The following is a 57,367-nucleotide window of genomic DNA, read 5'->3' as shown; positions in this document are numbered from 1 at the left end:
GCCCGCGGAATATCTGATTACCCCGGAAGACCTGGAAACCCCGGCGTTGCTGCGCGGTATCCAGAAGGCGATTGCCGGCGGGATCAAGTTGATTCAGCTGCGTGCGCCGAACGGTTACGACCCCAAGTATCGCGATCTGGCGGTCGATGCGGCCGGCCTGTGTGCGGGTAAGGCGCAGTTGATGATCAAGGGGCCGTTCGAATGGCTCGGCGATTTCCCGTCCGCCGGATGGCACATCACCTCCGCGCAGCTGCGCAAACACGCTGCGGCGGGGCGTCCGTTGCCGGCGGAGCGCTGGTTGGCGGCGTCGTGCCACAACGCAGAAGAACTGGCGCTGGCCGAGCAGATGGGCGTGGATTTCGTCACGCTGTCGCCGGTACAACCGACCTTGACCCACCCGGATGCGCAGCCGCTGGGTTGGGAGCAGGCTTCAACGTTGATCGAAGGTTTCAGCAAACCGGTGTTTCTGTTGGGCGGGGTTGGTCCGGCGGAGCGCGAAAAAGCCTGGGGCGTGGGTGCGCAAGGCGTGGCGGGGATTCGCGCGTTCTGGCCTGACTCTCTGTAAAGGCTAGCGGCCTCATCGCTGGCAAGCCAGCTCCCACAGGTTTTAGTGCCGTTCACAAATGTTGTGTACACCATGAAACCCTGTGGCAGAGCTGGCTTGCCAGCGATGGCGGCCGATCAAACACTACATCTCTGCGGGTTTTGCCGCCGGCTGCCAAAGAATCTCCGCAATCCCCTGCCGCCGTGCAATCAACCGCGCCGCGACAAACAACAAATCCGACAACCGATTGATATACGCCAGCCCAACGCCGGCCAACGGCTCCAGCGCATTCAGGTGCTGACAGCGCCGCTCGGCACTCCGCGCCAGGCTCCGGCATACATGCGCCTGCGCAATCAACATCGACCCGCCCGGCAGAATGAAATTCTCCAGCGGCCCCAATTCCTCGTTCCACACATCGATCGCGGCTTCCAGTCGTTCGATCTCTGCGGCATTCAACGCCTGATACGCCGGCATCGCCAACTCGCCACCCAGATCAAACAAGCGGTGCTGACAAGGCGCCAACACCTCGATCAGTTCATTCAACCCCGGAAACGTGTTGCGTTCGGCAATCAACCCGGCCAACAACACGCCGACCTGACTGTTCAGCGTATCGACCTCACCAATCGCTTCGATGCGTGGGTGATCCTTGGGCACGCGGCGGCCATCGCCCAGGCCGGTTTCGCCTTTGTCACCGGTGCGGGTGTAGATTTTCGACAGGCGAAAGCCCATGGGTTACCTCGATAATTGATTGGTTTCGGCAGCGATGGACAGCGGTTGCGTCAGCGGCAGGCGCAAGGTGAAACAGGTGCCCTGGCCCGGTGCTGACTGCACCTCCATCTGCCCTTTGTGATTATTGGTAATAATGAAGTACGACACCGACAAGCCAAGCCCTGTGCCCTGGCCGATTTCCTTGGTGGTGAAGAAGGGCTCGAAGGTGCGCTTGCGCACGTTCTCGCTCATGCCGATGCCATTGTCTTCAACCTGAATCTCGGCCCACGGCGGATTCAGTTTGGTGCGCAGGATGATCCGCCCCGGCTCACTGTCGTCTTCGCGCTGGTGAATCGCCTGCGCGGCGTTTTTCAGCAGATTGAGCAGCACCTGTTCCAGTTCGTTGGCAGTGCCCGGCACCGGACCGAGCGCCGGGTCAAACTGGCGGATGATCGCTTGCCCCTTGAAGTCGAAACCGATGGCCAGATCGAAGTCGTTGCCGGCGATCTCCACGGCTTGATCGATCAGCGCCGGCAGATCGCACGGCGCCATTTGCCGGGTGCTGCGCCGGCTGAAGCTGAGCATGTGCGTGACGATTTTCGCCGCACGGGCGCCGGCCTGTTGAATGCCGTCGAGCAGTTGCGGCACTTCCCGGCCCTGCAGGTAGCGGTTTACGGTATCCAGTTCGATGCCCAGTTGCTCGGCGATTTCGAGGTTCTTCGGCAGATCGGCGGACAGGCGCCGCCGGATGTTCTGCACGTTGTGCAGGATCGCGCCCAGCGGGTTGTTGATTTCGTGGGCCATGCCAGCGGCGAGACCGCCGACCGAGAGCATTTTTTCCGACTGCACCATCATTTCTTCCAGCGACAGACGCTGGGTGATGTCGTCGATACGGATCACCACGCCACGCCCGGCACCGCCCATCAATGGGTAGAAGGTCAGCGCGTAATGCTTCGGTTCGTCGTCCTTGAACCAGGTTACCCGTTCGATTTTCGCAACGGTGTGCTGCTCGACGGTCTGCTTGAGCTGCGGCAGAAACGGCTTGAGCGGTTCGAAGGCGAGGAAGATCGGCTGGTTCAGCGCTTCGTCGAGTCGGGTGCCGGAGAGGGCGCTGGCCTCCTGGTTCCACTGGGTGACGTAAAGCTGCTCGTCGAGGGCGATCAGTGCCGAGGGCATCGAGTCGATGATGCTGTTGAGGTAATTCTGGAAGCCGGTGAGCTTCTTCTCGATCTTGCTGCGCACCTGGACTTCCAGTTCCAGCTTGCGGTTGGTGTGGCGGGTTTCCTCGGCCAGCCCCTGCGCCTGATCATAGGCCGCTTGCGAGTCATCGCGGGCGCGTTTGAGTTGCTGTTCGCGGGCTTCGATGCGCGACAGCATGGTATTGAATGCTTCGGCGAGGCTGCCGATTTCGTCATGATTGCCGCGTGAGGCACGCAGAGCGTAGTTCTCCTCGCGGGTGACCTGACGCGACAGTTCCTCGAGTTGATGGATCGGCCGGGTGATCAGGCGTTTGATCTGCCGGGCAATCACCAGCCACAGCAACACACTGAAAATCAGAATGCCGAGGCTCGCGGTCAGGGTGCCGGTGTAGAACGCCATCGGCAGTTCGCTGCTGGCGACCAGCAACAGATGGCCCGGCGCGGTGCCGGGGCGGGGCAGGGTGATCAACTGGTTGCTGCGAAATTCAGTCAGTTGCCACGCTTCGATGTGCCGATAGCGCTCCGGCAAGTTGAGTTTATCGCCACGCTGGACTTGCGCCAGGCGTTCGCCCTTGCCGTCATACAGCGCGGCGGCGCGTAGCGGTGAGTAACTGTCGAGTTCTTTGAGCAGGCGCTCGGCGCTTTGCGGTGATTGCAGGGCTTCGCTGACCAGACTCGGGTTGGAAATCAGTCGGCCGATGGTCTGCAAGGCCTGCGGTGCCATGCTTTCCTGGGAGATGTAATAGGCGGCGCTGATAAAAGTCAGGTTGGCGACCAGCAGAACAGTGGTCAACAGCACCAACAGGGCAGCCAGCAGTTTCTGGCCGACCGGCAGGTTTTCGAGACGCTGGCGCAATGGCATCAGGTTTTTCGCAGCAAAGGAACAAGTGGCCAGCGTAGCCGCTGCTCAGTCGCTGGGCAATCCAAGGCTGTGCAGATGAGTGACCAGGCGCTGCTGCAATTGATTGAGGTGCGGCAGGTTCAGTTGATGGCGCGCGGCGACTTTGCAGGCGTGGCCCAACAGATAGCTGATCTCGGTGCGGCGCTGGTTGGCGACGTCCTGATACATCGACGAGTAATTGGCGGCGGTCGCGTGGATGACCCGTTCGACTTCCTGTTGCAGATTGTCGGCGGCGGCCGGCTGGCCGCAACGCTCCAGCAGCTCGGCGAGTTCGCCGCACAGGGTGGCGACTTCGCAGTGATGCTCCTGCAGCCCGCCATTGCGACAGTTGTGCAACACCGTCAGCGGATTGATCGCGCAGTTGAGCGCCAGTTTGCGCCACAGCCGCGTGAGGATATCGATGCTCCATTCGTGGGGGATTTTCGCGGCCTCCAGGTCGTCCAGCCAGATCGGTGCGACCGGATGACCAGCGTCGCCCAGCCAGGTGAAACCGTGGCCGGCAAACACTACGCGCCAGTCGCCATCGCGAAATGCACCCTCGGTGCTTGAAGCGCTGATGCAGCGTGCCAGTGGCACACGGTTGGCGACGGCGTCCTGACTGCCGAGGCCGTTCTGCAGAAGGATCAGTTCGGCGTCCGCTGTCAGTCGTGGGGCGAGGCGGGCGACGGCGTTTTCTGCGTCGTAGGCTTTGCAGGCCACCAGCAAACGGCTGATCGGCTCGGGACTATCCGGTGTCTCGCCGGGGATCGCGTAGGTGCTGGCCAAGCCATGTTCGACCAGCGTCAACCCGCCCGCTGCTTCATAGCTGCGCAAGCGCTCGGCATCACGCACGATCAATCTGACCGGTAGGCCGGCGCGGGCCAGACGTGTAGCCCACAGCGTGCCGAGGCTGCCGGCGCCCAATACATGCCAGGGGGTGGACATCAGTTTTTTGCTCGATTGCGTACAGGCATGTGCGGCTCGCCGTGTCGGTGGGAAAAGACCCGTTATAATGAGCCCGATTTTAACCGCAAGCCAAGCGCGCTCCATCCACATCGAGCGCGCCTTTTTATTGGAGAGATTACATGCCGTCGTTCGACGTGGTATCCGAACTGGACAAACACGAACTCACCAACGCGGTCGAGAACGCCGTGAAGGAACTTGATCGTCGTTATGACCTGAAAGGCAAAGGCAGCTTTGAGTTCAAGGAAAAGGACCTCACCGTCAGCCTGACCGCCGAAGCCGGGTTCCAGCTGGAAGCGATGATCGAAATCCTCAAGCTGGCGCTGGTCAAGCGCAAGATCGACGTGCAGTGCCTTGAAGTCAAAGACGCCTACGCATCGGGCAAACTGATGAAGCAGGACGCCGTGCTCAAGGAAGGCATCGACAAGGAGCTGGCGAAGAAAATCGTCGGCCACATCAAGGACGCCAAACTCAAAGTGCAGGCTGCCATTCAGGGCGAGCAAGTGCGTGTGACCGGCAAGAAGCGTGATGACCTGCAAGAGGCCATCGCGGCACTGCGGGCCAAGGAATTCGGCATGCCCCTGCAGTTCAACAACTTCCGCGACTAAGCTTCCCGGTCGGGGAACCTCTCGGCGTTTTCAGCGTCCGAGGCCCAAGCAACGGCAGAAACGATTGAGCCCCAACAGGTTCAGTCTTTCTGCCGCTGATTTTTTACAGCCCGGGTAGCCGGAAATCAGGAGATAGAACATGGATTTGAATGCTGAGGTGGACAACCTGGTCAAGGCATCCCAGGCGTGGATCCCGATGATCATGGAATACGGCAGCCGCGTGCTGTTGGCAGTGATTACCCTGGCCATCGGCTGGTGGCTGATCAACAAGGTCACGCAAAAGCTCGGCGGTCTGTTGGCTCTGCGCAACGCTGACTTGGCGCTGCAAGGCTTTATCAGCAGCCTGGCGAACATCATTCTCAAAGTGTTGCTGATTGTCAGCGTCGCTTCGATGATCGGCGTTGAAACCACCTCCTTCGTTGCGGCGATCGGTGCGGCTGGTCTGGCCATCGGTTTGGCGTTGCAGGGCAGTCTGGCGAACTTCGCTGGCGGCGTGCTGATTCTGCTGTTCCGTCCGTTCCGTATCGGTGACTGGATTGAGGCGCAAGGCGTGTCGGGTACGGTTGACAGCATCCAGATTTTCCACACCGTGCTGCGTACCGGTGACAACAAAACCATCATCGTGCCAAACGGCAACCTGTCGAATGGCATCATCACCAACACCAACCGTCAGCCGACCCGCAAAGTCGTATTTGATGTAGGCGTTGATTACGAAGCCGATCTGCAGAAGGCCCGTCAGGTGTTGCTGGATCTGGCCAAGGATGAGCGCGTGTTGCAGGATCCGGCGCCGCAGGCAGTGATTTCGACCTTGGGCGACAGTTCGATCACTGTTTCGCTGCGTGTGTGGGTTAAAACTGCAGATTACTGGGACGTGATGTTCATGTTTAACGAACAGTCGCGCGATCGTTTAAAGACTGCAGGTATTGATATTCCTTTTCCACAACGGGTGATTCGTGTGGTGCAGGAATCGGCAACACAATGATAGGTTGCTAATTAATTGCCTGACTTGTCGGTCAGGCAACTATTGCAAGTGACCGGCAATAAAAAAGGCCCATCGCAAGATGGGCCTTTTTTTATGCTTCCAAACTAACCACTGACAATTACAAGATGTTCAGTGGGTATTCGGTGATCAGACGGAACTCTTTGACATCGCCTTCGCCTTGGTCAGCGTTGGCAGTGTGCCAGGCTTGACGAATGCGGAAGGACAGGTCTTTAGCCGGGCCAGACTGAACAACATACTTGGCTTCAAAGTTGGTTTCGTGGTGTTTGCCATCTTCACCGTACAGACCGGTGTAAGGGCTGCCAGCTGGAGTGCTGGTACCGTCGATGTCCCAACCTTTAACGTAACGAACCATGAAGCTCAGGCCTGGAACGCCGTACTCGGCCATTTTCAGGTCGTAGCGAGCTTGAACGGATTTCTCGCCAGGACCGTTGAAGTCAGAGTACTGGATGGAGTTAGCCAGGAAGATCGAGTCGCCACCGCGGTTGTTCTTGCCCACGCCGATGTAGTCGAACGGGGTATCGCCGTTGACCTTCTGGAAGGCCAGGGTGAAGGTGTGTGCTTTCAGGAACGACAGCGCGGTTGCCAGGGAGAAGGCAGTGTTGCTGATGTCACCTGCCAGCTTGTCACCGGTGTCGGTGGTGCGGTAGATGTTGAAGTCAGTGTTCAGCGAAGTGTCACCACTGAATGGGGTGGTGAGGTTCACGTTGGCGTAGTACTGGTTCCAGATATCTTCCAGCTTGGCGCCGTAGAGCGATGCGCTCAGGTTTTCGGTGATGCTGTATTTACCACCGAAGTAGTCGATCGAGTCGGCTTCTACGCCTGCGTAGTTAGCGTACAGACCGCCGTTACGGGCGTTTTTGTCCTGGCTGGAAGCCGAGTAGAAATGACCGGCTTCGAGGTCAAGGTCTTTGACTTCGCTGCTCTGCAACTGGAAGCCAGTAGCCGTTTGCGGAAGGATACGGGAGCCGCCGACAGCGAACACTGGAGCAGTGCTTGGCTGCATGTCGCCGAATTTCAGTTCGGTTTTGGAAACGCGGAATTTGACCGACGCGCCGGCTTTGCCCTGGCTGTCGTTAACGTCGCGAGCGCCGTTGTTCGGGTTAACGGTATCGCTGCGGCTCATGTTGCCCGAACCGGAAGTACCGTCGCCGCCGTCCAGTTTCAGTGCCAGGTAACCGTAGGCATCGATACCAACACCGACAGTACCTTGGGTGTAACCGGAGTTGAAGTTACTAAGGAAGCCCTGGGTCCAGTCTTTCTGGTCGCGGCCGCCGTTCTTGTTGTCGCGGTTGAAGTAATAGTTCTTCAACGTCTCGGTGAGTTTCGCGTCTTCAACAAAACCTTTGGCTTCAGACTGGTCACTTACAAACGGTGCGGCCGTAGCCATTTGAGTACTGGCTGCTGCTGCAACTGCCAGTGCGATCATGCTCCACTTCATCACGCGCATCGTGATTTGCTCCTTTGGTTTTAGAAGAGTACTGCCGTCCCACCTGTTTTATTATCTGGGCGGCTCTTTCTTTTTGTGTCGGCGCAAACTTATATCACGCCGACAATGTTGGCGATACTTGCTAATCCAACCTTTCAGCATCTTTACGACGTTGTCGCAAATGGCGTGGTGGATGTCGCAAATTCACAGTACCGACGCAGCCGGACTGACAACTTTCTCGCTGTTTATGGGCCTTTTTGCATCGGTAAAAAAGAGTCCCTGGCAAAACACTTGAATCTCCATCGGGCAACCCTGCCACTGTTCTTATGGGGCTTAAGGCATCCACTTCCAGTGGTGCGCTTATAGTCCATATGGGTACGAATGCAACAAGCGTGCACAAACCGCAATTTTGCTGCGGTTATTTTTCTGAACACCCGCCTGTGTTTGTGAAAACCTTGTGAAAGCGGGGCTTCAAGCCTGATTTTTTCTGTGCTTGACGCCATACCTCCTATGGTGTTGCCACGCCGAGAAACGCGCGTGACAACCAAAAACGTTACCGGTTCACCCCGCCAGTGAGTATTTGGCGGATGCCCGACGCAGTGAGCGTAGACGCACTGTGCAGTTTTGGTGCAAAAAAATTTACAGCTGTTCTGAATTCATACAGCTTGCAGGGGCGATGACGCTGAACGTCTCTGCTGTTTTCGGTCATTTTGTCGGGCTGAGTCTGGATGCTGGTTTCATGCTGGTGCGTTGTGCTCGCAAATGTCACATGTCGGGGCGTTCGCAGGGCGATGGGGTACACCGTCGCCGTGAAGGCAGGCGCATTCGCAGGTATGCTGCCGTCCTGTCGCTTGGTGCGCCGTCCATAAGGATCGCCGCTAAGCTGAATAATGAAGATCAGCCGGGAGTGCGCGCAGTGTTTGCTTTAGATTCACGACTTCAACAGGACACGCTGACCATCGGTGATTTCCCTCTGTGCCGACTGCTGCTGTCCAATGACGCCAACTACCCTTGGTTCATCCTGGTGCCTCGTCGCGACAATATCAGTGAGTTGTTTCAGTTGGATGTCGCCGATCAGCAACAGTTTTGGCTTGAAACCACCGCGCTGGCTGAGCTGCTCAAGGATCTGTTCGATGCCGACAAAATGAACGTCGCCACCCTGGGTAACGTTGTCAGCCAGATGCATATGCATGTGATTGTGCGCAAACGCGATGACGCAGCCTGGCCGGCGCCGGTCTGGGGCAAGCTCCCGGCCAAGCCTTACAATGCCGAGCAAGTAGAGGCCATTCGCGCAAAGTTGCGTCTGGTGTTGACCGAAGACTTTACGTTTCTGGAGGGCTGATTCATGAGCCTGGAAGACCGCGTTACCGATCTGGAAAGCCGTCTGGCATTTCAGGATGACACTATTCAGGCATTGAACGACGTACTGGTCGCTCAGCAGCGCGTGGTCGAGCGCCTGCAATTGCAAATGGCAGCAATGCTCAAGCGTCAGGAAGAGATGGTCGGTCAGTTCGAGTCCTTTGAGGATGAGGCGCCCCCGCCACACTACTGAGGCAGGTACTTTTCATCAGGCGTAAAAAAACCGCGAACAGCAGGCTGCTCGCGGTTTTTTTATGCCTGGATCAGCGTCGCGGCAGTGCGGCGATCACATCCTCGGCTTGCAGGCCTTTGTCGCGGTTCATCACCGAGAACTCCACGCGCTGGCCTTCGACCAGTACGCGATGACCTTCGCCACGGATCGCGCGAAAGTGCACGAAAATATCATCGCCGGAATCCCGGGAGATAAAACCGAAGCCTTTGGAGGTGTTGAACCACTTGACGGTACCGGTATCACGATTGGTCATGTCATAGCTGGTTGGAGCAGCAGCAGGTGAAGAACGATAGAAGCTCACAGCCAGATGCAAGACCACGGCAACCAGCGCGATCACCAGGGTGAACAGTACGGCTGGCTGGCCGGCGATGACGGGCATCGGCGCGATCAGGGTCAGGGTTTGCAGGACGACAGTCAGTACCAGCAGCGCGCTGACCAGGTTTTGCAGATGCTGACGAGGGCCTTTGTTCCAGAAAGGAATCACAGGAGCAATCACCAGGTTCAGCAGGCCGAAAAAGGCCAGGTAAAGTGCATCGGGTTGTTGCAGGTAGGGAACGGCTTCGGATTTCAAGCTGGGTATGAACGACAGCAGCAGTGCCGCTGCGCCCATTAGCAGGTGGACGATTTTCAACATTTTGATTGGCTCACGTTTATGACGGCTCACAAGGAAGAGCTGAAGGCGCACGGTTCGCTTCGGGACAAAATAAGAGGCGGTGGACACGTTCACGGCATCAGCCTATGCGCAACGCCCCGAAAAATGGGGCATGGCGACACACTGTCTATTTAACAGCAAAGCCTGCGGCTACTCAAATCAGCCCGGCCAGCGGCATGGCGTCGGTCGATTTGTCGCAGTGTGTGCATCTGATCGGGGCTGCGGGGTGTCGACAGCCTTGCTAGAGTGGGTCTGCACCTGTTGGATGAATTCAATCGCCGTTAGGGGGTAAACATGGCAATCGATATCGGTATCAGTGAAGAAGACCGCAAGTCCATCGTCGAAGGCTTATCGCGTCTGCTGTCGGACACCTACGTGCTGTATCTGAAAACCCACAACTTCCACTGGAACGTCACCGGTCCGATGTTTCGGACGCTGCACTTGATGTTCGAAGAGCAATACAACGAACTCGCGCTGGCCGTTGATTTGATTGCCGAGCGTATTCGCGCCTTGGGCTTTCCGGCGCCAGGCGCCTACGCCACCTACGCACGCCTTTCTTCTATCAAGGAAGAAGTGGGTGTGCCGAGTGCCGAAGACATGATCAAACAACTGGTCGACGGCCAGGAAGCCGTGACCCGCACGGCGCGTGGCATTTTCCCGCTGCTCGACAAGGTCAGCGATGAGCCGACCGCAGACCTGTTGACCCAGCGCATGCAGGTTCACGAGAAAACCGCGTGGATGCTGCGCGCCTTGCTGGAAGCGTAAATCTGCCGGTGCGCGGGCCAGCAGCAGAAGGCTCGCGCGCTGTCCGCAATCCCACCTGTATCGTTGGCTTTTCCTACGTTGTCGGTCAATAAGTCGTCTGGCTATAACGTTGTGTCTGCGCTTTTATGAAAGCCACAGGATGTGACTTTTCAAACAAGCAGAGATGGCAAAGGAGTGTCACCGATATGGTAGAGGGAGACAGGCGAGGCGACAGGATTGTCGGCTTGCCACATGAATTGAAAGTCGATCCGTTCGTCCACGAATTCGACATGGCATTGGTTCAGCCATCGTCTCGATCCGTGCGTCTGAACGGTTATGCGACCTGCCTGCGGCTGGAGCGGGTCTACTGGAACATCCTTGGCAATATGGCCGCAGACAACTGCTGTTCGATCAGCTCGCTGTTGTCCCACGTCGACCGTGAAGTGCATCTTCGTCATGGCGGGGTGAGAAATTTCAGTGCGCTGGTGCGGGTGGTGTGTGTCATGAACGGCGTCAAGCAAACTACACCTGTCGAATCGCTCTGAAACGGCAGTTGCAAACGAGGTCGCGGCCTGTGCAGTCTTACGGCTGCACAGGCCGCATTTAATCGATATAATCCCGCTCTTTCGCCGCAAAGCCCTGCGCGCGGTGGCAATCTGATCGCCGAGACACCCCCCATGCCGATGTACGATTATCAATGTGCTTCCTGTGGTCATCAGTTGGAAGCCATTCAAAAGATCAGCGAGGCACCGCTGGTCGACTGCCCTGCCTGTCAGGCGCCAGAGCTCAAGAAGCAACTGTCGATGCCAGGCTTTCGCCTCAGTGGCGGCGGTTGGTACGAAACCGATTTCAAGACCGGCGCCAAGAAGAACCTGGCCGGTGGCGACAAATCTGACTAGGGTTCAACCCCGGGTTGAACGACACGCGTGAGTTTCCGCATTGCTTGAAAAGCAACGGGAGCTCCACCGAATTTTTCGAATTACGAGAAGCGAACCACGACCATGATGCGCAGCCACTATTGCGGCCAACTGAACGAAAGCCTGGAAGGCCAGGAAATTACCCTTTGCGGATGGGTTCACCGTCGTCGCGACCACGGCGGGGTGATTTTCCTCGATATCCGTGATCGTGATGGTCTGGCTCAGGTAGTGTTCGATCCGGATCGCGCCGAGAGCTTCGCCGCTGCCGATCGCGTGCGCAGCGAGTACGTCGTGAAGATCACCGGTAAGGTGCGTCTGCGTCCGGCTGGTGCCACCAACGCCAACATGGCGTCGGGCATGATCGAAGTGCTGGGTTATGAACTGGAAGTGCTGAACGAGTCGGAAACCCCGCCGTTCCCGCTGAACGAGTTCTCCGACGTTGGCGAGGAAACCCGTCTGCGTTATCGCTTCCTCGACCTGCGTCGTCCGGAAATGGCCGAGAAGCTGCGTCTGCGCTCGCGCATGACCACCAGCATCCGTCGCTTCCTCGACGAGAACGGCTTCCTCGACGTTGAAACGCCGATCCTGACCCGCGCTACGCCTGAAGGCGCGCGTGACTATCTGGTGCCTAGCCGTACCCATGCCGGTTCGTTCTTCGCCCTGCCGCAATCGCCACAGCTGTTCAAGCAACTGCTGATGGTCGCTGGCTTCGACCGTTACTACCAGATCGCCAAGTGCTTCCGCGACGAAGACTTGCGTGCCGACCGTCAGCCAGAATTCACCCAGATCGACATCGAGACCAGCTTCCTCGATGAAAAAGAGATCATGGGCCTGACCGAGCAAATGATCCGCAACCTGTTCAAGGAAGTGCTGGGTCTGGAGTTCGGCGAATTCCCGCACATGACCTTCGAAGAAGCCATGCGCCGCTACGGTTCCGACAAGCCAGACCTGCGTAACCCGCTGGAACTGGTCGACGTCGCCGATCAGCTCAAAGAAGTTGATTTCAAAGTGTTCAGCGGCCCGGCCAACGATCCGAAATGCCGTATCGCCGCACTGCGCGTTCCAGGCGGCGCAAGCATGCCACGCAAGCAGATCGACGATTACACCAAGTTCGTCGGCATCTACGGTGCCAAGGGCCTGGCGTACATCAAGGTCAACGAGCGTGCAGCCGGTGTTGAAGGTCTGCAATCGCCGATCGTGAAAAACATCCCGCTGGAAAACCTCAACGCCATCCTCGATCGCGTGGGTGCAGTTGACGGCGACATCGTGTTCTTCGGCGCCGACAAGGCCAAGATCGTCAGCGAAGCCTTGGGCGCACTGCGCATCAAACTCGGTCACGACCTCAAGCTGCTGACCTGCGAGTGGGCACCAATGTGGGTCGTCGACTTCCCGATGTTCGAAGAGAACGACGACGGCAGCTTCTCCGCGTTGCACCACCCGTTCACCGCGCCGAAGTGCTCCCCGCAAGAACTGGAAGCCAACCCGGCCGGCGCTCTGTCCCGCGCGTACGACATGGTGCTGAACGGCACCGAGCTGGGTGGCGGTTCGATCCGTATCCACCGCAAGGAAATGCAGCAAGCGGTATTCCGCCTGTTGGGCATCAACGAAGCGGAACAGGAAGAGAAATTCGGCTTCCTGCTCGACGCGCTGAAATACGGTGCGCCGCCGCACGGTGGTCTGGCCTTCGGTCTGGACCGTCTGGTGATGCTGATGACCGGCGCCCAGTCGATCCGTGAAGTGATCGCATTCCCGAAAACCCAGAGTGCTGCCGACGTGATGACGCAAGCGCCGGGTGTCGTGGATGCCAAGGCACTGCGCGAGCTGCACATTCGTTTGCGCGAAACGCCAAAGGCTGAGTAAGACGGGCCTGAAGGCGCATCTTCGGATGCGCCTTTTTTCTTTCTATAGAGAGCAGGTCGAGATTTTTTTGTTTGCTGGCCGCTGCATGAGCAGGGCGGGCAACGTTTCAAAGAGAATTCGGAGCGAGTTATGGCAGGTCATTCCAAGTGGGCGAACATCAAGCACCGCAAAGAACGTCAGGATGCCAAGAGAGGCAAGATCTTCACCAAGTGGATCCGCGAACTGACCGTTGCGGCCCGTCAGGGTGGCGGTGATCCCGGGTCCAACCCGCGTCTGCGTCTGGCCCTGGACAAGGCACTGAGCGCGAACATGAGCCGTGACATCATCGATCGCGCCGTGGCGCGCGGCGCCGGTGCCACCGAAGCGGACAACGTTGAAGAACTGACTTACGAAGGTTACGGCCCGGGCGGCGTCGCGGTGATGGTCGAGTGCATGACCGACAACCGCAACCGTACTGCGGCAGCCGTTCGTCATGCTTTCAGCAAGTGCGGTGGCAACCTCGGCACCGACGGTTCGGTGGCGTATCTGTTCGAACGCAAAGGCCAGATCAGCTTCGCGCCGGGCGTCGATGAAGATGCGCTGACCGAAGCGGCGCTGGAAGCCGATGCCGATGACGTGGTCAGCCATGAAGACGGTTCGATTGACGTGTTTACCTCGTTCACCAGTTTCTACGCGGTGCGTAACGCGCTGGAAGCCGCCGGGTTCAAGGGGGATGACGCGGAAATCGTCATGCAGCCGACCACCAGCGCCGAGCTGGATCTGGAAGGTGCGGAGAAGGTACTCAAGCTGATCGACATGCTCGAGGACCTGGATGACGTGCAGAACGTTTACTCCAACGCGGACATTCCGGAAGACGTGGCCGCTCAGCTCGGTTGATGCAAATAGAAAGGTCGCAGTTTTTGCTGGCTCTACACTTCACCTGTAGGAGCTGCCGAAGGCTGCGATCTTTCTGTTTTTGAAAGATCAAAAGATCGCAGCCTTCGGCAGCTCCTACATGTACCCTCAGCTTTCGCATCAATTTCTGCAGGCGTTATGACTTTAATTCTTGGTATCGACCCCGGTTCGCGCATCACCGGTTACGGCATTGTTCGAGATACCGGGCGTGGCGGTTGTATTTATGTGGCTTCCGGCTGCATTCGTACCGGTGCGGGCGAACTGCATGAACGCCTGCAAATCGTCTATCGCGGAGTGCGGGAGATCATTCAGACCTACGGTCCGGTGACCATGGGCATCGAAAAAGTCTTTATGGCGAAAAACGCCGATTCGGCGCTGAAGCTCGGTCAGGCTCGCGGCGCTGCAATCGTGGCTGGCGCTGAAGAGAGTCTGGAGATCGCCGAGTACACCGCCACTCAAGTTAAACAGGCTGTGGTCGGCACCGGCGCGGCGAATAAAGAACAGGTGCAAATGATGGTCATGCACATGCTCAAACTGACCAGCAAACCACAAATCGATGCCTCGGACGCCCTGGCCATTGCCATTTGCCATGCGCACACGCGTTCCAGTCTGCTGCCCCACGGTTTGGGAACGGCACGCAGTCGTGGCGGGCGCCTGCGTCTCTGATAGCATCAGCATCAATTTTCTTGAAAGTGGATTTCCTGCGCCTGAGTCGTCGGCGCGAAATTCGCCTTTCGATAGTCGCCAGCCCACGGCTGGCCAACGCTCAAGGATCTGAAACGTGATTGGACGCTTGCGCGGCACCCTGGCTGAGAAACAGCCGCCGCACCTGATTCTGGATGTAAACGGCCTCGGGTATGAGCTGGAAGTGCCCATGACCACCCTTTATCGTCTGCCGTCGGTCGGTGAACCGCTGACCCTGCACACCCATTTGGTCGTGCGCGAAGACGCACAGTTACTCTATGGTTTTGCCGGCAAGCGTGAGCGAGACTTTTTTCGCGAGTTGATCCGTCTCAATGGTGTCGGGCCAAAATTGGCCCTGGCGTTGATGTCGAGCCTGGAAGTCGATGAGCTGATCCGCTGTGTGCAGTCGCAGGACACCTCGGCCTTGACCAAAGTGCCGGGAGTCGGCAAGAAAACCGCCGAGCGCTTGCTGGTTGAGTTGAAAGACCGCTTCAAGGCCTGGGAAACTTCGCCGGCGATGTTTGCCCTGGTACCGAATCAGCCTGATGGCCCGGCGCCGGTCAATACCGCCGAGAACGATGCGGTCAGCGCGCTGATTTCCCTGGGCTACAAGCCGCAGGAAGCGAGTAAAGCGATTACCGCCATCAAGGACAAGAATTTGAGCAGTGAAGACCTGATCCGCCGTGCCCTGAAGGGAATGATTTAAGTGATTGAAGCTGATCGTCTGATCACCGCCGCGCACAGCCCGCGTGAGCGCGAAGAAGTCCAGGACCGGGCCATTCGACCGGTCAGTCTGGCCGACTACATTGGCCAGCCGACCGTGCGCGAGCAGATGGAACTGTTCATCCAGGCCGCCCGTGGCCGTAGCGAATCCCTCGACCACACCCTGATCTTCGGCCCGCCGGGTCTGGGCAAGACCACGCTGGCGAACATCATTGCCCAGGAAATGGGCGTGTCTATCAAGAGCACATCCGGTCCGGTACTTGAGCGTCCGGGTGATCTGGCGGCGCTGCTGACCAACCTCGAACCGCACGACGTGCTGTTCATCGACGAAATCCATCGCCTGTCGCCGATCGTTGAAGAAGTGCTGTACCCGGCGATGGAAGATTTCCAGCTCGACATCATGATCGGTGAAGGGCCGGCCGCGCGTTCGATCAAACTCGATCTGCCGCCGTTCACTTTGGTGGGCGCAACCACTCGCGCCGGCATGCTGACCAACCCGTTGCGTGACCGCTTCGGTATTGTCCAGCGTCTTGAGTTCTACAGCACGGCCGATCTGGCGACGATTGTCAGCCGTTCGGCGGCGATTCTCGGTCTGCCGCTGGATCCGGAAGGTTCGTTCGAAATCGCACGTCGTGCCCGTGGTACGCCGCGAATCGCCAACCGTCTGTTGCGCCGCGTGCGTGACTTCGCCGAAGTCCGCGCCAAGGGCCACATCACCAAGGCGGTGGCGGATCTGGCGCTGAACCTGCTGGACGTCGACGAGCATGGTTTCGATCATCAGGACCGGCGTCTGCTGTTGACCATGATCGAGAAGTTCGATGGCGGCCCGGTCGGTATCGACAGCCTCGCCGCTGCGATCAGTGAAGAACGTCACACCATTGAGGATGTGCTGGAACCGTATCTGATCCAGCAGGGTTACATCATGCGCACGCCACGGGGCAGGGTGGTGACGCGCCATGCGTACCTGCACTTCGGTTTAAACATTCCGTCACGAATGGGTGAAATGCCCGTGGCAGACGAGTTTCTCGATGCCGTGGACGATTAATACACATTTGTTGTCGATTTATTCAGGGTTTGTACGGTCACAGGACGGTACTTTTGCGGTAAAGCTCTGAAACCATGAAAAACAGTTGCCTGGCCGGATTGGCAACCTGAGGAGTAAGCACTAGAGTATGCGCGCGCAAAACGGGCTTGAGCCGTTCGCACATCGTTGTCGCGTTTATTACGAGGACACCGATGCGGGCGGCATCGTGTATTACGTTAATTACCTCAAGTTTATGGAACGGGCTCGAACCGAGCGGCTTCGCGAACTGGGCTTTGCCCAATCGCAGCTGGCAGGGGAGGACCTGTTGTTTGTCGTGCACTCCAGCGAAGCGCGCTATCACGCGCCGGCGCGACTGGACGACGAACTGCTGGTAAGCGCTGATGTAATCGAATTGAACCGGGTCAGCCTGCGCTTCAAACAGCAGGTCAGGCGGGCAACGGATAATGTGCTGCTCTGTGAGGGGCAGTTTTTGGTGGCCTGTGTGCGCACTAACAGTTTGAAACCCCGGGCCCTTCCCGAAGATTTGCGTGCGGCCTTCGCCGACGCGGTCGGCCCGGGTACACACTCAAAGCAGGAGATAAAGCGTGGAAGCTAACGTCGTCGACCATTCCTCCATGTGGAGCCTGGTCAGCAATGCCAGCATCGTGGTGCAGTTGGTAATGTTGACCCTGGTGGCCGCATCGGTGACCTCATGGATCATGATCTTTCAGCGCAGCAATCTGCTGCGCGCCGGTCGACGCGCCCTGGAGAGCTTCGAAGAGCGCTTCTGGTCGGGTATCGACCTGTCCAAGCTGTACCGTCAGGCGGGCAGCAACCCGGATCCGGATTCGGGCGTTGAGCAGATCTTCCGTGCCGGCTTCAAGGAGTTCTCGCGTCTGCGTCAGCAGCCAGGCGTCGATCCTGAAGCGGTGATGGAAGGCGTGGCCCGGGCCATGCGCGTCGCCATCTCCCGCGAAGAAGAGAAACTGGAGCAGAGCCTGCCGTTCCTCGCCACTGTCGGTTCGGTCAGCCCGTACATCGGTCTGTTCGGTACCGTGTGGGGCATCATGAACTCCTTCCGCGGTCTGGCCAGCGCCCAGCAAGCCACTCTGGCCACTGTGGCCCCGGGTATCGCCGAAGCCCTGATCGCCACCGCGATCGGCCTGTTCGCGGCAATCCCGGCAGTTATCGCTTACAACCGTTTCTCTGCCCGCAGCGAAACCTTGCTGAGCCGCTACTACACCTTCGCCGATGAATTCCAGGCGATCCTGCACCGCAAAGTGCACACCAGCGAAGAATAAGCAGGTAATTTCCAATGGCTTTAATCGCTCGAGCTCGCAAAAAGCGCAAGCCGGTCGCCGAGATGAACGTGGTGCCATACATCGACGTGATGTTGGTGCTGCTGGTCATCTTCATGGTGACCGCGCCGATGCTCAATCAGGGCGTGAAAGTTGATCTGCCCAAGGTTTCCAGCGAAGCCTTGCCGCAGGACAACAACACGCAGGTCCTGACTATTTCGATCAAGGCTGACAAGACCTACTACTGGAACCTTGGCAGCGAAGTCGACACCGAGAAGCAACAGGACAGGGCCATGACCCTGCCGCAAATGACCGACGCGGTGACCAAGATCATTCGTGCCGGCACCGAAGGCGGCAAGCGTACCCAGGTCTTCATCCGCGGTGACAAGACCGTCGACTATGGTTCTGTCATGGGCGCCATGGGCGGGTTGCAGAAAGCCGGGGTCGGTAATGTTGGTTTGATTACCGAGGCCCCCTGATGCAGCAACAGCGAGAGCCGTCCGCCTCGGAAAGCTACTTCTGGCCTAGTGTTCTGGCAATTGTCCTGCACGTGCTGGTGTTCGGCATGCTGTTCGTCAGTTTTGCCTTCACACCAGAGCTGCCGCCGGCCAAGCCGATTGTCCAGGCGACCCTGTACCAACTGAAATCGAAAAGTCAGGCAACCACCCAGACCAATCAGAAGATTGCGGGTGAGGCGAAGAAATCCGCCGCGCGCCAGACTGAAGTAGAGCAGATGGAACAGAAAAAGGTCGAGCAGGAAGAGATCAAGGCCGCTGCGGAACAAAAGAAAGAAGAAGCGGCTCAAAAAGCCGAGGAAGCCAAGAAGGCCGATGAGGCTAAAAAAGCGGATGAAGCTAAAAAGGCGGATGACGCCAAGAAAGCTGACGACGCGAAGAAAGCCGAAGCCAAGAAGGCCGAAGAGAAACAATTGGCTGATATAGCCAAGAAGAAGGCTGAAGAAGAGGCTAAGGAAGAAGCCAAGAAAGAAGCCGCTGAAGAAGCCAAGAAGAAGATCGTCGAAGACGCGAAGAAGAAAGCCGCCGAAGACGCCAAGAAGAAAGCTGAAGCTGAAGAGGCGAAGAAGAAAATCGCCGACGAAGCGAAGAAGAAAGCTGCTGCCGATGCTGCGAAGAAGAAAGCGCAGGATGCAGCACGTAAATCGACCGAAGACAAAAAGGCTCAGGCCTTGGCCGATTTGCTTTCCGATACGCCGCAGCGCCAGCAGGCCTTGGCCGATGAGCAGGGCGACGAAGTCGCGGGCAGTTTCGATGACCTGATTCGTGCGCGAGCTGCAGAAGGCTGGGCCCGTCCACCTTCGGCACGCAAAGGCATGACGGTGGTGCTGCAGATCGGCATGTTGCCGGACGGTACGGTGACTTCGGTCAGCGTGGCCAAATCCAGTGGCGATGGTCCGTTCGATGCTTCGGCAGTGGCAGCGGTCAAAAATATTGGACGTTTGACAGAAATGCAGGGAATGAAGCCGAGCGATTTCGCTCCGTATCGTTCATTCAAGATGACATTCACACCTGAGGATCTAGCCTTGTGAGAAACCTTCTTCGAGGAATGCTGGTCGTGATCTGCTGCATGGCAGGGATCGCGATGGCGGATGAAAAGAACATTCTGGTCACCAGCGGCAGCGATCGGGCAACCCCGATCGCCGTTGTACCGTTTGGTATGCAGGGCGGTGCCGTGCTGCCGGACGACATGGCTGAAATCATTGGTAACGATTTGCGCAACTCGGGCTACTACTCGCCGATTCCAAAGCAAAACATGATCAGCCAGCCAAGCCAGCCGAGCGAAATCATCTTCCGTGACTGGAAGGCGGTGGGTGCTCAATACATGATGGTCGGCAGCATTGCGCCAGCGGGCGGTCGCTTGCAGGTGCAGTGGGCGCTGTTCAACGTAGCCACCGAGCAAAAAGTGGCAGACGGCAGTGTTTCCGGTACCACCGAGCAATTGCGCGACATGGCGCACTTCATCTCCGATCAGTCGTTCCAGAAACTGACCGGCATTGAAGGTGCGTTCTCGACGCGTCTGCTGTACGTGACGGCTGAGCGCTTCTCCGAGAAGAACACCCGTTACACCCTGCAGCGTTCGGACTACGACGGTGCTCGCGCCGTGACGCTGTTGCAATCGCGTGAGCCGATTCTGTCGCCGCGCTTCGCACCGGATGGCAAGCGCATCGCCTACGTGTCGTTCGAGCAGAAGCGTCCGCGCATCTTCATGCAGAACATCGACACCGGTCGCCGTGAGCAAATCACCAATTTCGAAGGCCTGAACGGCGCGCCAGCCTGGTCGCCGAATGGTGATCGCCTGGCGTTCGTACTGTCGAAAGACGGTAACCCGGACATCTATGTGATGAATCTGGCTTCGCGTCAGATCACCCGCGTAACCGCAGGTCCTGGCATCAACACCGAACCGTACTGGGGCAAGGATGGCTCGACCATCTACTTCACCTCGGACCGCGGCGGCAAGCCTCAGATCTACAAAACCAGCGCCAGTGGCGGTGGTGCCGAGCGTGTGACGTTTGTAGGTAACTACAACGCCAACCCGAAACTTTCGGCAGATGAAAAGACTTTGGTGATGATCCATCGTCAGGATGGCTTCACCAATTTCAAGGTGGCAGCTCAGGATCTGCAGCGAGGTAGTGTAAAGATCCTCACTGATAGCACTCTGGACGAGTCACCTACTGTTGCGCCCAACGGCACCATGGTAATCTACGCCACCCGCCAACAGGGCCGGGGAGTCTTGATGCTCGTGTCCATTAATGGACGCGTTAGGCTCCCGCTTCCTACCGCTCAAGGCGAAGTCAGAGAACCGTCCTGGTCCCCTTACCTGAAGTGAGCGGGCGCTACACGTTTTACTTAACACACTGGGGTTCATTAGGAGTTTCACGATGGAAATGCTGAAGTTTGGTAAATTTGCTGCGCTGGCTCTGGCCATGGCTGTAGCTGTAGGTTGCTCGTCCAAAGGCGGCGACAACGCCGGTGAAGGCGCTGTTGATCCAAACGCTGGTTACGGCGCAAACACTGGTGCCGTTGACGGTTCCCTGAGCGAAGAAGCTGCTCTGCGCGCAATCACCACCTTCTACTTCGAATACGACAGCTCGGACCTGAAGCCAGAAGCCATGCGCGCTCTGGACGTTCACGCCAAAGACCTGAAAGCAAACGGCGCTCGCGTTGTTCTGGAAGGCAACACCGACGAACGTGGTACTCGTGAGTACAACATGGCACTGGGCGAGCGTCGTGCGAAAGCCGTTCAGCGCTACCTGGTACTGCAAGGTGTTTCCCCAGCTCAGCTGGAACTGGTTTCCTACGGCGAAGAGCGTCCAGTTGCTACCGGCAACGACGAGCAGTCCTGGGCTCAAAACCGTCGCGTCGAACTGCGTAAGTAATTCGATATGCGAACGTGCCGTCGTGCTGTAACTGTTCTGGCTCTCAGCCTCGCGCCGCTTGCGGCGTGGGCTGCGGTTCCTGTGGTCGATGACAACTCCGGTTATAACAATAGCGGGAGCAGTTATCCGCCTGCAGGTTACGGTACGAACGGCGCCTATGCCGGGGGAGCGGCTTCGGCCCCTGCCTCGGCACAAGGCATGCTGTTCAACCAATTGCAACAGATGCAGGATCAGATATCGCGCCAGCAAGGTGTGATCGAAGAACTGCAGAATCAGGTTGCGCGCATGAAGCAGGAATCCCTGGAGCGATACCAGGATCTTGATCGGCGCATAGGATCCGGCGTTGCACCTGCCGCGACTCCTGAGAATTCTTCTGCCGGTGGCGATGCAAGTGCTGCTGCCGGTGCTGCTGCTGGCGCCGGGGCTGCTGCCCAGGCACCTGCTGCAAGCAGTGAACCGGGTGATCCGGCCAAGGAAAAGCTGTATTACGATGCCGCTTTCGACCTGATCAAAGCCAAGGATTTCGACAAGGCCAGCCAGGCTTTTGCCGCTTTCCTGCGCAAATACCCGAACAGCCAATACGCGGGTAACGCCCAGTACTGGTTGGGTGAAGTGAATCTGGCCAAAGGCGATCTGCAAGGCGCAGGTCAGGCTTTCGCCAAGGTTTCGCAGCTATATCCCAAGCACGCCAAAGTGCCGGATTCGCTGTACAAGCTGGCTGATGTAGAGCGCCGCCTCGGTCATACCGACAAGGTCAAAGGCATTCTGCAGCAGGTGGTGGCCCAATATCCGGGTACCTCGGCTGCTCAGTTGGCCCAACGCGATCTGCAACGCATGTAAGCAGGCTTGACCCGTTTGGAAGAAACCCGCGCTTGTCGCGGGTTTTTTCGTTAGAATTCACGCCCTTTTTCTGAAACACGCTTCTTGCGGTCTACGCGTTGGCGGGATTGCCTGAAGTGCCTGACGGAGGCGGACAGCCTGTTTAGCTGTTACGCCCGTGGCGACTATGCAAGACACATTGAGAATCACCGAAGTTTTCTACTCTTTGCAGGGGGAAACGCGGACTGCCGGGCTGCCCACGGTTTTTGTGCGCCTGACCGGTTGCCCATTGCGTTGCCAATACTGCGACAGCGCCTATGCCTTCAGTGGCGGTACAGTGCGCACCCTCGACGACATCCTCGAGCAAGTGGCCGGATTTCGCCCGCGCTACGTCTGTGTCACCGGCGGTGAGCCGTTGGCACAGCCCAATGCCATTCCTTTGCTCAAACAATTGTGTGATGCCGGTTATGAGGTCTCGCTGGAAACCAGCGGCGCCCTCGACGTCTCGGCTGTCGATCCGCGCGTCAGTCGCGTTGTCGACCTGAAGACGCCGGATTCGAAAGAAGCCCATCGCAACCGTTACGAGAACATCGAACTGCTGACGCCCAACGATCAGGTGAAGTTTGTCATCTGCTCGCGCGACGATTATGACTGGGCCGTCTCCAAACTGATTCAGTACGGTCTTGATCGACGTGCCGGCGAAGTGCTGTTTTCCCCAAGTCACCATGATCTCAATGCTCGCGATCTGGCGGACTGGGTGGTGGCGGACAACCTGCCGGTGCGGTTGCAATTGCAGTTGCATAAATATTTGTGGAATGACGAGCCGGGGCGCTGAGATGACCGAACAACTGAACACCACCGAAAAACGTGCGGTCATTCTGCTGTCCGGTGGTCTGGACTCGGCCACTGTAGTGGCCATGGCCCGAGCCGAAGGCTACCGCTGCTACACCATGAGCTTTGACTATGGCCAGCGTTCCCATGCCGAATTGCACGCCGCCGCCCGCGTCGCCCGCGACTTGGGTGTGGTCGAGCACAAGGTCATTGGCCTGAACCTCAATGGCATGGGCGGCTCAGCCCTGACCGACGCCAGCATCGACATCCCTGAAGAGCTGGGCGAAGGCATTCCAGTGACGTACGTGCCAGCGCGCAACACGGTGTTCTTGTCGCTGGCGTTGGGTTGGGCGGAAGTGCTCGGCGCCCGCGATATCTTCATTGGTGTTAATGCGGTGGATTACTCGGGCTATCCAGATTGCCGTCCGGAGTTCATCGAGTCGTTCGAGCGCATGGCCAACCTGGCGACCAAGGCCGGTGTGGAAGGCAACGGTTTCCGTATTCAGGCGCCGTTGCAGAACCTGAGCAAGGCGCAGATCGTGCAGGCGGGCGTGAAGCTCGGCGTTGATTATGGCCTCACCGTTTCCTGCTATCAGGCCGACGATGATGGCCGTGCGTGCGGTAAATGCGACAGCTGCCGCCTGCGCGCAGAAGGCTTCGCGGCCGCTGGTGTAAGTGATCCAACACCTTATTTTTGATTATTTTCAAAAAGGTGTTGAATAGTCCTTAAAAATCAGTATTATACGCGCCACCACACAGCGGGTCGTTAGCTCAGTTGGTAGAGCAGTTGGCTTTTAACCAATTGGTCGTAGGTTCGAATCCCACACGACCCACCATATTTGGCGGTTTAGAAAATCCGGAAGGCCCACGAAAGTGAGGATTTCCGGGTTTTTTTTTGCCTGCAATTTCGCTATGCGTTATTTCAATACCCGCAGCGCTGACGCAGGTCAGAATCATCTTTTGTATCAACGGGATATTCTGTAGCCTTGCGCAGCTTCAATGCTGTCCGTGCCTGATAATACTCACTCTCCCGGCGGTACCCTCAAGCGGTCCGGAGCCGGGTGTATACTCGACTTTCGCGCGAACGCGCCTGCAGGTCTTGCGAACATGACGCAGATTTCCGAACGCCTTCTGGTTCAAGCCCACCTCGATGCCAAACAGCCCAAACCGCTGACCGCTGAGGAAGAGGCTTATTACCGTTCCGCCATTGCCGCCGAGCTGAAGGCTCAGGACGCGGTGCTGGTGGCCCACTTTTATTGCGATCCGGTGATTCAGGCTCTGGCCGAAGAAACCGGTGGTTGTGTCTCTGACTCCCTGGAAATGGCCCGCTTCGGCAACGCTCATCCGGCCAAGACCGTAGTGGTCGCCGGCGTGAAGTTCATGGGCGAGACCGCGAAGATTCTCAACCCGGAAAAACGCGTGCTGATGCCAACGCTGGACGCGACCTGCTCGCTCGACCTGGGTTGCCCGGTCGACGAGTTCTCGGCGTTCTGTGATCAGCACCCGGAACGCACGGTGGTGGTCTACGCCAACACTTCCGCAGCTGTTAAGGCTCGAGCTGATTGGGTGGTGACTTCAAGTTGCGCACTGGAAATCGTCGAAAGCCTGATGGACAACGGCGAGACGATCATTTGGGGCCCTGACAAGCATCTGGGCACCTACATTCAGCGCAAGACCGGCGCCGACATGCTGCTCTGGGACGGTGCCTGCATCGTCCACGAGGAGTTCAAGTCCAAGCAACTCGAAGACATGAAGGCGCTGTACCCGGACGCCGCGATTCTGGTGCACCCGGAGTCGCCGACTTCGGTGATTGAACTGGCAGACGCCGTGGGCTCGACCAGTCAGTTGATTGCCGCTGCACAGTCGTTGCCGAACAAGACGCTGATCGTCGCGACCGACCGTGGCATCTTCTACAAGATGCAGCAGTTGTGCCCGGACAAGGTCTTCATCGAAGCGCCAACCGCCGGTAACGGCGCCGCGTGCCGCAGTTGCGCGCATTGCCCGTGGATGGCCATGAACACTCTTGAGCGCACGCTCAAGAGCTTGAAGGAAGGCACGAACGAGATCTTTGTTGATCCGGCGTTGATTCCGCAGGCGATCCGGCCGTTGAAGCGCATGCTGGATTTCACCCAGGCCGCACGGATGAAGCTGGCCGGTAACGCCTGAGGTCTTTCAAGCAACAAATAAACCTGTAGGAGTGAGCCTGCTCGCGATAGCGGTGTGTCAGATAACAATTATGTTGACTGACACACCGCTATCGCGAGCAGGCTCACTCCTAAAGTAGTTTTTGGTGTCTGGAAGTTATTTGGTCTTCTTCGGGATTCGGACGAGGCGGGTATCCGAATAGATGTCATGCCAAGTGCGCTTCTGCTTGTCATACAGCGACCAGAAGAATCCCAGCCCTACGCACAGCCACGACGCAATCGACACCATAAACCGCAACAGCGCCTGCCACAGGCTGATCGCCGTGCCATTGGCGTTCTGCACGCGAATGCCCCACACCTGCATGCCCAGTGTCTGCCCGCCATGGGTCCAGAACTTGGCGAAGAACGCAAACAGCACCAACAGCAGCACGGTGGAGTAGAGCGGATCACCGTCGAGCTTGCCGGCATCGGTCATTACCCGCAGACGCTCTTCACCGATGATCGCGGCCTGGATCATTTTGTAAACGAAGCCGGTGACGATCAGCAGTGCGGTGCACAGCAGAAAGTCATAGAACATCGCTGCCAGGCGACGACCTAGGCCAACGGGAGGAAAGTCCCCTTGGGGCGTGAGCAGGTTTTTCGACATGGCAGCCTCTGGATGCAAAATGAAGCGCCATTTTACGGATTCGCGCGCACAAAAAAGCCCCTGATATCAATATCAGGGGCTTTTTCGTAACAGAAAATCAGGCTTCTGCTTGTACTTCGTCAGCCTGCATGCCTTTCTGGCCCTGCACAGCAACGAAGGTCACTTTCTGGCCTTCTTTCAGGCTTTTGAAGCCGTTGCCCTGAATGGCGCGGAAATGCACGAACAGATCCGGACCGCTTTCTGGAGTGATAAAACCAAAACCTTTCTCGTCGTTAAACCACTTGACGGTACCGCTCTGACGTGTGGACATTTCTTATTTCCTTTGACGCAAAAATTGATGACAGTCTCTTTCTCATGAAAGAGTACTGGGGCTGGTTGCAGGAGAGTAAGAAGACGTCGAACGGGATGTAGCTAACTTGTAGGCTACTGCCCAGGTCACGATTCAAAGCTGACCCATGCAAACACAGTGGACAAACTCTACGCCAACTACGGGAGAAAAAACAAGCCCCGTGAAGAGCCCGGTTTTCCTACGCTTGCTGGCACTTAGTCGGTTCGCTAGTGCGGTCTTAGACGATTCGCTTGTTCAATTGTTTTCGAACGTTATAAGCAAAGTTCAAATGCGAATCGAATGTTAGAAAATGCACTTTTTTGTGGCGATTGCGTTACACATTAGTGCACGCATAACGCAATCGCGTTACTTATAGAAACAGTCAATCAACCGCGATAGTAGCGTTGTGGAACAAATGGCATTTTGCTTACAAGCATTTGCACCTTTTTCCCACGAACGATGGCCCAGACCGGTGTGTCGAGTGTTACATAAGCACTGTCGAGGTAACCCATCGCCAGCGGCCCGCCCAAGGTCGGACCGAAACCGCCACTGCACACGCTGCCGATGATTTCGCCGGTTTCGTTGACGATTTCCGCGCCTTCACGCACAGGCGTACGTTCTTGCGGCAGCAGGCCGACGCGTTTGCGCGCGACGCCGTTCTGTTGTTGCGCGAAAACAGTCTCTGCCCCCGGGAAACCGCCAGCCCGTGCGCCATCAGCGCGGCGCGGCTTGGAAATCGCCCACAGCAGGCTCGCTTCGATTGGCGTGGTCTCGGTGTTCATGTCGTGGCCGTACAGGCACAGGCCGGCTTCCAGACGCAGCGAATCGCGGGCACCGAGGCCGATGGCCTGGACTTCCGGTTCGGCGAGCAGGGCGCGGGCGAGTTTCTCGGCATCGGCAGCCGGAACGGAGATTTCGAAACCGTCTTCACCGGTGTAACCCGAACGGCTGACGAAGCAATCCACGCCGAGCAACGACACGCGGTTGAATTGCATGAAGGTCATCTTTGCTACTTCCGGCGCAAGACGCGCCAGCACTGAAACGGCCGTCGGGCCTTGCAACGCGAGCAGCGCGCGCTCTTCGAACAGCGCCGTAATGGTGCACTGATCGCCAATGTGTTGTTGCAGGTGAGCCAGGTCCTGATCCTTGCACGCGGCGTTGACCACCAGAAACAGTTCATCGTTGCCGAGGTTGGCGACCATCAGGTCATCGAGAATGCCGCCGTTGTCGTTGGTAAACATCGCGTAACGCTGCATGCCCACCGGTAGGTCGATGATGTCCACCGGCACCAGGGTTTCCAGGGCTTTGCCGGCGTTGGCGCCGGTCAGGCGAATCTGGCCCATGTGCGAGACGTCAAACAGCCCGGCCTGCTCACGGGTGTGTTGGTGTTCTTTCATCACGCCAAGCGGGTACTGCACCGGCATGTCGTAGCCGGCGAACGGCACCATGCGGGCGCCGAGTTCGAGGTGCAGAGCGTGCAGCGGGGTTTTCGACAGTTGTTCGGTGGACATGCGTGGCTCCTTGAAAATGTGGTTCGAGGGTCGGGGCTAGATCAAGATCAAAGGCCCCTCACCCCAGCCCTCTCCCGGAGGGAGAGGGAGCTAGTTACGTTTCTCTCCCGGGGGGAGAGGGGGCTAAGTACGATCGTCTCCCTGAGGGAGGCCGAGTTGAATAAGGCTCAGCATTCGATAATGTTGACCGCCAGACCGCCTCGGGCGGTCTCTTTGTATTTGCTTTTCATGTCGGCGCCGGTCTGGCGCATGGTGCGGATGACTTTGTCGAGGGAGACGAAATGCTGGCCGTCGCCTCTCATGGCCATGCGTACCGCGTTGATGGCTTTCACCGAACCCATGGCATTGCGCTCGATGCACGGCACCTGCACCAGTCCGCCAATCGGGTCGCAGGTCAGACCGAGGTTGTGTTCCATGCCGATTTCCGCGGCGTTCTCGACTTGCTGCACGCTGCCGCCGAGCACTTCGCACAATGCCCCGGCCGCCATCGAACAGGCCACGCCGACTTCACCCTGGCAACCGACTTCGGCGCCGGAGATCGAGGCGTTTTCCTTGTAGAGAATGCCGATGGCCGCCGCCGTCAGCAGAAACCGTACGACGCCGTCGTCATTCGCGCCGGGGATAAAACGCATGTAGTAATGCAATACCGCCGGAATAATCCCCGCCGCGCCGTTGGTCGGTGCGGTAACCACGCGGCCACCATTGGCGTTTTCTTCGTTGACTGCCAAGGCGTAGAGGTTGACCCAGTCGAGCACCGACAACGGATCGCGCAACGCTGATTCCGGGTTTTTGCACAGTTGCCGATGCAGCGCTGCCGCACGACGTTTGACCTTCAAGCCGCCCGGCAAAATACCTTCGTTACGGCAACCTGCAGCCACGCAGTCCTGCATCACCTGCCAGATGTTCAGCAGTCCGGCGCGGGTTTCCGCTTCCGGGCGCCAAGCGCTTTCGTTGGTCAGCATCACCTGGCTGATCGACAGACCGTAGGTGGCGCAATGACCGAGCAAGTCTTTGGCACTTTTGAACGGGAAGGTCAGCGGTGTGGCGTCTTCGACGATGCGGTCGGCACCGGCGGCATCCTCGTCGACGACGAAACCACCACCCACCGAGTAGTACTCGCGGCTGCGAATCTGCAGGCCCGCCGCATCGAAGGCGCGGAAGATCATGCCGTTGGGGTGATAGGCCAACGGCTTGCGGATCATTGCCAGGTGTTCTTTCTCGTTGAACGCAATGCTGTGCTCACCGAGCAGATTCAGTCGGCCGTTGCCGCGAATCTCTTGCAGGCGTGCGGCGACGGTTTCGGTATCGACGGTGTCGGGGTGTTCGCCTTCGAGGCCGAGCAACACGGCTTTGTCGCTGCCGTGACCTTTGCCGGTGGCGCCGAGGGAACCGTAGAGCTCGATGCGAACGCTGGCGGTGGTGGTCAGCAGATTTTCACGTCGCAGGCCTTCGGCGAAACGCGCAGCAGCACGCATCGGGCCGACGGTGTGGGAACTGGAGGGGCCGATGCCAATCTTGAACAGGTCGAACACGCTTAACGACATGAGTGGTTCTCCGGTTTCTTGTTATAGGAATTGGCGGAAATATCAGGCTTGATGCGTTCCTTGTGGGAGCTGGCTTGCCAGCGATGGCGGTGGGTCAGGCAACAAAGATGTAGGCTGATCCACCCTCATCGCTGGCAAGCCAGCTCCCACAGGGATTTGTGGTGTTCTGGAGAAAGAGGCAGGTATTCCTGCCCCTCATTCCATTAAGCGTAGCTTTCGATCGACGGGCAGGCGCACACCAGGTTGCGATCGCCGAAGACGTTGTCGACGCGACCGACCGGCGGCCAGTATTTACCTTCAATCAACGACGCAACCGGGTAAACGGCCTGCTCGCGGCTGTACGGGTGGGTCCACTCGCCAACCAGTTCCGCCGCGGTGTGCGGAGCGTTCTTCAGCGGGTTGTCGTCCTTGTCCAGCGTGCCGTTTTCCACCGCGCGGATTTCTTCGCGGATGCGGATCATCGCGTCGCAGAAGCGGTCCAGTTCTTCCTTGGATTCGCTTTCGGTCGGCTCGATCATCAGCGTGCCCGCTACCGGGAACGACATGGTCGGCGCGTGGAAACCGAAGTCGATCAGGCGCTTGGCGACGTCATCAACGCTGATGCCGCTGCTGTCTTTCAACGGACGCAGATCGAGAATGCACTCGTGCGCCACCAGACCGTTGCTGCCGGTGTACAGGACTGGGTAGTGCTCTTCGAGGCGACGGGAAATGTAGTTGGCATTGAGGATTGCCAGTTGCGAAGCGCGCTTCAGACCGGCGCCGCCCATCATCCGAATGTACATCCAAGTGATCGGCAAAATACTTGCGCTGCCGAACGGTGCCGCGCAGACCGCGCCTTCCTTGCGTTCCATCTGGCCGTGGCCCGGCAGGAACGGCGTCAGGTGCGACTTGACGCCAATCGGGCCGACGCCCGGGCCGCCACCGCCGTGCGGGATGCAGAAGGTTTTGTGCAGGTTCAGGTGCGAGACGTCGCCGCCGAACTTGCCCGGTGCGCAGAGGCCGACCATTGCGTTCATGTTGGCGCCGTCGATGTACACCTGACCGCCGTTGTCATGAATGATCCCGCAGATTTCGCGGATGCCTTCTTCGAACACGCCGTGGGTCGACGGGTAAGTGATCATCAGCGCGGCGAGGTGTTCGCGGTGCTCGATGGCTTTGGCACGCAGGTCTTCGATGTCGACGTTGCCGCGCGCATCGCAGGCGGTCACGACCACGCGCATGCCCGCCATGTTGGCGGTGGCCGGGTTGGTGCCGTGGGCGGACGAGGGGATCAGGCAGATGTCGCGGCGTTCATCGCCACGGCTCTGGTGATAAGCACGAATCGCCAACAGGCCTGCGTATTCGCCTTGCGAACCGGCGTTCGGTTGCAGCGAGATCGCGTCGTAACCGGTAGCGGCGCAGAGCATCGCTTCCAGTTCATCGGTCAATTGCTGGTAACCGGCACTTTGCGCGGCCGGGGCGAACGGGTGCAGGGCACCGAATTCAGCCCAGGTCACCGGGATCATTTCGCTGGCGGCGTTGAGTTTCATGGTGCACGAGCCCAGCGGGATCATGGTGCGATCCAGTGCCAGGTCTTTGTCCGCCAGTTTGCGCAGGTAGCGCATCAGCTCGGTTTCCGAGTGATAACGGTTGAACACCGGGTGGCTGAGGATTGGCGACTGACGTACCAGCGAGGCTGGAATAGTGCTCTGCACGGTCGCAGCAAGTGCAGCGAAGTCCGGCAGGGTCTTGCCGTCGGCGAACAGGCCCCACAGGGTTTCAATATCCGCCTGGGTGGTGGTTTCGTCGACCGACAGACCCAGACGCTGAGCGTCGATCACGCGCAGGTTGATCTGTGCAGCGTGCGCCTTGTCGTGCAGCGCTGCGGTGTGTGCGCCGGTGACCACGGTCAGGGTGTCGAAGAAACTGGCTTGTTCGACATTAGCGCCCAGCGCGGTCAGGCCCTTGGCCAGAATCGCGGTCAGGTGATGTACGCGGTTGGCGATCTGGGTCAGGCCTTTCGGGCCGTGGTAGACGGCGTACATGCTGGCGATGTTGGCCAGCAGCACCTGCGCGGTGCAGATGTTCGAGGTGGCCTTCTCGCGGCGGATGTGTTGCTCGCGGGTCTGCATCGCCAGACGCAGCGCAGGCTTGCCGAAGCGGTCAACCGAGACACCGACCAGACGGCCCGGCATATCGCGCTTGAACGCATCTTTGGTGGAGAAGTAAGCCGCGTGCGGGCCACCGAAGCCCAGCGGCACGCCGAAGCGTTGCGCGGAACCGATGGCGACGTCAGCGCCGAACTCGCCCGGGGCGGTCAGCAAGGTCAGGGCCAGCAGATCAGCAGCCACGGCCACCAACGCGTTGGCGGCATGGAAGCGTTCGGTCAGTTCGCGATAGTCGAACACATCACCGTTGCTCGCCGGGTATTGCAGCAGTGCGCCGAAGAACGGCGTCACGTCAGTCAGTTCACGCTCATCGCCGACCACAACGTCAATGCCCAGCGGCTCGGCACGGGTGCGCAGCACGTCGAGGGTTTGCGGGTGGCTGTGGATCGAGGCGAAGAACTGGTGGCTGCCCTTGTTCTTGCTCAGGCGTTTGCAGAAGGTCATGGCTTCGGCAGCGGCGGTGGCTTCGTCGAGCAGCGAGGCGTTGGCGATCGGCAGGCCGGTGAGGTCGCTGATCATGGTCTGGAAGTTCAGCAGCGCCTCGAGACGGCCCTGGGAAATTTCTGGCTGGTACGGCGTGTAAGCGGTGTACCAGGCCGGGTTTTCCAGCAGGTTGCGCAGGATTGGCGACGGCGTGTGGCAGTTGTAGTAGCCCTGGCCGATGTAGGTTTTGAACAGCTGATTTTTGCCAGCGATCGATTTGATCATCGCCAGGGCATCGGCTTCGCTGAGGCCATCGTCCATGCCGAGCACGCTGGTGCCCTTGATGCTTTCCGGGATGACACTGGCGCTCAGCGCTTCGAGCGAGTCGAAGCCGAGGCTGTTGAGCATGGCTTGCTCGTCACCGGCGCGCGGGCCGATGTGACGGGCAATGAATTCGTTGGCGGTGCCAAGGTTTACTTGAGTCATGTCGGTGTTCCTCAGGCTTCGGCTTGGGCTTTGATCAGACGGTCGTACGCGTCCTGATCGAGCAGTTTGCCGACAGCGGCGGCGTCGCTTGGCTGGAAGCGGAAGAACCAGCCTTCGCCCAGCGGATCTTGGTTGACCAGTTCCGGGGCATCTTCCAGCGCCGGGTTGACTGCCAGTACCTCGCCGTCGAGGGGCATGTACACGCCGCTGGCGGCTTTTACCGATTCCACGGTGGCGGCTTCGGCGCCTTTTTCGTAAGCCTGCAGCTCAGGCAGTTGCACGAACACCACGTCGCCCAGGGCGTTCTGCGCGAAAGCGGTGATGCCGACAGTAACGCTGCCGTCAGCTTCGGTGCGCAGCCATTCGTGATCTTCAGTAAAACGCAACTCGCTCATGGAAACTCCTCAGGGGCCAGACTCGTCTGGTGGACGCGGTGGAATAGTCGGGCGCGAAGGCCCTTATTTATGAGGGGTTGATTAGCAAGAATGCGGCCAACGTTTATTTATTTATATAAATCAATAAGTTATCTGTTTTGGTGAGATGGCTTGAGCTGGGGTGTGTAGCGAAATCGCTACAGCCTGGAGCGAGGATAAAAGCTGAACGGGATCAAAGCCTTGCACAGCGGTGATCGGAGGAGGGTGTAGCGATATCGTTCCGCTGTAGCGCTTTCAGTACAGTTGGAGGTCGTTTTTAAACTGGGAACCCTGATTTTTTGAATTGGAAACCCGGACTGTAGGAGTTGCCGAAGGCTGCGATCTTGATCCGGGCAATACACATCCAAAGTCAAAAGATCGCAGCCTCCGGCAGCTCCTACAAGGGAATTTGTGGTGATCTCAGGGTTTGTTGGGAATGCCGTACTTGCGCAGGCGATGGGCGATGGCCGTGTGCGAAGTTTGCAGGCGGCTGGCCAGTTGCCGGGTCGAGGGGTAGCTGACGTAGAGTTTTTCCAGCAGCGTTTTTTCGAACGACTCGACCGCTTGTTCGAGGCTGTCGACATCGCTGTCGGTTTGCCGCGCCACCGAGGTACCGGCAATGTCGAGGTCGCCAATATCCACCAGGCTACTCTCGCAAATCGCCGCCGCGCGGAAGATCACGTTCTGCAATTGCCGCACGTTGCCCGGCCAGCGGTTGCCGAGTAGTGCCGGGTAAGTCCCCGGGGCGAGGCGGCAGACCGGGCGCTGAATCTGCGCACAAGCCTGCTGCATGAAATAGCGGGCCAATAGCAAAATGTCCTGGCCGCGCTCACGCAGTGGCGGCACCTCTACGTTGAGCACGTTGAGGCGATAGAACAGGTCTTCGCGGAACAAGCCTTCGCTGACCATTTTTTCCAGATCGCGGTGTGTCGCGCTGAGGATGCGCACGTTGACCTTCACTTCGCGATCACCGCCCACGCGGCGGAAGCTGCCATCGTTCAAGAAACGCAGCAGCTTGGCCTGCAAGTACGGCGACATCTCGCCGATTTCATCGAGAAACACCGTGCCCTGGTTGGCCAGTTCCATCAGCCCCGGTTTGCCGCCGCGCGCTGCTCCGGTGAAGGCGCCGGGGGCGTAGCCGAACAGTTCGCTTTCGGCGAGGTTCTCCGGCAGCGCTGCGCAGTTCAACGCCAGAAAAGGAGCGCTGTGCCGCGCACTGATCGCGTGGCAGGCACGGGCGACCAGTTCTTTGCCGGTGCCGGTTTCGCCTTGAATCAACAGCGGTGCGTCGAGGGCGGCGACTCTTTGAGCGCGGGCCTTGAGGGTGCGGATTGCCGGGGATTCTCCGAGCAATGCATCGAAACCTTCGGCATGGTCGTGGTGCAAGGCCGAGAGTTGTTCGCCGATGCGGTTCGGTTGATACAAGGTCAGCAGGGCGCCAGCGTCGGTGATCGGCGTGGCATCGAGCAACAAGGTCTGACCGTTGACGGTGATTTCGCGCAGCGGCAAACGGAAGCCGTGTTCGAGCAAGGTGTCGAGCAGCGCGGGATCATTGAACAGTTCTGCAACACTCTCACCGGCCGGTTCGCGACCGTACAACGCGATCAACGCCGGGTTGGCCAGCAGCACCTTGCCGGCGCTGTCGAGCGCCAGCACCGGATCGGTCATTGCCGCCAGCAACGCGTCGAGCTGCAAGTGCCGACGCTGGCCAGGGAGGATGTCGACCACGGTTACCGCCTCGACGCCGAGCACGCGAAACAAAGCATCTTTCAGCTCTTCGAGCACTTGCGGGCTCAACGTTGGCGCGTCGATGTAGACGTTTGGCGGGATCATCTCCACCGCATCCAGATTGAGATTGCGCCCACCGAGGATAGCCAGGACTTCCTGGGTGATGCCGACGCGGTCGATGAAACTGACGTGGATACGCATGGGGCGGTTCAGTGATCTGCAGAGCGGAGGGTGGCAAGTATGCCTTGGGCTTGGAGAGAGGTGAAAGCAAAAGCACCCTCACCCCAGCCCTCTCCCAGGGGGAGAGGGGGCTGACCGAGGTGTCTGAGGTTTGACATCGACCTGAAAGAACCAGTCGATTATGGATTCGGTAAAGCAAGTTCAGGTCGGTGTAACTCTGAAGCATTCCCCAATCAGTCCCCTCTCCCTTTGGGAGAGGGCTAGGGTGAGGGGCTTTTGCGGGTTACTCGAAATGCTCAAGATTGACCGGATCCCCGGATTTCATATCAAGTTGCTTGCGGATGTCTTCAAACATCATGTCGTAATGCTTGTGCACCGAACCGATCTGACTGTGAGTCTTGGGAATGCCGTACTTCTCGGCGATTTTCGTCACGTTGTTGGCAAAGTTGTAGGCCTCCTCTTTGGGCAGGAAGAAGGTCTCTTTCATGTCCTTGCCCTGAAGGTTGCCATGCATCGTGAACTGGATGCCTTTGCCTTTTTGCGGATCGGTGAACACTTCATAGTCGAGGTGCACGTTGTAACTGACGTCATCCGGCGTCAACGCATGCCGCTCAATGTGCAGATGACCGGGTTCAAACTGGGCCATGGGTTTCTCCTTTCAAGGCATGGGAGAAGGGCAGACCCTCGGTCTGCCCCCGGAGTTTCTGATTATCGGTAAGTGATGCCCGGCTTCGCCGTGGTCACGCGAGTACCGGCAGTGCCCTGAACGATGGCTTCGATATCCGCCAGCGAACCGATCACCGCGACCTTGCCAGTATGGCGCGCGAATTCGCAGGCTGCCTGCACCTTGGGCCCCATCGAGCCGGCGGCGAAACCGAGGCGTTCGAGTTCGTCCGGGTGCGCTTCGGCAATGGCTTTTTGCGTTGGCTTGCCGTAATCGATGAACGCCGCGTTGACGTCCGTGGCAATCACCAGCAGGTCGGCTTCCAGTTGCTCGGCGAGCAGCGACGAGCACAGGTCCTTGTCGATTACCGCCTCAATACCCTTGAGATTGCGGTTCTCGTCATACATGGTCGGAATCCCGCCGCCACCGGCGCAAATCACGATGCTGCCCTTGTCCAGCAGCCACTTGATCGGGCGGATTTCGAAGATGCGTTTTGGCCGCGGACTGGCGACCACGCGGCGGAATTTGTCGCCATCCGGAGCAATCGCCCAGCCTTTTTCAGCAGCGAGTTTTTCCGCTTCGGCCTTGTCGTAGACCGGGCCGATCGGTTTGGTCGGGTTCTGGAAGGCCGGATCCTTGGCGTCGACTTCAACCTGGGTCAGCAGGGTGGCGAACGGCACCTCGAAATCAAGCAGGTTGCCCAGTTCCTGTTCGATGATGTAGCCGATCATGCCTTCGGTTTCGGCACCGAGCACGTCCAGCGGGTAAGGGCTGACGGAGGTGTATGCCGCCGCTTGCAACGACAGCAGGCCGACTTGCGGGCCATTGCCGTGGGCGATGACCAGTTGGTTGCCGGGATGGATCTTGGCGATTTGCTCGGTGGCGATGCGGATGTTGGCGCGCTGATTGTCAGCGGTCATCGGTTCACCACGGCGGAGCAGGGCGTTACCGCCCAGCGCTACGACGATACGCATAATGCATGTCCTTTTCGTGTTGATCGTTCCCACGCTCTGCGTGGCAATGCCGCCACGGACGCTCCGCGTCCACTGTGACGCAGAGCGTCACGGGATGCATTCCAACGCGGGAGCGTGGGAACGATCATGGATCAGCAGTGGTTACAGATCAGCCAGGGTCGAGACCAGAATCGCCTTGATCGTGTGCATGCGGTTTTCCGCTTGCTCGAAGGCGATGCAGGCTGGGGACTCGAACACGTCGTCGGTCACTTCGATGCCGTTGGCCAAGTGCGGATACTGCTCGGCAATCTGTTTGCCGACCTTGGTATCGCTGTTGTGGAACGCCGGCAGGCAGTGCATGAACTTGGTGCGTGGGTTGCCGGTGGCTTTCATCAGCTCTTTGTTGACCTGATACGGCAGCAGTTGCTGGATACGTTCAGCCCAGGCCTCAACCGGCTCGCCCATCGATACCCAAACGTCGGTATGGATGAAGTCGACACCTTTGACGGCGGCTTTCGGGTCTTCGGTCAGGGTGATGCGCGCACCGCTTTCTTCCGCGTATTTGTTGCAGCGCTCGACCAGATCGTCATGCGGCCACAGCGCTTTCGGCGCGCAGATGCGCACGTCCATGCCGAGTTTGGCGCCGACCAGCAGCAGCGAGTTGCCCATGTTGTTGCGCGCGTCGCCCAAGTAGGCGTAGCTGATTTCATGGATTGGTTTGTCGGCGTGTTCACGCATGGTCAGCACGTCGGCGATCATTTGCGTCGGGTGATATTCATCGGTCAGGCCGTTGAACACCGGCACACCGGCGAATTTTGCCAGCTCTTCGACGATTTCCTGTTTGAAGCCACGGTATTCGATGGCGTCGTACATGCGCCCCAGCACGCGGGCGGTGTCTTTCATGCTTTCTTTGTGGCCGATCTGCGAAGAGTTCGGGTCGATATAGGTGACGTTGGCGCCTTGGTCATAGGCCGCCACTTCGAACGCGCAACGGGTGCGGGTCGAGGTTTTTTCGAAGATCAGGGCGATGTTGTTGCCCTTCAGGTGTTGTTGCTCGGTGCCGGTGTATTTCGCGCGTTTGAGATCGCGGGACAGGTCGAGCAGGTAACGCAGCTCACGTGGGGTGTGGTGTTCCAGGCTGAGCAGGTTACGGTTGTGAATGTTGAACGCCATGATGATTCTCCTTGGATTCGGTAATCGGCCCGGCCGCTACGGGATGGGTGCGGCCGGGGAGATGGTCGTTTAGTAATCGATTGGGTCACGCACGATCGGGCAGGTCATGCAGTGGCCGCCGCCACGGCCTCGGCCCAGTTCACCGGCGCTGATGGTGATGACTTCCACGCCGGCCTTGCGCAGCAGGGTGTTGGTGTAGGTGTTGCGGTCGTAGCCGATGACCACGCCCGGTTCCACGGCCACCACGTTGTTGCCGTCGTCCCATTGCTCGCGTTCGGCGGCGAAGCTGTTGCCGCCGGTTTCCACCACGCGCAACTTCGGCAAATTGAGGGCTTTGGCCACGGTGTCGAGGAAAGTGCCTTCTTCGCGGCGGATGTCGATGCCGCCCTGTTTGCTTTCGTCAGGGCGCAGGGTGAAGGCGACGATCTGATTCACCACTTCCGGGAAAATCGTCACCAGGTCGCGGTCGCAGAAACTGAACACGGTATCCAGGTGCATCGCCGCGCGGGACTTCGGCAGGCCGGCAACGATGACTTTTTCCACGGCTTTGTTTTTGAACAGGTTCAGCGCCAGTTGGCCGATGGCCTGACGCGATGAGCGCTCGCCCATGCCGATCAACACCACGCCGTTGCCGATTGGCATGACGTCGCCGCCCTCGAGGGTGGAACTGCCGTGGTCCTTGTCCGGGTCGCCGTACCAGATCTCGAATTCGGCGTTGGTGAACTGCGGGTGGAATTTGTAGATGGCGGTGGTCAGCAGGGTTTCCTGACGACGCGCTGGCCAGTACATCGGGTTCAGCGTCACGCCACCGTAGATCCAGCAGGTGGTGTCACGGGTGAACTGGGTGTTCGGCAGCGGCGGCAGAATGAAGCTGGAGTGGCCGAGGAAGTCGCGGAACATCTGGATGGTCTTGCCGCCGAAACTGTCCGGCAGATCATCGGCGGACACGCCGCCAATCAGGAATTCGGCGATGTGCCGTGGCTCAAGGCTTTTCAGCCAGGATTTGACTTCGTTGATCAGGCCCAGGCCCACCGAATCGGCGGTGACCTTGCGCTCAAGAATCCAGTCCAGCGCTTCCGGGATGGCGACGATGTCGGTCAGCAGGTTGTGCATTTCCAGCACATCGATGCCGCGCTCGCGCATTTTGGTGACGAAGTCGAAGTGGTCGCGCTTGGCCTGAGCCACCCAGAGCACGTCGTCGAACAGCAGTTCATCGCAGTTGTTCGGGGTCAGCCGCTGATGGGCCAGACCTGGGGAGCACACCATGACTTTGCGCAGTTTGCCGGCTTCGGAATGGACGCCGTACTTAACTTTTTCCGTGGTCATTTCAGATCCTCCAGATAACAAATCAATCAGGGATTACAGAGTCAGGAAGCCGTCGTAGAGACCGTAGGCAGCCACCAGGGCACCCACGACCACTGCGGCGAAAATCAGCTTCTCGACGTTAGTGAAAATCGGTTGTTTGAGTTCCAGCTTGGCTTTGGCGAACAGGATCGCGCCAGGTGCGTAGAGCAGGGCCGAGAGCAGCAAGTACTTGACCCCGCCGGCATACAGCAGCCACACCGCGTAGATCAGCGCGATGCCGCCGATAATCAGATCCTTGCGTCGCTCGGCCGCGAAGCCTTCGTAGCTCTCGCCGCGCACCGCCAGCAGCAGGGCGTAAGCCGCCGACCACAGGTATGGCACCAGGATCATCGAAGTGGCGAGGTAGATCAGCGACAGATAAGTACTGGCCGAGAACAGCGTGATGATCAGGAAAATCTGCACCATCGCGTTGGTCAGCCACAGGGCGTTGACCGGCACGTGGTTGGCGTTTTCCTTGCGCAGGAACTCCGGCATGGTGTGGTCTTTGGCAGCGGCGAACATGATCTCCGCACACAGCAGCACCCACGACAGCAGCGCACCCAGCAGCGAGATGATCAGGCCGACGCTGATCAGCACCGCGCCCCAGTGACCGACCACATGCTCGAGCACGGCGGCCATCGACGGGTTCTGCAGTTTCGCCAGTTCCGGTTGGGTCATGATGCCCAGCGACAGCACGTTCACCAGCACCAGAAACAGCAGCACGGTGATGAAACCGATCACGGTGGCTTTGCCGACGTCCGAGCGTTTTTCCGCACGGGCCGAGAAGATGCTCGCACCCTCGATGCCGATGAACACCCAGACGGTGACCAGCATCATGTTGCGCACCTGGTTCATCACACTGCCCAGATCCGGGTTTTTGATGCCCCAGATGTCGGCGGTGAAGATGTCCAGTTTGAACGCGAACACCGCGATCAACACGAACAGCAGCAGCGGTACGACCTTGGCGACCGTGGTCACCAGGTTGATAAACGCCGCTTCCTTGATCCCGCGCAGCACCAGAAAGTGCACGGCCCACAGTAAAACCGAGGCGCCGATTACCGCAGCAACGGTGTTGCCTTCACCGAAAATCGGGAAGAAATAACCGAGGGTGCTGAACAGCAGAACGAAGTAACCGACGTTGCCCAGCCAGGCGCTGATCCAGTAACCCCAGGCGGACGAGAAACCCATGTAATCGCCGAATCCGGCCTTGGCGTAGGCGTAGACACCGCCGTCCAGGTCAGGCTTGCGATTGGCGAGGGTTTGAAAGACAAAAGCGAGGGTGAGCATGCCGACAGCGGTGATGGCCCAACCGATCAGTACTGCACCGACGTCGGCGCTGGCGGCCATGTTTTGTGGCAAAGAAAATATCCCGCCACCGATCATTGAGCCGACTACCAATGCAACCAGTGCACCTAGTCGTAGTTTTCCGGGAGCTTCAGACATTGCATGACTCCATTGCAGGAGAGAAGAGATCACAGCGTAGTTCTGTTGTCTGTTCAAACAGCTGACTTAGATCAGTGCATGGTCACATTCCATTGTTAATGAATGACTTAGGCTTCGACTGAAGGCATAAATACTCTGCCCGCAAGGCCCGTCCTAGAGGCGTTGTGGCTACATTGTTGGGAATGGCTATTATTACTTTTGAATTATCACGCTAGTTCTTTTTCAGCTTTTGGCAAATTTTCAGCGTCTGTTTTCAGTACAGAATTGATTTATCAGGATCAGCGCACAAAACTGTCTTAACGTGCTAGGCGTTAGCGTCATCGGCTATATATAAACAGGCGGTAATTGGCGTTACCTGATAAACGTCATCTACCTTTATCCGTTTAGTTAATAGTTGTTACAAATGCACGCTCACCACACTTCAAAGGGAAACTGAAATGTCGCAACCGACGCAAAAGCTGCGATTAGGCGCGTTGATCGCCCTGGTGGTGGGTTCGATGATTGGCGGGGGGATTTTCTCGCTGCCGCAGAACATGGCGGCACGCGCCGATGCCGGGGCGATCCTGATCGGTTGGGGCATCACGGCGATCGGCATGCTGACCCTGGCGTTCGTGTTCCAGACGTTGGCCAATCGCAAACCCGAGCTGGATTCCGGCGTGTACGCCTACGCCAAGGCCGGGTTTGGCGACTACATGGGTTTCTCGTCCGCGTGGGGTTACTGGATCAGTGCGTGGCTGGGCAATGTCGGCTATTTTGTCCTGCTGTTCAGCACCCTCGGTTACTTCTTTCCGGTGTTCGGCCAAGGCAATACGCCGATCGCCATCGGCTGTGCATCGGTGCTGCTGTGGGCCGTGCATTTTCTGGTGATGCGCGGGATCAAGGAGGCGGCGCTGATCAATCAATTGACCACGGTGGCCAAAGTCGTACCGCTGATCATGTTCATCGTCATCGCCGCCATCGCATTCAAGGCTGACATTTTTACCCGCGACATCTGGGGCACCAGCAACCCGAATTTCGGTGGGGTGATGGATCAGGTGCGCAACATGATGCTGGTCACGGTGTTTGTGTTCATCGGCATCGAAGGCGCCAGTGTGTACTCGGCGCGGGCGGAGAAACGCAGCGACGTCGGCCGCGCCACGGTGATCGGATTTATCGGCGTGCTGGCGCTGCTGGTACTGGTCAACGTGCTGTCGCTGGGGATCATGAGCCAGCCGGAACTGGCGAATCTGCAGAACCCGTCGCTGGCGGCGGTGCTCGAGCACATTGTCGGGCCGTGGGGCGCGTTGCTGATCAGCATTGGCCTGGCGATTTCCCTGCTCGGCGCGTTGCTGTCCTGGGCCTTGCTGTGCGCGGAAATCCTCTTCGCCACGGCCAAGGACAAGACCATGCCGGCGTTCCTGAAAAAGGAAAACAAGAACCATGTGCCGGTCAACGCGTTGTGGCTGACCAACGCGATGATCCAGATTTTCCTGTTGATCACGCTGTTCTCGGCGGGCACTTACACCAGTCTTATTTATCTGGCCTCGTCGATGATTCTGGTGCCGTACCTGTGGTCGGCGGCGTACGCGGTGCTGCTCAGCGGGCGCGGCGAAACTTACGAACACGCCTCGGCTGAGCGCACCAAGGATCTGCTGATCGGTGGCATCGCCCTCGGTTACGCGGTGTGGTTGTTGTATGCCGGCGGAGTGAAGTATTTGCTGTTGTCGGCGCTGTTGTATGCGCCAGGGGTGATCCTGTTTGCCAAGGCCAAGCATGAGGCGGGCGAGCCGTTGTTCACCCATGTCGAGAAGGGCATTTTTACCTGCGTGGTCATCGGCGCGGGGTTGGCAGCGTATGGGTTGTACAGCGGTGTGTTGTCGTTGTGAGGTTGTCGCTTGCCTATGCACCGCCGTATGACTGGGAGGCGATGTTGGGGTTTCTCGCGGCGCGGGCGGTGGTCGGGATGGAGGCCGTGGGCGATGGCGTGTATTCGCGCAGCATCGGGTTAAACGGTGTTCACGGCACGGTTTCGGTCTGGCTAGGGACGGCGGATGCGCTGGAGGTCGAGCTGGACTTTCCTGATCCGGCAGCCGTGCCCGAGATCGTTGTCAGGTTGCGGCGGATGTTTGATCTGGATGCGGATCTGGCGCTGAGGCAAGGGCATCTGGCGAATGATCCGTTGCTGGCGCGGTTGATTGTCGAGCGTCCGGGGTTGCGCATTCCCGGTGCGTGGGATGGATTGGAGTTGGCGTTTCGCGCGGTGCTTGGGCAGCAGATTACGGTGGCGGCGGCGATTCGTCTGGCGGGGAAACTGGTTGCGCAATATGGCGCGCCGCTGGATTCCACCGTGCCCGGATTGACCCATGTGTTTCCCGAAGCGCCGGTATTGGCAGTGGCAGATCTGGCCGCGTTGGGCATGCCGAAAAGTCGTGGGCGCACGTTGTCGGGCGTGGCGCAGACGTTGCTGGATGAACCCTCGTTGTTTGAGCCGAATCGCGAGGGTGGCGTGGCGCGGTTGTTGGCGCTGCACGGGATTGGCAAGTGGACGGCGCAGTACATCGCGTTGCGGCAGTTGCGGGATATGGATGGGTTTCCCCATGGTGATGTCGGGTTGCTGCGGGCGCTGGAAGTGCTGGAAGGCAAGCGGCCGACAGCGCGGGAATTGTCGTTGCGCGCTGAGGCCTGGCGACCTTATCGAGGGTATGCGGCGCAGTTGTTGTGGACGTCTTTGAGCCGGGCAGATTGATACATCATCGCTCGGCCTGAAATTGCAGCCCTCACCCCAGCCCTCTCCCGGAGGGAGAGGGGGCCGACCGAGGTGTCTTGCGTTTTACATCGACCTGAAAGACCGAGTCGATTATGGATTCAGCGCTGATCGTTCAAGTCGGTGAATGTCTTCAGTATCCCCGAATCAGCCCCTCTCCCGGAGGGAGAGGGGGCCGACCGAGGTGTCTTGCGTTTTACATCGACCTGCAAGACCGAGTCGATTATGGATTCAGCGCCGATCGTTCAAGTCGGTGAATGTCTTCAGTATCCCCGAATCAGTTCCTCTCCCGGAGGGAGAGGGGGCCGACCGAGGTGTCTTGCGTTTTACATCGACCTGAAAGACCGAGTCGATTATGGATTCAGCGCCGATCGTTCAAGTCGGTGAATGTCTTCAGTATCCCCGAATCAGCCCCTCTCCCGGAGGGAGAGGGGGTCGACCGAGGTGTCTTGCGTTTTACATCGACCTGAAAGACCGAGTCGATTATGGATTCAGCGCCGATCGTTCAAGTCGGTGAATGTCTTCAGTATCCCCGAATCAGCCCCTCTCCCGGAGGGAGGGGGGGCCGACCGAGGTGTCTTGCGTTGTACATCGACCTGAAAGACCGAGTCGATTATGGATTCAGCGCCGATCGTTCAAGTCGGTGAATGTCTTCAGTATCCCCGAATCAGCCCCTCTCCCGGAGGGAGAGGGGGCCGACCGAGGTGTCTTGCGTTTTACATCGACCTGAAAGACCGAGTCGATTATGGATTCAGCGCCGATCGTTCAAGTCGGTGAATGTCTTCAGTATCCCCGAATCAGCCCCTCTCCCGGAGGGAGAGGGGGCCGACCGAGGTATCTGGCGCTGTCCATCGACCTGCAAGACCAAGTCGATTATGGATTCCGAATCAATCGTTCAAGTCGGTGAATCTCTTCAATATCACCCGATCGGTCCCCTCTCCCTCTGGGAGAGGGTTAGGGTGAGGGGCTTTTAATTCCACTGTGGGTGATGAGAACCCAGCTCTGTAGCCGGCAACGCCCACTGAATCGGCGTGCCGCTGATCTTCACCGGCACCTGCAAACGATGCGCCGGGCCCCACGGGGTCTGCTCTATCGACGTGCTCTGATCCTGTTCATCCTCGACGCGCAACGCTTGCGTTGTCCCCGGCCCATGCTCGATCAACAACTTTGCCGTACGCGCCAGCGACAATCGCGCCGAGCCCGAGCGGCCATTCGCCAACCGCTCAGTCAGCAACCTGAGCGCACTGGCCGCCATCAAGTACCCGGTCGCATGATCCAGCGCCTGCACCGGCAACGGCGTCGGTTTGTCGGCCTGCATCCATTGCTGGCCGGCCTCGGCGATGCCGCTGCTCATCTGCACCAAACTGTCGAAGCCCCGACGGTTCTGCCACGGGCCGTTCCAGCCGTAGGCGTTGAGGGCGACATCGATCAGGCCCGGTGCCAGATGGCGACGGCGCTCAACGCCGAAACCGAGATTGTCCAAAGCGTCGGCGCGGTAACCGTGCAGCAAAATATCGGCGTCTTTCAACAAGCCTTCGAACACCGCGCGATCCACCGGATCCAGCAAGTTCAGCCGCGCGCAGTGTTTGCCGAGGGTCATTTCCGGAACGACACCAGGCTCATTCCAGGTCGGGGAATCGATGCGCAACACGTTGGCGCCAAGGCCAGCGAGAAAACGGCTGGCGGTGGGGCCGGCGAGCACGCGTGTCAGATCCAGCACCCTGATCCCGGCCAACGGTTGCGCCACCGAGCCTTGCCACGCTTGGTGCTGTTCATCCTGCGAATCAAGGAAATGCACCAGCGGCTCGCCATTCACCGCGAGCCCCTGCGGATGCTTCTGCCATTGCGCCCAACTGCGCATTTCGGCGGCGCAGCCCTGGGCCTCGACCACCGCTTGTTCCAGATCCGTACTCGTCCATTGCGCGACTTTCGCCGCCATTGCATCACGGTCGGCGCAGGCGCCGAGCACACGTTCAGCGGCGGCGCGGTGATGTGGAGCGTTGGTGTGCAGGCGGATCCAGCCGTCGCGGGTCGCGTAGTCGCCGGCGATCGGGTCCCACAGCGGTGGCACCTGCCAGCCGATTGGTCGCAGCGAGCTGGAGAACCAGAACGAGGCCAATCGACGGTCGACTGCAACGGCCGGCAAATGACCTGACTGCTGCTGGATCAACTCGCTGACGGCCTGACCGGCAGCAGCGATGCTGGCGCAGGCAAGCTCCGTGACGGCGAACGCCGAGGGCAGGGCGCCTTGCTCGGTGAAAGGAATCGGTGTGCGAGGCAAACCGAGTGCGGCTTGAATGGACGTGAGTAAATCAGTCATCGAAGGCCCTCCGGAGCGAGAGGGCGATGATAGTGCAAAACAATCCCGTGTCAGATGAAATCCCCGATTGCAGGGTTGCCACTTGACCCTGTGGGAGCTGGCTTGCCAGCGATAGCGGAGTGTCAGTCAACAATGTACTGACTGATGTGCCGCCATCGCTGGCAAGCCAGCTCCCACAAGGTTTTGTGGTGGATTGAGTGGCGGGCTCAGACGCGAAACTGATCCATCAATTTCATCTGCTGACTCGCCAGGGCATTGAGCTGGCTGCTGATCGCCGCCGACTCAGTAGCCTGCTCGGTCAGGGTTTCAGTCACGGTACGAATCGCCGAAACGTTGCGATTGACCTCTTCGGCGACCGCACTCTGCTGCTCAGCCGCGCTGGCAATCTGCAGGTTCATGTCGCTGATCACCGTCACCGCATCACTGATCTTGCCCAGCGCATCCACCGCCTGACGAATCTGCCCGGCGTTGTTGTGTGCCTGAGTCTGGCTCGAATGCATGGTCGCGACCACGCCACGGGTGCCTGTCTGAATCTTCTCGATGACTATGCGAATTTCTTCCACCGAATCCTGCGTGCGCTTGGCGAGGTTGCGCACTTCGTCGGCAACCACGGCAAAACCACGGCCGCTCTCACCGGCGCGGGCCGCTTCAATCGCCGCGTTGAGCGCCAGCAAATTGGTCTGTTCGGCGATACTGCGGATCACTTCCAGTACCGAGCCGATCTGCTCGCTGTTGACTGCCAGCGCTTCAACTTCGGTCACCGCTTTGCTGACTTCTTCGGCCAGTTGATTGATGTCGCGGGTGCTGCGCTCGATGATCGACATGCCGTCCTTGGCCGACTGATCGGCACCTTTCGCGGCATTGGCGGCGTTCGATGCGCTGTTGGCGACGTCATGGGCGGTGGCGCTCATTTCGTTGGACGCGGTGGCCACCTGATCGATCTCGCGGAACTGCACCTGCATGCCTTCGCTGGTCTGGCGGGCGATTTCCGAAGACTGGTCGGCGGTGCCGCGCGCCTCGGTGATGCTCTGCTTGATCTGCGCGATGGTCGGTTGCAGCTTGTCGAGGAAACGGTTGAACCAGTTGACCAGTTCGCCCAGTTCATCCTGTTTGCTGTAGTTCAGGCGTTGGGTCAGATCACCTTCGCCGCTGGCAATGTTCTTCAGCATCTCGGCAACGCTATTGATCGGGCGAGTAACGCCGGACGCAGTCAGCCAGATCAGCAACAGGCCAACCAGACCGGCAACCACGGCGACCAGCAGCGCGGTGATCACGCCGGTTTCCTGAGCATCGTCGAGTACCGCTTGCAGCTTGACCGAATCGGCCAGCAGCACTTGTTTTGGCAGGTCGATGACTACGCCCCAGGCGCGTGAGTTACCGATCGGATCGACCGGGTATACGGCGCGAATCAGATCGCCCTGTTCGAGAATCTTTGGTGTACCAGAGGTCAGCAGTTGCAGTACGTCCTTGCCATCGGCACCGAGAGTGTCGCTGATCTTTTTGCCGACCTTGCTCGCGTCGGAACTGTCAGCACCGAGCACGCCGCTGCCGGAAACAATCAGCATGTGCCCGGCGTTGTTGAACAGGTTGCGCTGGGAATCCACGGCCGCTGCTTGCAGGGCATCGAGGGCGATGTCGACACCGACCACGCCGATGGCCTTGCCGTCGACGATCAACGGCACGGAAATGGTCGTCATGAGCATTTCCTTGCCACCGACGGTGTCGGCATACGGGTCGAGCAGGCAGGTGCGCTTGGCATCGCGAGGGCAGGTGTACCAGCTGTTGTACGGCGTGCCGCTGACGCTGAGGGTGGTTTTGGTCAGGTCTTCTTCGACCATGATGGTGTTCAGCGAGGCGCCAGCGGCGCGGCTCCAGTACGTGGCAAAACGTCCGGCTTCGTTGGACTGGCGCGCAGCATCGTTGGCGAACTCGCTGTCCTTGCCGTCGAGAGCGTTCGGTTCGAAAGCGAGCCAGATGCCGAGCACTTTATCGTTGCGCTCAAAAGCGGTTTTCAGGCTCAGGTTCAACTCTTCGCGCAAGGCACCGGCGTCCAGCGAACGCTTGGCGGCCATGACGCGCATGTCCTTGATCTGGTCAGCCAGGGCAGTGATCACCGTCAGGCTTTCGCCGAAGGTCTTCTGCACCCGCACCGCTTGCTCGGCGGCTTTGGCTTGCAACAGATTCTGCACGCTGGCGGTGAGCAATTTATTGCTCGAGTCACTGACCAGTTGGTCGTTCTGGTTGGTCTGGTAGATGTTCATGCCGACGATCAGCGCAACCACACCGAGCAGGCACAGACCGGAGAGCAGAACGATTTTCAGGCGAATGGACAGAGAGTCGAACATGGGGCGATCTCGCGAATGAATAAACGGGTGGCAGGCGGATATGAACTATCCGGTTCGCCAAATCCATTCAGCGCCATGCAATGCTCATCGGCGTGGAAGCAGAGGGCATGAGGCGCGTGCCGACGGACGGTCAGCGCTAAACGTTTGCGCAGGAGAAAGTGCTGAAAAAGCGATTAATTACAGGGATGTTTCAGTGTGGATACGGGGGCGGGTTCACGCGGGAATCGATTCCGGACGCGACCAGATCCACAGATTGCCCAGGCTCATCCCGGCAATCGCCAGATAGACCGGCCAGCCGTGATCGAGCATCACCAGCATTAACGTCGCGCAAAGCAACATGCTCAATGTCGCGCTGACTTTGGCCTTGCGCGCGATGATCTTGCCGTTGCGCCAATTGCTGAGGATCGGTCCGAACAAGCGATGGTTTTCCAGCCAGGCACTCAGGCGCGGCGAGCTGCGGGTCGCGGCCCAGGCGGCAAGAAGGATGAACTCGGTGGTCGGCAGGCCGGGCACGACGATGGCGATCAGGCCAATGCCAAGGCTGACGTAAGCCAAGAGGCCGAACAGCACGCGGGCGAGTTTCGTGGAGGCGGGTTGCGGCATGGGCTACGCGGTGGCTTCTGAAGCGGAATGGAGATCTTACAGGCTTACGCAGTTCCCCTGTAGGAGCTGCCGAAGGCTGCGATCTTTTGATGTTGTTTTCAAGATCAAAAGATCGCAGCCTTTGGCAGCTCCTACAGGGGGATGTGTGTTGTGTCAGGCCGGCTCAGCTTCTGTGGCGTAAGCCTGTTCCAGCAACACGGTGAAGCGGTTGAACGCGTCGATCGCGCCTTGCTCCACTTCAGCTTCTTCTTCAGCAGTGAAATGCAGCGAATCGAGGGTGCGCACGAAGCTTTTCCAGCCTTCGGCACGGCCACCTTCAGGCTCACCCAGGTGACGGGCACCGAAGGTTTCGCTCAACTCCAGCGCCACCGCGCGTTTGATCAGGAATGCCGCACCGAGCTTCGAACCTTCGGAAACAAAGATCCAGCCCAGAGCACGAGCCTTGCTCGGGTTTTTCACCGCGCCTGCTACCGGGGCCGGTACTTCGGTTTCCAGGTCCGCGAGGTCAGCCTTGGCCGCTTCGGCGCGGCAACGGGCCGGCAGATCCGGGACGATGGCGGTCAGTTCAGCGTCGTTGTACAGATCGACCAGTTCCGACTGGAACAGGTACTGCGCGACGACGAAACGGGCGAAATTGGCGCGGGTCTCGAACGGCGCGTGGGCTTTGACCAGGGCGTCGAGCTTGCTGTGCGGCTCGTGGGTGATCTGGTTCAGGCGTTGTGAACGCAGGGCTTTTTCCGATGTGCTCATGACATGTCCTTGATAAAAGAGGCGCTTGATAACGAGACGAACAAGGCGACGTGCAAGCGTAAAAAAACCTCACTGCGCGGTGCCTGAACACGCGCAGTGAGGTCGACCGGATCAGATGTCCCAGATCAGATTGATCGCGAAGTTGCGACCCGGTTGGGTCAGGCGATCGAGGTTGGCCGGTTGCGTCACCGACGCTTCGCCGACGCTGTCGTAACCGCGCACGTCATCCCACAGCCAGTATTTCTTGTCGGTCAGGTTGTAGATGCCGCCGCTGACGGTGACGTCGTCGGTGACTTTGTAATAACCGGCCAGATCAAGAATGCCGAAGCCCGGGGTTTTGAACTGGCTGCTGACGCCATCAGGCGACTTGAAGTTGCTGTCGTCGACGCGATCCTTTTTCTTCACCACGGTCCAGCTCAGCAGGCCGCCGTAGTTGTCCTGGTCGTAACCCAGACCGAACACGCCAGTCAGCGGGTTGACGCTGTTGATCGGCTCGCCGTTGTCGTTGTTGCGACCGTAGGCGTAGGCAATCGAGCCTTGGGTGTAGAGGCCTTGCGGCGCGCCAAACGCATCCAGATTCAGACGACCTTTGACTTCCGCACCCTTGATGGTGGCGTGCTTGATGTTGGCCGACTGGAAGGTCAGTTCGTTGCGGCCCGGGGTCACGGCGTCTTCGTTAATGAAATCGCGGTATTTGTTGTAGAACACCGCTACGTCGAACGAACCTTGTTCGAAATTGCCGCGCAGTCCGGTTTCATAGCTTTTGCTTTTTTCCGGTTCTAGGTCGGGATTCGGCGCCACGCTGTAGCCAGTGGTGGTGTTTTCGAAGCGGCCGTACAGGGCTTTCGCGGTCGGGGTGCGGAAGCCTTCGGCGTATTGACCGTACCAGGTGTAGTTTTCGGTCAGGGCGTAGGTCAGGCCGAATTTCGGCGAAACTTTGTGCCAGGTCTTGTTCTTGTCGCTGACCGTGCCTTGGCCGTCAGCCGCCACGGTGTTGAGGAATTCCTGGGTGATGTGCGGCTTGAGCTGGGTGTAGTCGTAGCGCAGGCCCGGCAGGAAGGTCCAGTTGTTCCAGCTGATCTGATCCTGAGCAAACACGCTGTAGGTGTTGATGGTCGGGTCCGGGAAGTCGGTGGCTTTGGCCAGCACGTCAGCGGTGCTGGTTGCACCAATGGCGGTGCAGCCACGACCGACGGCCAGGCAAGTGCCGTCGCCGCTGCGCGAACCGGTGACCTTCTGTTGCTTGATGGTGGTGCCGTAAGTCAGCACGTGATCGGTGTCGCCGATGGCGAACGCCTTGTCCAGTTGCGCATCGAAGACCCACTGCTTTTCTTCGTAAATCGTGTCGCGAGTACGCAGCACTTTGCGGGTGATCGGGTAGTAGAACTCGGTGGTGCTCTGGTCGGTCTTGGCGATCTGGTGGTTGAGGCTCCACTTCACGTTATCGACCAGCAGACTGTCGAGGGCGAACGAGTGCTCGATGCCGAAACGCTCACGGGTGATGGTGTCGTTGCCGGTGCGCCACTGGTACATGCCGCCGGGCAGTACGCTGTTCGGAATGGTCGGGGCGCCATTGAAGTACGGGCCGCCGTAGGCACTTTTCTGATCGGTGTCGCGATCATCCTTGTACTTTTCGTAGGTCAGGCCCAGACGCGAATCTTCGTTGTAGTTCCAGCCGATCTTGGCCAGCACGTTGTAGGCGCTGACGTCTTCCGGGTTGGCGGCGGTGCGTTCCAGACCGGTGCCGTTGTTGCTGCCGTAGGAGTCGGTTTCGTGGCCGTCGCGCTGGCTGTAGTGCAGCAAGCCGTCGAACTGCTCGGCGCGGCCGGCGACGGTGGCGGACTTCAGCCAGCTGTCATCGGCCGAGCTGTAACCGCTTTTCAGGCGCGCACCGACGTCTTTGCCCGGTTTGATGATGTCGTCCGGATCGAGGGTGTAATAGCTCACGGCGCCACCGATGGCGTTGCTGCCGTAGAGTACCGAGGCCGGGCCACGGAGGATTTCCACGCGTTTGACGATTTCCGGGTCAACGTAGTTGCGCTGGGTCTTGGCGTAGGGGCCGTTGAAGAAACCGTCCGGCACTTCCACGCCGTCTACCTGAGTCAGGATGCGGTCGCCGTCGATCCCGCGAATGTTGTAGCCGCTGATGCCGCCACGCTGACCCGCGCCGCCCACGGAAACACCTGGCTCATAACGCACCAGATCCTTGATGGTGTTGACGTTGTTGCGGTCCAGATCCTGACGGGTCTGCACAGTGACTGTGGCCGGCACGCTGTTGACCGACTGCTCCTGACGGGTGGCGCTGATGGTCACCTGATCCAGATTGAGCGTGCCGCTGGCGTTGCGCTTTTCCAGCACGACGTTGTTGTTGCTGATTTTGCGGTAGCTCAGGTTGGTCCCCACCAACAGACGCTCCAGGGCTTTTTCCGCTGGCAGCGAGCCACGCACGCCCGGCGACGACACGCCCTGACCCAATTCTGCCGGCAAGCCGACCTGCCAACCGGTCACGGCGGTGAAGTCATTGAGTGCCGACACCAGTGGCTTCTGACCGATGGAGAACGAGTAATCGCCCATGTTGCGCGCCGGCTGTTCGGTGGCAGCCATCAGCGGCGCCGTGCCGGCCATCAGGATGGCAGCGGTCAGCAGCGAGAGAACGCGGGAAGGGGAAGCGGTCTGGCGGGTAAGGCGTGAGGACATCGATAGCGCTCCGTGTCGCACGAATCTTTATAGGGACTGATTGGCTTCGCGTGATGCGAATCAATTGCATTGGCTATAACGAGACGTACTGACGGTGGCTATCGAGTAAAAATAATTCTCATTTAGTTCAGGATGACCACGGCGGGGAATTCTTTCAGTTGCGCCGAGGTAATCTGGGCGAGGGAACGAACCACATCAAGCGGCTGGTCGAGACGGTAGTTACCGGTCACGGCGACGTCGGCCAGTTGCTCGTTGTTGTTGATGATCCAGCCCGGGTAGTAGCGGCGCAATTCGGCCAGTACCTGATTCAACGGACAGTTCTCGAACACCAATCGACCTTGCACCCAGGCCAGGTCAGTGTTGACGTCGAGTTTGGCCGGGAGGTCGAAACCGTTGGGGCCGATACGAATACTCTCACCGGCCTTAAGACGTACGCGAGCGTCGTTATGCGTTGCCTGTAGATCGACATCGCCGCGCTGCACGTTGACCTGCGCCACGCCATCGAGATAACGCACCGCGAATGCGGTATCGCGCACGCTGGCGCGGACCGGGCCGGCATCGATTTCCAGCGGTTGACTGCGGCCGCTGGCGATCTCGAAAAACGCTTCGCCCTGAAACAACCGGGCAACGCGCTGCTGATCGTTGATGGTGCTGGAAAATGCCGAATTGGTATTGAGCAGGACTTTCGAACCGTCCTCCAGTTGCAGGCGCTGGCGCTCGCCGACCACGGTCAGATGATCGGCCTGAATGCGCATCGGCAGATTACTGAAACTGAACAAACCGAGGATCAGCACGGCGGCGGTGGCCAGCGGTTTCCAGTGTGGACGCAGACGCTTGAGGAAAGTGACCTTCGCAGGTTTGGCCGCCAGGCTTTGCGCGCACTGGGCGATTTGCGGGCCGTCCCAGATCGCCTGGGCCTTGGCGAACGCTTCGGCATTCAACGGATCGGCCGCCAGCCAGGCATGAAATTGCCGGGTCTGCTCCTCGTCCGGACTGCCGAGCACGATGAGCCAGTCCAGAGCCTGGTCCATTGCGTTGGCAGCGTCCTGCACCGAATCCGGCGAAGGCGAGCGGTGGGTGTCCGTCACGGTGTTTCCTCGGCAGTGTCTGCGCACGGCTGTTTTTTTAAGTGAAGCGTAAAAGTCGGGCAAGGGTAACAAAGCCCACTGATCCGTGCAGGCGATCCTGGCACTTACAGAAAAGCCCTACAACTTCAGTCGCCATTCAGACGTTCGGCGACGCCGATACAAATGGTCATGATCAGCTTCAGTTCTTTCTGCACGGTGCTGAGGGAAACATTCAGCTCATCGGCGATTTCCTGATAACTGTTCCCGTGCAGACGGCTGAGGATGAAAATCTGCTGCTGACGGGGACTGAGTTGACTGAGGCTCACGTTCAGGCGCTCCAGCATCTGTTCGGCGTGGGCGGCATCTTCGGCGCTGCTGGCGGGTGCGGCGACGCTGTGCACGACATCCTGCGGCACGTCATCGACCATGGTTCGCGAATGGATCTTGCGCGCACGCAAATGATCCAGCGCCAGATTGCGCGCGGTCTGGAAGACAAAAGGTTCGAGGTGATCGATGGCCCGTTCGCTCAACGCCCGCGTCACGCGCAGGTAGGTCTCCTGCAGCAGGTCTTCAGCGGTGCTGTGATTGTTGACCATCCGTTCCAGCGTACGCAGCAGCGAGGTGCGCTGGGTGAGGAAGACGTGGTTGAAGCGCGATTGACTCACGGGAGGACCTGATCGATTTCAAGCGAATGATAATGCTTATCATCTAGTTGAATGGTCAAGTATTGTTTTGTGATCGACGCAGATAAATGTAGGAGCTGCCGAAGGCTGCGATCTTTTGATGTTGATCTTACAAACAAGATCAAAAGATCGCAGCCTTCGGCAGCTCCTACAGGGGATCAGGACAACCTTACTCGGCGTTACATAGCGCCAGGCAGTTATCCAGCATGCGGTTGGAGAAGCCCCACTCGTTGTCGTACCAGGCCAGCACCTTCAGCAGTTTGCCGCTGGACTTGGTGTGGTTGGCGTCGAATATCGACGACAGCGGATTATGGTTGAAGTCGCTGGATACCAGCGGCAGGGTGTTGAAACCGAGAATCTTCGAGTGCTGGCTCGCGGATTTCATCAGCGCGTTGACTTCCTCGGCGCTGGCTTCTTTTTTCAACTGCACGGTCAAATCCACCAGCGACACATTGATTACCGGCACGCGCACGGCCATGCCGGTCAGCTTGCCCGCCAGTTCCGGCAGCACCAGGCCTACCGCTTCAGCGGCGCCGGTCTTGCTCGGGATCATGTTCTGCGTGGCCGAACGCGCGCGGTATGGGTCGGTGTGATAGACGTCGGTGAGGTTCTGATCGTTGGTGTAGGCATGAATCGTGGTCATCAGACCGCTTTCGATCCCCAGTTCGCGGTGCAGCACTTGCGCCACTGGCGCCAGGCAGTTGGTGGTGCACGAAGCGTTGGAGATGATCTGGTGCGACTGGCGCAAAATGTCGTGGTTCACGCCATAGACAACAGTGGCGTCGGCACCTTTGGCCGGAGCCGAGATGATCACTTTGCGCGCGCCGGCAGTAATATGCGCGGCCGCTTTGGCGCGATCGGTAAAGAGACCGGTGCATTCGAACACCACATCAATCTTTTCCGCCGCCCATGGCAACTCGGCCGGGTTGCGAATCGCGCTGACCGCAATGCGGTCGCCGTTGACGGTCAGACTTTCGTTGTCATGCTCGACCTGAGCGTCGAACGTGCCGTGAACGGTGTCGTATTTGAGCAGATGAGCATTGATCGAGCTGTCGCCCAGATCGTTGATGGCGACGATCTGCAAATCCTGTCGATAGCCTTGGGTATACAGTGCGCGCAGGACATTACGGCCGATGCGGCCAAAACCATTGATTGCGATTCGAAGAGTCATGGAACAGCGCCGCCGTCGTTTTGTTGTTGGAATTACAAGATTATTCGCATAAAAATAGAAAACAAGCCTTTTTAGTGGCAATATTTTGTTTTATCTACAACGAGTGACCTGAATCAACTGGTCCGAATGGTCAAAAAAGCCGTCTGTCATTCCAACAACAACGGCGTTTGATCAGCATAGACAATCAGGTCGCCACATCCGTTAGCCTGGAGTTCTACACATGCATCCCCGCGTCCTTGAGGTCACCGAACGGCTTATCGCCCGCAGCCGCGCCACGCGTCAGGCTTACCTTGCACTGATTCGCGGCGCCGCCACTGACGGGCCGATGCGCGGCAAACTGCAATGCGCCAACTTCGCCCACGGTGTTGCCGGTTGCGGCAGCGAAGACAAGCACAGCCTGCGGATGATGAACTCGGCGAACATCGCCATAGTTTCTTCGTATAACGACATGCTCTCGGCGCACCAGCCGTATGAAGTGTTCCCGGAACAGATCAAGAACGCCTTGCGCGAAATCGGCTCGGTCGGCCAGTTTGCTGGCGGCACTCCGGCGATGTGCGACGGCGTCACCCAAGGTGAGCCGGGCATGGAACTGAGCTTGCCGAGCCGCGAAGTGATCGCCATGTCCACCGCTGTGGCGCTCTCTCACAACATGTTCGACGGCGCGCTGATGCTCGGCATCTGCGACAAAATCGTCCCGGGCCTGATGATGGGCTCGCTGCGTTTCGGTCACCTGCCGACGATCTTCGTGCCGGGCGGGCCGATGGTCTCGGGGATTTCCAACAAGGAAAAAGCCGACGTGCGGCAGAAGTACGCCGAAGGCAAAGCGACCCGCGAAGAACTGCTGGAATCGGAGATGAAGTCCTACCACAGCCCGGGCACGTGCACGTTCTACGGCACCGCCAACACCAACCAGTTGCTGATGGAAGTCATGGGCCTGCACTTGCCGGGCGCGTCTTTCGTCAATCCGAACACGCCGCTGCGTGATGCGCTGACCCGCGAAGCTGCGCATCAAGTTACGCGCCTGACCAAACAGAACGGCAACTTCATGCCGATCGGCGAAATCGTCGACGAGAAGTCGCTGGTCAACTCCATTGTTGCGCTGCACGCCACCGGCGGCTCGACCAATCACACCCTGCACATGCCGGCCATTGCCATGGCGGCGGGTATTCAACTGACCTGGCAGGACATGGCCGACCTCTCCGAAGTCGTGCCGACCCTGAGCCACGTCTACCCGAACGGCAAAGCCGACATCAACCACTTCCAGGCAGCGGGCGGCATGTCGTTCCTGATCCGCGAACTGCTTGGCGCCGGTCTGCTGCACGAAGACGTCAACACCGTGCTTGGCCACGGCTTGAGCAAATACACCAAGGAACCGTTCCTCGATAACGGCGAACTGGTATGGCGCGAAGGTCCGGTCGACAGTCTCGACGAAAATATCCTGCGCCCGGTCGCCCGTGCGTTCTCGGCAGAGGGTGGTCTGCGTGTGATGGAAGGCAACCTCGGTCGCGGTGTGATGAAGGTGTCCGCCGTTGCGCTGGAAAACCAGATCGTCGAAGCGCCAGCGATGGTGTTCCAGGATCAACAAGATCTGGCCGACGCGTTCAAGGCCGGCCTGCTGGAAAAGGATTTCGTCGCGGTGATGCGCTTCCAGGGCCCGCGTTCCAACGGTATGCCGGAGCTGCACAAAATGACGCCGTTCCTCGGCGTGCTGCAGGATCGCGGCTTCAAAGTCGCCCTGGTGACTGACGGCCGGATGTCCGGCGCCTCGGGGAAAATCCCCGCAGCGATTCACGTCAGCCCGGAAGCTTATGTCGGTGGTGCTTTGGCGCGCGTGCAAGAGGGCGATATCATCCGCGTCGATGGCGTCAAAGGCACTTTGGAACTCAAGGTCGACGCCGCAGAATTTGCAGCGCGCGAACCCGCCAAAGGCCTGTTGGGCAACAACATCGGCAGCGGGCGCGAACTGTTCGGCTTCATGCGCATGGCCTTCAGCTCGGCGGAGCAGGGCGCCAGCGCCTTCACTTCTGCCCTGGAGACGCTTAATTGAAACTGGCTTTGGTCGGTGACATCGGAGGCACCAACGCGCGGTTCGCGTTGTGGAAAAACCAGCAACTGCAATCGGTTCAGGTGCTGGCCACGGCCGACCACGCCAGCCCGGAAGAGGCGATCAGCCTCTATCTGCGCGGGCTCGGTCTGGCGCCGGGTTCGATCGGTTCGGTGTGCTTGTCGGTGGCAGGTCCCGTCAGTGGTGATGAGTTCAAATTCACCAACAATCACTGGCGCCTGAGCCGCACCGCGTTCTGCAAAACCTTGCAGGTCGAGCAGTTGTTGCTGGTCAACGACTTCTCGGCGATGGCGCTGGGCATGACCCGTTTGCAGCCGGGCGAATTTCGTGTGGTCTGCGAGGGCACGCCGGAGCCGTTGCGTCCGGCGGTGGTGATTGGCCCGGGCACCGGCCTTGGCGTCGGTACTTTGCTGGATCTCGGTGAAGGTCGTTTCGCGGCGTTGCCGGGCGAGGGGGGGCACGTCGATCTGCCGCTGAGCAGTCCGCGTGAAACCCAGCTATGGCAGCACATCTTTAACGAGATCGGCCATGTCAGCGCGGAAACCGCGTTGAGCGGTGGTGGTCTGCCGCGAGTCTATCGCGCGATTTGCGCAGTGGACGGGCATGAGCCGACACTCGACACGCCGGAAGCGATTACGGCAGCTGGTTTGGCCGGTGATCCGATTGCCCTGGAAGTGCTCGAGCAGTTCTGCTGCTGGCTCGGCCGTGTCGCCGGCAACAACGTGCTGACCACGGGCGGGCGTGGCGGGGTGTATATCGTCGGCGGTGTGATTCCACGCTTCGCCGATTTCTTCCTCGAAAGCGGTTTCGCCCGTAGCTTTGCTGACAAAGGTTGCATGAGCGATTACTTCAAAGGCATTCCGGTGTGGCTGGTGACAGCGCCGTATTCCGGCCTTATGGGCGCGGGTGTGGCCCTGGAACAGGCTGGCTGATGATCGTTCCCACGCAGAGCGTGGGAACGATCGGTTCATCAGGCATAATCCGCCCCAATTCCAACAACAAGGATGCCTTCGAAGTGAGCTCAGTCAACAAGT

General features: G+C 58.9%; 52 protein-coding genes, 1 tRNA gene and 2 pseudogenes (2 of these 55 cut by a window edge). 29 read left to right on the top strand and 26 right to left on the bottom strand.

Annotated features, from left to right (window positions below; translation table 11 throughout):
- A protein-coding gene (locus ACZZ0A_RS18940; protein WP_463543580.1) for a Nudix family hydrolase crosses the window boundary here: on the top strand, positions 1–565 show its 3' portion. The gene continues 383 nt to the left of window position 1, outside the view; the window shows 565 of its 948 coding nt (coding positions 384–948); the start codon falls outside the window, past its left edge; its stop codon occupies positions 563–565.
- Positions 566–688: 123 nt separating this feature from the next.
- Here the strand turns inward: ACZZ0A_RS18940 and ACZZ0A_RS18935 are convergent, their stop codons facing one another.
- From ACZZ0A_RS18935 to ACZZ0A_RS18925, 3 genes are read right to left on the bottom strand one after another with little or no spacing between them, the layout of a single operon-like run.
- Positions 689–1,273 carry a cob(I)yrinic acid a,c-diamide adenosyltransferase gene (locus ACZZ0A_RS18935; protein WP_095112284.1) on the bottom strand — a complete coding sequence of 195 codons (585 nt, stop codon included), beginning with the start codon at positions 1,271–1,273 and terminating at the stop codon, positions 689–691.
- Positions 1,274–1,276: 3 nt separating this feature from the next.
- Complete coding sequence (locus ACZZ0A_RS18930; protein ID WP_463543579.1) at positions 1,277–3,313, bottom strand: sensor histidine kinase; 2,037 nt, start codon at positions 3,311–3,313, stop codon at positions 1,277–1,279.
- Between the two features lie 45 nt (positions 3,314–3,358).
- On the bottom strand, positions 3,359–4,276 hold the full coding sequence (locus tag ACZZ0A_RS18925; protein ID WP_007912757.1) for a putative 2-dehydropantoate 2-reductase: 918 nt from the start codon (positions 4,274–4,276) through the stop codon (positions 3,359–3,361).
- Between the two features lie 140 nt (positions 4,277–4,416).
- Between ACZZ0A_RS18925 and ACZZ0A_RS18920 the strand changes: the two genes are divergently transcribed.
- Both ACZZ0A_RS18920 and ACZZ0A_RS18915 read left to right on the top strand, forming a co-directional pair.
- Positions 4,417–4,902, top strand: a complete 486-nt coding sequence (locus ACZZ0A_RS18920; RefSeq protein ID WP_007912755.1) for a YajQ family cyclic di-GMP-binding protein — start codon at positions 4,417–4,419, stop codon at positions 4,900–4,902.
- A gap of 139 nt (positions 4,903–5,041) precedes the next feature.
- The gene (locus ACZZ0A_RS18915) at positions 5,042–5,884 is read left to right on the top strand and encodes a mechanosensitive ion channel family protein (RefSeq protein ID WP_034153426.1); all 843 of its coding nucleotides are present in this window, start codon (positions 5,042–5,044) and stop codon (positions 5,882–5,884) included.
- 118 nt (positions 5,885–6,002) lie between these two features.
- On the opposite strand, the gene ACZZ0A_RS18910 is transcribed toward ACZZ0A_RS18915, so the two are convergent.
- The gene (locus ACZZ0A_RS18910) at positions 6,003–7,352 is read right to left on the bottom strand and encodes an OprD family porin (RefSeq protein ID WP_463543578.1); all 1,350 of its coding nucleotides are present in this window, start codon (positions 7,350–7,352) and stop codon (positions 6,003–6,005) included.
- An 895-nt stretch (positions 7,353–8,247) separates the two neighbouring features.
- On the opposite strand from ACZZ0A_RS18910, the gene ACZZ0A_RS18905 reads away from it, so the two are divergent.
- Together ACZZ0A_RS18905 and ACZZ0A_RS18900 are read left to right on the top strand one after the other, a co-directional pair.
- Complete coding sequence (locus ACZZ0A_RS18905) at positions 8,248–8,673, top strand: HIT domain-containing protein (protein ID WP_463544104.1); 426 nt, start codon at positions 8,248–8,250, stop codon at positions 8,671–8,673.
- Between the two features lie 3 nt (positions 8,674–8,676).
- Positions 8,677–8,883: a SlyX family protein gene (locus tag ACZZ0A_RS18900; RefSeq protein ID WP_007912748.1), complete on the top strand. Its 207-nt coding sequence runs from the start codon at positions 8,677–8,679 to the stop codon at positions 8,881–8,883.
- A 70-nt stretch (positions 8,884–8,953) separates the two neighbouring features.
- Here ACZZ0A_RS18900 and ACZZ0A_RS18895 read toward each other — a convergent pair whose 3' ends face one another.
- Positions 8,954–9,556 (bottom strand): cold-shock protein, encoded by a 603-nt coding sequence (locus ACZZ0A_RS18895; protein WP_007912746.1) that lies wholly within the window; start codon positions 9,554–9,556, stop codon positions 8,954–8,956.
- A gap of 312 nt (positions 9,557–9,868) precedes the next feature.
- Here ACZZ0A_RS18895 and ACZZ0A_RS18890 point away from each other — a divergent pair, with 312 nt between their 5' ends.
- The 19 genes from ACZZ0A_RS18890 to nadA all read left to right on the top strand — a co-directional run bounded on the left by ACZZ0A_RS18890 (position 9,869) and on the right by nadA (position 24,928).
- Positions 9,869–10,339, top strand: coding sequence for a Dps family protein (locus ACZZ0A_RS18890; protein ID WP_007912745.1), 471 nt, complete (start codon positions 9,869–9,871; stop codon positions 10,337–10,339).
- A 185-nt stretch (positions 10,340–10,524) separates the two neighbouring features.
- Positions 10,525–10,863, top strand: a complete 339-nt coding sequence (locus tag ACZZ0A_RS18885) for a ribbon-helix-helix domain-containing protein (protein ID WP_463543577.1) — start codon at positions 10,525–10,527, stop codon at positions 10,861–10,863.
- Positions 10,864–10,995: 132 nt separating this feature from the next.
- Positions 10,996–11,217: an FmdB family zinc ribbon protein gene (locus ACZZ0A_RS18880; RefSeq protein ID WP_007912741.1), complete on the top strand. Its 222-nt coding sequence runs from the start codon at positions 10,996–10,998 to the stop codon at positions 11,215–11,217.
- Positions 11,218–11,319: 102 nt separating this feature from the next.
- Positions 11,320–13,095 carry an aspartate--tRNA ligase gene (aspS, locus tag ACZZ0A_RS18875; RefSeq protein ID WP_007912740.1) on the top strand — a complete coding sequence of 592 codons (1,776 nt, stop codon included), beginning with the start codon at positions 11,320–11,322 and terminating at the stop codon, positions 13,093–13,095.
- Positions 13,096–13,224: 129 nt separating this feature from the next.
- The gene (locus ACZZ0A_RS18870) at positions 13,225–13,971 is read left to right on the top strand and encodes a YebC/PmpR family DNA-binding transcriptional regulator (protein WP_007912738.1); all 747 of its coding nucleotides are present in this window, start codon (positions 13,225–13,227) and stop codon (positions 13,969–13,971) included.
- 156 nt (positions 13,972–14,127) lie between these two features.
- Positions 14,128–14,655: a crossover junction endodeoxyribonuclease RuvC gene (gene ruvC, locus ACZZ0A_RS18865; protein WP_007951206.1), complete on the top strand. Its 528-nt coding sequence runs from the start codon at positions 14,128–14,130 to the stop codon at positions 14,653–14,655.
- 115 nt (positions 14,656–14,770) lie between these two features.
- The gene (gene ruvA, locus ACZZ0A_RS18860; protein ID WP_003227522.1) at positions 14,771–15,379 is read left to right on the top strand and encodes a Holliday junction branch migration protein RuvA; all 609 of its coding nucleotides are present in this window, start codon (positions 14,771–14,773) and stop codon (positions 15,377–15,379) included.
- A complete protein-coding gene (gene ruvB, locus ACZZ0A_RS18855; RefSeq protein WP_007912736.1) occupies positions 15,380–16,441 on the top strand; it encodes a Holliday junction branch migration DNA helicase RuvB in 1,062 nt (353 codons plus the stop codon). It abuts the gene before it with no gap.
- Positions 16,442–16,568: 127 nt separating this feature from the next.
- Entirely contained in the window at positions 16,569–17,036 is a 468-nt protein-coding gene (gene ybgC, locus ACZZ0A_RS18850) for a tol-pal system-associated acyl-CoA thioesterase (protein WP_007912735.1), read from the top strand.
- On the top strand, positions 17,026–17,721 hold the full coding sequence (gene tolQ, locus ACZZ0A_RS18845) for a protein TolQ (RefSeq protein ID WP_007912733.1): 696 nt from the start codon (positions 17,026–17,028) through the stop codon (positions 17,719–17,721). Before ybgC ends, tolQ begins: the two co-directional genes overlap by 11 nt.
- A gap of 23 nt (positions 17,722–17,744) precedes the next feature.
- Positions 17,745–18,197: a protein TolR gene (gene tolR / locus ACZZ0A_RS18840; protein ID WP_161806672.1), complete on the top strand. Its 453-nt coding sequence runs from the start codon at positions 17,745–17,747 to the stop codon at positions 18,195–18,197.
- Positions 18,197–19,264, top strand: coding sequence for a cell envelope integrity protein TolA (gene tolA, locus ACZZ0A_RS18835; protein ID WP_007912728.1), 1,068 nt, complete (start codon positions 18,197–18,199; stop codon positions 19,262–19,264). The genes tolR and tolA overlap by 1 nt, the downstream gene beginning before the upstream one ends.
- 17 nt (positions 19,265–19,281) lie before the next feature.
- The gene (tolB, locus tag ACZZ0A_RS18830; protein ID WP_016983828.1) at positions 19,282–20,562 is read left to right on the top strand and encodes a Tol-Pal system beta propeller repeat protein TolB; all 1,281 of its coding nucleotides are present in this window, start codon (positions 19,282–19,284) and stop codon (positions 20,560–20,562) included.
- Between the two features lie 52 nt (positions 20,563–20,614).
- Positions 20,615–21,112 (top strand): peptidoglycan-associated lipoprotein Pal, encoded by a 498-nt coding sequence (pal, locus tag ACZZ0A_RS18825; protein WP_003178634.1) that lies wholly within the window; start codon positions 20,615–20,617, stop codon positions 21,110–21,112.
- A gap of 6 nt (positions 21,113–21,118) precedes the next feature.
- On the top strand, positions 21,119–21,952 hold the full coding sequence (gene ybgF / locus ACZZ0A_RS18820; protein WP_007912724.1) for a tol-pal system protein YbgF: 834 nt from the start codon (positions 21,119–21,121) through the stop codon (positions 21,950–21,952).
- A 166-nt stretch (positions 21,953–22,118) separates the two neighbouring features.
- Positions 22,119–22,766 (top strand): 7-carboxy-7-deazaguanine synthase QueE, encoded by a 648-nt coding sequence (gene queE / locus ACZZ0A_RS18815; RefSeq protein ID WP_007912722.1) that lies wholly within the window; start codon positions 22,119–22,121, stop codon positions 22,764–22,766.
- Position 22,767: 1 nt separating this feature from the next.
- Entirely contained in the window at positions 22,768–23,460 is a 693-nt protein-coding gene (gene queC / locus ACZZ0A_RS18810) for a 7-cyano-7-deazaguanine synthase QueC (RefSeq protein ID WP_007912720.1), read from the top strand.
- Between the two features lie 62 nt (positions 23,461–23,522).
- Positions 23,523–23,598 (top strand) — tRNA-Lys (locus ACZZ0A_RS18805).
- Positions 23,599–23,869: 271 nt separating this feature from the next.
- Positions 23,870–24,928, top strand: coding sequence for a quinolinate synthase NadA (nadA, locus tag ACZZ0A_RS18800; protein ID WP_003227499.1), 1,059 nt, complete (start codon positions 23,870–23,872; stop codon positions 24,926–24,928).
- Positions 24,929–25,063: 135 nt separating this feature from the next.
- Here nadA and ACZZ0A_RS18795 read toward each other — a convergent pair whose 3' ends face one another.
- The 12 genes from ACZZ0A_RS18795 to arcD (ACZZ0A_RS18740) form a co-directional block, all read right to left on the bottom strand.
- Entirely contained in the window at positions 25,064–25,552 is a 489-nt protein-coding gene (locus tag ACZZ0A_RS18795) for an RDD family protein (protein ID WP_007950167.1), read from the bottom strand.
- A 97-nt stretch (positions 25,553–25,649) separates the two neighbouring features.
- Positions 25,650–25,862, bottom strand: a complete 213-nt coding sequence (locus tag ACZZ0A_RS18790; protein WP_003227496.1) for a cold-shock protein — start codon at positions 25,860–25,862, stop codon at positions 25,650–25,652.
- Positions 25,863–26,266: 404 nt separating this feature from the next.
- A complete protein-coding gene (gene gcvT / locus ACZZ0A_RS18785; protein ID WP_447786849.1) occupies positions 26,267–27,391 on the bottom strand; it encodes a glycine cleavage system aminomethyltransferase GcvT in 1,125 nt (374 codons plus the stop codon).
- A gap of 167 nt (positions 27,392–27,558) precedes the next feature.
- Positions 27,559–28,935 carry an L-serine ammonia-lyase gene (locus ACZZ0A_RS18780; protein ID WP_095112277.1) on the bottom strand — a complete coding sequence of 459 codons (1,377 nt, stop codon included), beginning with the start codon at positions 28,933–28,935 and terminating at the stop codon, positions 27,559–27,561.
- 203 nt (positions 28,936–29,138) lie between these two features.
- Positions 29,139–31,991: an aminomethyl-transferring glycine dehydrogenase gene (gcvP, locus tag ACZZ0A_RS18775; protein WP_463543576.1), complete on the bottom strand. Its 2,853-nt coding sequence runs from the start codon at positions 31,989–31,991 to the stop codon at positions 29,139–29,141.
- 11 nt (positions 31,992–32,002) lie between these two features.
- A complete protein-coding gene (gene gcvH / locus ACZZ0A_RS18770; protein ID WP_463543575.1) occupies positions 32,003–32,386 on the bottom strand; it encodes a glycine cleavage system protein GcvH in 384 nt (127 codons plus the stop codon).
- 438 nt (positions 32,387–32,824) lie between these two features.
- A complete protein-coding gene (locus tag ACZZ0A_RS18765; RefSeq protein ID WP_095112274.1) occupies positions 32,825–34,333 on the bottom strand; it encodes a sigma-54-dependent transcriptional regulator in 1,509 nt (502 codons plus the stop codon).
- A gap of 262 nt (positions 34,334–34,595) precedes the next feature.
- On the bottom strand, positions 34,596–34,958 hold the full coding sequence (locus ACZZ0A_RS18760; protein ID WP_007908047.1) for a DUF5064 family protein: 363 nt from the start codon (positions 34,956–34,958) through the stop codon (positions 34,596–34,598).
- A gap of 62 nt (positions 34,959–35,020) precedes the next feature.
- Entirely contained in the window at positions 35,021–35,950 is a 930-nt protein-coding gene (gene arcC, locus ACZZ0A_RS18755; RefSeq protein ID WP_007908046.1) for a carbamate kinase, read from the bottom strand.
- A 141-nt stretch (positions 35,951–36,091) separates the two neighbouring features.
- On the bottom strand, positions 36,092–37,102 hold the full coding sequence (locus ACZZ0A_RS18750; protein WP_007950113.1) for an ornithine carbamoyltransferase: 1,011 nt from the start codon (positions 37,100–37,102) through the stop codon (positions 36,092–36,094).
- A gap of 69 nt (positions 37,103–37,171) precedes the next feature.
- The gene (arcA, locus tag ACZZ0A_RS18745) at positions 37,172–38,428 is read right to left on the bottom strand and encodes an arginine deiminase (protein ID WP_095112273.1); all 1,257 of its coding nucleotides are present in this window, start codon (positions 38,426–38,428) and stop codon (positions 37,172–37,174) included.
- 33 nt (positions 38,429–38,461) lie between these two features.
- Positions 38,462–39,889 carry an arginine-ornithine antiporter gene (arcD, locus tag ACZZ0A_RS18740; RefSeq protein ID WP_007908042.1) on the bottom strand — a complete coding sequence of 476 codons (1,428 nt, stop codon included), beginning with the start codon at positions 39,887–39,889 and terminating at the stop codon, positions 38,462–38,464.
- 437 nt (positions 39,890–40,326) lie between these two features.
- Between arcD (ACZZ0A_RS18740) and arcD (ACZZ0A_RS18735) the strand changes: the two genes are divergently transcribed.
- Together arcD (ACZZ0A_RS18735) and ACZZ0A_RS18730 are read left to right on the top strand one after the other, a co-directional pair.
- Positions 40,327–41,754, top strand: coding sequence for an arginine-ornithine antiporter (gene arcD, locus ACZZ0A_RS18735; RefSeq protein ID WP_095112272.1), 1,428 nt, complete (start codon positions 40,327–40,329; stop codon positions 41,752–41,754).
- Positions 41,751–42,614: a DNA-3-methyladenine glycosylase family protein gene (locus ACZZ0A_RS18730; RefSeq protein ID WP_463543574.1), complete on the top strand. Its 864-nt coding sequence runs from the start codon at positions 41,751–41,753 to the stop codon at positions 42,612–42,614. The genes arcD (ACZZ0A_RS18735) and ACZZ0A_RS18730 overlap by 4 nt, the downstream gene beginning before the upstream one ends.
- Before the next feature lie 988 nt (positions 42,615–43,602).
- Here the strand turns inward: ACZZ0A_RS18730 and ACZZ0A_RS18725 are convergent.
- From ACZZ0A_RS18725 to gap, 9 genes and pseudogenes are all read right to left on the bottom strand, one after another.
- On the bottom strand, positions 43,603–44,952 hold the full coding sequence (locus ACZZ0A_RS18725) for a CoA transferase (RefSeq protein WP_463543573.1): 1,350 nt from the start codon (positions 44,950–44,952) through the stop codon (positions 43,603–43,605).
- Positions 44,953–45,158: 206 nt separating this feature from the next.
- Positions 45,159–45,689: pseudogene (locus ACZZ0A_RS18720) on the bottom strand (methyl-accepting chemotaxis protein); the annotation flags it as partial.
- Positions 45,690–46,016: 327 nt separating this feature from the next.
- Positions 46,017–47,024 (bottom strand): annotated as a pseudogene (locus tag ACZZ0A_RS18715) (methyl-accepting chemotaxis protein); the annotation flags it as partial.
- 486 nt (positions 47,025–47,510) lie between these two features.
- Positions 47,511–47,900, bottom strand: a complete 390-nt coding sequence (locus ACZZ0A_RS18710; protein WP_463543572.1) for a YbaN family protein — start codon at positions 47,898–47,900, stop codon at positions 47,511–47,513.
- A 153-nt stretch (positions 47,901–48,053) separates the two neighbouring features.
- A complete protein-coding gene (locus tag ACZZ0A_RS18705; RefSeq protein WP_463543571.1) occupies positions 48,054–48,650 on the bottom strand; it encodes a biliverdin-producing heme oxygenase in 597 nt (198 codons plus the stop codon).
- 111 nt (positions 48,651–48,761) lie between these two features.
- Positions 48,762–51,347 (bottom strand): TonB-dependent receptor, encoded by a 2,586-nt coding sequence (locus ACZZ0A_RS18700; RefSeq protein ID WP_463543570.1) that lies wholly within the window; start codon positions 51,345–51,347, stop codon positions 48,762–48,764.
- A gap of 122 nt (positions 51,348–51,469) precedes the next feature.
- Positions 51,470–52,435: a FecR family protein gene (locus tag ACZZ0A_RS18695; protein WP_463543569.1), complete on the bottom strand. Its 966-nt coding sequence runs from the start codon at positions 52,433–52,435 to the stop codon at positions 51,470–51,472.
- Between the two features lie 125 nt (positions 52,436–52,560).
- Complete coding sequence (locus ACZZ0A_RS18690; RefSeq protein ID WP_007917886.1) at positions 52,561–53,079, bottom strand: RNA polymerase sigma factor; 519 nt, start codon at positions 53,077–53,079, stop codon at positions 52,561–52,563.
- A 187-nt stretch (positions 53,080–53,266) separates the two neighbouring features.
- A complete protein-coding gene (gene gap, locus ACZZ0A_RS18685) occupies positions 53,267–54,268 on the bottom strand; it encodes a type I glyceraldehyde-3-phosphate dehydrogenase (RefSeq protein ID WP_007917884.1) in 1,002 nt (333 codons plus the stop codon).
- A gap of 220 nt (positions 54,269–54,488) precedes the next feature.
- On the opposite strand from gap, the gene edd reads away from it, so the two are divergent.
- From edd to ACZZ0A_RS18670, 3 genes are all read left to right on the top strand, one after another.
- Positions 54,489–56,315, top strand: a complete 1,827-nt coding sequence (gene edd, locus ACZZ0A_RS18680) for a phosphogluconate dehydratase (protein ID WP_095112266.1) — start codon at positions 54,489–54,491, stop codon at positions 56,313–56,315.
- Positions 56,312–57,265: a glucokinase gene (locus tag ACZZ0A_RS18675; protein WP_463543568.1), complete on the top strand. Its 954-nt coding sequence runs from the start codon at positions 56,312–56,314 to the stop codon at positions 57,263–57,265. Before edd ends, ACZZ0A_RS18675 begins: the two co-directional genes overlap by 4 nt.
- Positions 57,266–57,348: 83 nt before the next feature.
- Positions 57,349–57,367: the start of a response regulator gene (locus ACZZ0A_RS18670; RefSeq protein ID WP_003227460.1), read on the top strand. It continues 713 nt past the right edge of the window; 19 of the gene's 732 nt are visible here — the first part of the coding sequence; the start codon lies at positions 57,349–57,351; its stop codon lies beyond the right edge, outside the window.

This window comes from Pseudomonas sp. AC242, assembly GCF_979258655.1.
This window is presented reverse-complemented; position numbering and strand designations above follow the sequence as displayed.

Excerpts from the sequence above, each read along its gene's own strand:
- arcC (WP_007908046.1), bottom strand. The coding sequence starts at position 35,950 with ATGCGTATCGTCGTAGCGCTGGGCGGTAACGCCCTGCTCCGCCGTGGT.
- aspS (WP_007912740.1), top strand. The coding sequence starts at position 11,320 with ATGATGCGCAGCCACTATTGCGGCCAACTGAACGAAAGCCTGGAAGGC.
- ACZZ0A_RS18870 (WP_007912738.1), top strand. The coding sequence starts at position 13,225 with ATGGCAGGTCATTCCAAGTGGGCGAACATCAAGCACCGCAAAGAACGT.
- nadA (WP_003227499.1), top strand. The coding sequence starts at position 23,870 with ATGACGCAGATTTCCGAACGCCTTCTGGTTCAAGCCCACCTCGATGCC.
- gcvH (WP_463543575.1), bottom strand. The coding sequence starts at position 32,386 with ATGAGCGAGTTGCGTTTTACTGAAGATCACGAATGGCTGCGCACCGAA.
- tolB (WP_016983828.1), top strand. The coding sequence starts at position 19,282 with ATGCTGGTCGTGATCTGCTGCATGGCAGGGATCGCGATGGCGGATGAA.
- gcvT (WP_447786849.1), bottom strand. The coding sequence starts at position 27,391 with ATGTCCACCGAACAACTGTCGAAAACCCCGCTGCACGCTCTGCACCTC.
- ACZZ0A_RS18760 (WP_007908047.1), bottom strand. The coding sequence starts at position 34,958 with ATGGCCCAGTTTGAACCCGGTCATCTGCACATTGAGCGGCATGCGTTG.
- gap (WP_007917884.1), bottom strand. The coding sequence starts at position 54,268 with ATGACTCTTCGAATCGCAATCAATGGTTTTGGCCGCATCGGCCGTAAT.
- ACZZ0A_RS18920 (WP_007912755.1), top strand. The coding sequence starts at position 4,417 with ATGCCGTCGTTCGACGTGGTATCCGAACTGGACAAACACGAACTCACC.
- ACZZ0A_RS18915 (WP_034153426.1), top strand. The coding sequence starts at position 5,042 with ATGGATTTGAATGCTGAGGTGGACAACCTGGTCAAGGCATCCCAGGCG.
- ACZZ0A_RS18910 (WP_463543578.1), bottom strand. The coding sequence starts at position 7,352 with ATGCGCGTGATGAAGTGGAGCATGATCGCACTGGCAGTTGCAGCAGCA.
- ACZZ0A_RS18790 (WP_003227496.1), bottom strand. The coding sequence starts at position 25,862 with ATGTCCACACGTCAGAGCGGTACCGTCAAGTGGTTTAACGACGAGAAA.
- ACZZ0A_RS18765 (WP_095112274.1), bottom strand. The coding sequence starts at position 34,333 with ATGCGTATCCACGTCAGTTTCATCGACCGCGTCGGCATCACCCAGGAA.
- ACZZ0A_RS18890 (WP_007912745.1), top strand. The coding sequence starts at position 9,869 with ATGGCAATCGATATCGGTATCAGTGAAGAAGACCGCAAGTCCATCGTC.
- ACZZ0A_RS18780 (WP_095112277.1), bottom strand. The coding sequence starts at position 28,935 with ATGTCGTTAAGCGTGTTCGACCTGTTCAAGATTGGCATCGGCCCCTCC.
- ybgF (WP_007912724.1), top strand. The coding sequence starts at position 21,119 with ATGCGAACGTGCCGTCGTGCTGTAACTGTTCTGGCTCTCAGCCTCGCG.
- ACZZ0A_RS18750 (WP_007950113.1), bottom strand. The coding sequence starts at position 37,102 with ATGGCGTTCAACATTCACAACCGTAACCTGCTCAGCCTGGAACACCAC.
- ACZZ0A_RS18710 (WP_463543572.1), bottom strand. The coding sequence starts at position 47,900 with ATGCCGCAACCCGCCTCCACGAAACTCGCCCGCGTGCTGTTCGGCCTC.
- ACZZ0A_RS18930 (WP_463543579.1), bottom strand. The coding sequence starts at position 3,313 with ATGCCATTGCGCCAGCGTCTCGAAAACCTGCCGGTCGGCCAGAAACTG.
- tolA (WP_007912728.1), top strand. The coding sequence starts at position 18,197 with ATGCAGCAACAGCGAGAGCCGTCCGCCTCGGAAAGCTACTTCTGGCCT.
- queE (WP_007912722.1), top strand. The coding sequence starts at position 22,119 with ATGCAAGACACATTGAGAATCACCGAAGTTTTCTACTCTTTGCAGGGG.
- queC (WP_007912720.1), top strand. The coding sequence starts at position 22,768 with ATGACCGAACAACTGAACACCACCGAAAAACGTGCGGTCATTCTGCTG.
- ACZZ0A_RS18895 (WP_007912746.1), bottom strand. The coding sequence starts at position 9,556 with ATGTTGAAAATCGTCCACCTGCTAATGGGCGCAGCGGCACTGCTGCTG.
- ACZZ0A_RS18795 (WP_007950167.1), bottom strand. The coding sequence starts at position 25,552 with ATGTCGAAAAACCTGCTCACGCCCCAAGGGGACTTTCCTCCCGTTGGC.
- ACZZ0A_RS18885 (WP_463543577.1), top strand. The coding sequence starts at position 10,525 with ATGGTAGAGGGAGACAGGCGAGGCGACAGGATTGTCGGCTTGCCACAT.
- ruvC (WP_007951206.1), top strand. The coding sequence starts at position 14,128 with ATGACTTTAATTCTTGGTATCGACCCCGGTTCGCGCATCACCGGTTAC.
- ACZZ0A_RS18880 (WP_007912741.1), top strand. The coding sequence starts at position 10,996 with ATGCCGATGTACGATTATCAATGTGCTTCCTGTGGTCATCAGTTGGAA.
- ACZZ0A_RS18935 (WP_095112284.1), bottom strand. The coding sequence starts at position 1,273 with ATGGGCTTTCGCCTGTCGAAAATCTACACCCGCACCGGTGACAAAGGC.
- arcD (WP_007908042.1), bottom strand. The coding sequence starts at position 39,889 with ATGTCTGAAGCTCCCGGAAAACTACGACTAGGTGCACTGGTTGCATTG.
- ACZZ0A_RS18900 (WP_007912748.1), top strand. The coding sequence starts at position 8,677 with ATGAGCCTGGAAGACCGCGTTACCGATCTGGAAAGCCGTCTGGCATTT.
- ACZZ0A_RS18725 (WP_463543573.1), bottom strand. The coding sequence starts at position 44,952 with ATGACTGATTTACTCACGTCCATTCAAGCCGCACTCGGTTTGCCTCGC.
- ACZZ0A_RS18925 (WP_007912757.1), bottom strand. The coding sequence starts at position 4,276 with ATGTCCACCCCCTGGCATGTATTGGGCGCCGGCAGCCTCGGCACGCTG.
- arcD (WP_095112272.1), top strand. The coding sequence starts at position 40,327 with ATGTCGCAACCGACGCAAAAGCTGCGATTAGGCGCGTTGATCGCCCTG.
- edd (WP_095112266.1), top strand. The coding sequence starts at position 54,489 with ATGCATCCCCGCGTCCTTGAGGTCACCGAACGGCTTATCGCCCGCAGC.
- ACZZ0A_RS18700 (WP_463543570.1), bottom strand. The coding sequence starts at position 51,347 with ATGTCCTCACGCCTTACCCGCCAGACCGCTTCCCCTTCCCGCGTTCTC.
- arcA (WP_095112273.1), bottom strand. The coding sequence starts at position 38,428 with ATGACCACGGAAAAAGTTAAGTACGGCGTCCATTCCGAAGCCGGCAAA.
- ACZZ0A_RS18705 (WP_463543571.1), bottom strand. The coding sequence starts at position 48,650 with ATGAGCACATCGGAAAAAGCCCTGCGTTCACAACGCCTGAACCAGATC.
- gcvP (WP_463543576.1), bottom strand. The coding sequence starts at position 31,991 with ATGACTCAAGTAAACCTTGGCACCGCCAACGAATTCATTGCCCGTCAC.
- ybgC (WP_007912735.1), top strand. The coding sequence starts at position 16,569 with ATGCGCGCGCAAAACGGGCTTGAGCCGTTCGCACATCGTTGTCGCGTT.
- pal (WP_003178634.1), top strand. The coding sequence starts at position 20,615 with ATGGAAATGCTGAAGTTTGGTAAATTTGCTGCGCTGGCTCTGGCCATG.